Here is a 49,309-nt window from a genome sequence, read left to right on the forward strand (position 1 = left end):
TGCGCCGCGAAGCGTAAAAACGCGGATAGGCTTCATCCGCCGCACTGTCGAATACCTGTGCCTGCTCGATGGCCAGGCGCACATCGTCAGGCAACTCCAGCGCCAGCAGTTCCTCGTAACCACCCTGCACCACCAGCAAGTTCGAGCCACCGTAGACGTCTTCGCCGTGAGCATCCTTGGTCAAGTATTGATCACCGCAGTAACTCAGCACCTTGCCGCCGATGAATGACTGGCCGACGCTGTGGGTGAAGACCTTGCTCAAGTCCTGCTCCAGCACCACGCCCTCGCTGAATTGTTTATCGATGCCGGGGCGGGCAAGGATTTCGTCGAAGGCGTCGAGGCTTTTGATCACTTCCTGACCGCGACCGGCACAGGCGTGCACTGGCTTCATGCGTATCGGGCCGCTGTACAGCAGATGCTCGGCGGCGGGGCGCGCATCTTCCAGGGCAAACACGCTGAGACCATCCAGCACCACATTGCGCACGCGCTCGGAAAACAACGGCGACCAGCCTTGCGGCGCATGAGCCAGATGACTGCGCAATCCGTGGCTGATGGCTTTGGTGCAGATGAAGTCGTGCTCGACAAAACCGCCCCACAGATCCTCCGGGCCGTTGATGCCGAGTTGCTGAGCGCTGGCATTACCGACGATGGTTTGCGTCGGTAGCAGATACAGCTCACGACCACGATGTTTGTCCGGATCGTAACTGCCGCCGAATTTGCATCCGAGAATCTGCGCCAGCCAGCGCGCCAAGGCCTTGTTGGTCTGCACCTCATGCTGCGGCGCGTCAGGGCGCACCGAGTGGGCGACGACGATTTTCTTGCGAGGTGTCGGGGTCATGCGTCGCCCTTCCATCGGTTCGATGACTGTAGCGATGAAAGGTGCAGAGATCAGGCCAACGACCGCTCCGGGAAAACCCTCGGCCAATCAAAAGCTTGGTGGAATCGTGCTGGCACCGCGCCTGTTTCATTCTGCACGACCGGGCGCAAAACCCCAGCAAATTGCACGATCTGTAAACCTGCAGAGTTAATGTGGGAGCGAGCCTGCTCGCGAAGGCGTCGTGTCAGCCGACATCAAACGTGCTGACTCATCGCTTTCGCGAGCAGGCTCGCTCCCACATTAGGCATTCGACGTTTTCAAAAACGGGGTCACACCAAACCGCGTTCGATAATCACTCGGCGCCAGCCCGGTAATCTTCTTGAAGATCGCGCGAAACGCGCCCGGATCCTGATACCCCACCGTCCACGCAATGTGATCAATTGTGCCATTGCTGAACTCGAGCATCTCGCGCGCCTTGCCGACCCGCAGATGCTGGCAGTATTCGGTCGGTTTCAACCCGGTTGCCGCGCGGAACCGGCGCAGAAAGGTGCGTTCCTCCAACCCCGCCCGCTGCGCCATCGCCGTCAACGAAACATCCGTCGCGCCGGTGCTTTGCAGCCAATGCTGAACCTTGAGAATCGCCGCATCACCATGACCGAGAATCGGCGCGAAGTTACTGCCACACTCGCTGGCACTGTCACTGTGCTCGATCACCAGAAATTGCGCCGTGCGGGTGGCGATGCTCGGCCCGAGCAGGCGGTCGACCAGACGCAAGCCCAGCTCCGACCACGCCATCAAGCCAGCAGTGGTGATCAGGTCACCGTCATCGACAATCGGGGTATCAGCCTTGAGCTTGATCTTCGGGTAACGCTCGGCAAACGCCTTGGCCGAAGTCCAGTGAGTGGTCGCACTGCGACCGTCGAGCAGACCGCTTTCAGCCAACAGCAGCGAGCCTACACAGACCCCGCCCAGCGTCGCACCGTGGGCATGCTGGTCGCGTAACCATTGCATCAGGCTGGCCGGCGCTTGCCCCGTTGAGAATCCTGCGATCGATGGCGGAATCAGCACCGCCAGCAAAGCGCTGTCGTCACCGGGATGACTGTTGTAAATCCGCGTCGGCGGTTGATCTCCCTCGACCTGCCAATGACTCACCCGCAGCAGCGGCAACTGCGCCGCCTGATGTTCGCCGGCAATCCGGTTGGCCACCGCAAACAGATCGGTCAGGCCATGCACCGCTGCCATCTGCGCGCCGGGATAGATCAGCACACCCAGTTCGGAGATGGCGGCCCTTTCTGCGCCCATTGTCAGTTTTCCCCTGTCTATTGTCGGTGCGGCCAATCCCCGAATCGCTGGTCAGCGCCAATACTGAAACCACTTCCAGCCACTACATCGAGGACACACCCATGGCCAAGCAAGCGCTCATCGTAGTCGATATCCAGAACGACTACTTCCCCCAAGGCAAGTGGCCGCTGGCCGGTGCCGACGCCGCCGCCGACAACGCCGCTCGGCTGATCGCCGCGTTCCGCGAGGCCGGCGATTCGGTCGTCCACATTCGCCACGAGTTCAACTCAGCGGACGCACCGTTTTTCACCCCGGGATCGGACGGCGCCAAGCTGCACCCGAAAGTGCTCAACCGCGCCGATGAACCGGTGGTACTCAAACACTTCGTCAACTCGTTCCGCGAAACCGAATTGCAAGCGATCCTCGACGAACAAGGCATTCAGGAACTGGTGGTGGTCGGCAGCATGAGTCACATGTGCATTGACGGCATCACCCGCGCGGCGGCGGATCTGGGCTACACCGTCACGGTGATTCACGACGCCTGCGCCAGCCGTGATCTGGAGTTCAATGGCCTGACGGTGCCGGCTGCCCATGTCCACGCTGCGTTCATGTCTGCACTGGGCTTCGCCTACGCCAGCGTGGTGTCTACTGACGAATTCCTCGCGGCCAAACGCTGAGTCATATTCTGCGAAAAACCTGTGCCCGCCTCGTAGCGGGCCTTTTTTCGTCTGTCATAAAAATCTCACGCGTGAGCCATTGATGGCACTTTGAATTGGTTGTAGTGTGGCTCACGCGTGAGATGCCCATAACCGAGCCATTGCCATGAAAAGCCGTTCCCCCACCGCGAAATCAGAAAGCCCGAAGGGAGAGCGTGCGAAAGCGTCCACGAAAAAACCGTCGAGCTTCTATATGAAGCAGATGCGTGCGGGCCTGGCCGCGGCCGGTTATGTGAAACACGAAACTTGGGTGCTTCCCGAAAACCGAAGCTTGCTCAAGCAAATGGAGCAACAGCTACGCCAACCGATTCTGGCTGGCTCTTTCATGTCGGAGAATTACATGAGCGCAGGCAACAACTGGACCATCGATAGCCTCTTCAACGCCCTAAAGGCCCTGGACGAGGTGGCTTCGCAAGAAATCACGCTGTCGCTGATCCAGAGCTCCGAACCCAGCATCAAGCTGGAAATGAACGAATTCGGCGGTCTGCCGATTCACATCGCCCTGGCCGGCCAGCAGATCATCGTCGACACCGTGCTGGTGGACATCGATTCGATCAGCGACGTGCGCGCCTTCAACGACGCCGTGCTGCGCAGCCGGGAAATGTTCCCGCTGTCGTCGATCGGTATCGAGTCGATGCCGAACGGGCAGACCGTTTACAACATGTTTGGCGCCCTCAGCGCCGACTCGAGCCTGACCAACGTGGTTACCGAGGTGAAAACCCTGGTCGACAACGTGCAGCGCGCGAGCGAAGCCTTCGAACACTTCTTCAAGTAATCAACAGGGAATATCCAATGACTCAGTCCATCTGGAGCAAGTTGTTCACCGCACTGCGCGGCGGCGCCAATGAAGTCGGCGAAGCGATCGCTGACCAACAGGCCCTGCGCATCCTCGACCAGGAAATCCGCGACGCCGACAGCGCGCTGTCGAATGCTCGCCGCGAGCTGGTCACTATCATGGCCAAACACAAACTGGCTGCCGACCGCGTGAGCGAGTACGACGCCAAGATCAAGGATCTGGAAGCCAAAGCCGTCTCGGCGCTGAATGCCGGTCGTGAAGACCTGGCGCTGGAAGTGGCCGAAGCGATTTCGACCCTGACCAACGAACTGGATGTTGAGAAAAAGCAGAGCGACGAATTCGGCACCTATGCCGAAAACATGCGCAAAGACATCAGCAAGGCCGAGTCGCGAATCAAGAGCCTGCGCCAGCAAGTGGACATGGCCAAGGCCCGCGAAAGCGTGCAGAAAGCCCAGGTCAGCGCCTCCATCGCCAGCGGTGGCGCCAATGGCAAACTGGAAACCGCCGTCGGTACGTTGAACCGCCTGCAAGCCAAGCAGCAGCAGCGCGCGGCTGAACTCAGCGCTGCGGACGAACTGGCTGACGCCTCGACCGGCAACGACCTCGAACGCAAGCTGCGCGACGCCGGCATCACGCCGAACGAAGGCAGCGCCAATGCGATTCTTGAGCGCCTGAAGCAAAAGTCCTCGCAGTAACGCTGGGCAAAAACCTGTGGGAGCGAGCCTGCTCGCGAAAGCGTCGTGTCATTCGACATCAATATTGACTGACACGCCCTCTTCGCGAGCAGGCTCGCTCCCACACGGTTTGCGGCGTAAAAATCCTTCTGCTCGTTCACCGGTTCGCCCGGTACACTAGCGACGCTTTTTCGCCGACGAACACTTCCACCCGCTTCAAGGAACGTACCCATGGGATGGTTTAAAGACTTGCTGGGCACCAGCAACTGGCAGACCGCTGCGCCAACACCGACCGTTGCCAGTGGCCCACTCGGCATGGCCCAAGGTAAGGCTGTCAGGTTCGATACGACCCTGGCGCTGTTGCTCGATGGCTCGACCACGGTGCGCGTGCCCTTCGATCAGGCGATCTGGAGCCATGGCTGGGTCGACCTCGGCCAGTCCAACAAACTGCACCGCTATTACATGAACGACGAGGATTTCTGGCTACAGATCCACGTCACCGGTGACGATCAGGTCGAATCGGTCACGCTGTTCAACTACCTCAGTTACGTGACCGTCAACAGTGACGCCGAACTGCAGCGTCTGGCCGGCCCCGATAGCCTGATCGGCCTGCCCGCCTACAGCCACGACGGCGTCGAATACACCCGCGAATGGGGCACCGAACAGGGTCAGACCGAACTGGTGCCGATGACCGAACAGGTGGTCAATCCGGACGAGAGCTACACCATCGAACACCACTCAATGCTTTATGCGCGCGAGACCGGCCTGACCGATCGCCGCGAACTGCTGCTGTTCTCCGTCGAACAGGATGAAGAAGGCACCGTCAGCCTGAGCACTTCGCTCGGCATCTCGCTGTACACAACAGATTTGAGCACCATCTAAAAAAGGAAGTTTTTCATGCTGGAAGTGCTGGCCGTTTCCCTGAACAAAACCGCACTGGTCGGTTTCGTCGTCTACCTCATCGGCGCCGTGCTGCTGTTCATGCTGTTTCAATTCGTCTACACGCGCATCACCCCACACAAGGAGTTCGAGCTGATCCGCTCCGGCAACGTTGCCGCCGCCATCGCCCTGTCCGGCGCGATCATCGGCTTCGCGATTCCGGCCAGTAACGTGATTGCGTTTTCGGTCAACGTCCTCGACTTCGTGCTCTGGGCAGTGATTGCTGCCGTGGTGCAACTGCTGGCATTCCTCGCCACGGGCCTGGTACTCAAAGGCACGTCCCAGCGCATCGCCAACGGTGAAATCGCTTCCGGCATCTATGTCGCGGCGGTCGCGATCAGCGTCGGCATGCTCAACGCCGCGTGCATGACACCGTCCAACTGATCGGCAGGAAGCCATAGATGAAACGCAGCAAATACGTTCAGTTGTCCCTCGCCGCCTCGGTGGCCATGGCCATATCCGGCCAGGCGACCGCCGCGGATCAACCACGCAATTTCCAGAATGTGGAACAGTGCGTCGACGCCGAAGTGGCCGCCGATGTCTGCTCCAACGCCTACGTCGCCGCCCTGACCGAACACCGGCGCATCGCCCCGGCGTACGACGACAAGGCCAAGTGCGACGCGGACTTTGCCGCTGACTGGTGCCAGAAGAACTCTGACGGCCGCTTCGTGCCGAAACTCGGCGGCTTCAAAGTGCCTGCGAGCGGTGAACCGGCACAGAACCTCGACGCCATCGCCGATGCGCAAATGCCCGCTGGTAATGCAACGGCGCAGCCTGTGCAAAGCACTTCGCACGTTTCCAGCGGTGGCGGTGGCGGCAACGGCTGGCTCACCGGTTGGCTGATCGGCAACGCGATGAGCAACAACGCCGAGCGCACGGTTTATCGCGATCGCGAAACGCGCCAGCCGTACAACACCTCGACGCAGTACCGCAGAGCCGAAACCACGACGCGCAGCCAAACGGATTACGAAAGCAGCAAAAGCAAACCGGTCAACGTGGCCTCTTCGACGTCACGCGGCGGCTTCGGCAGCCAGTCCAGTGCCCGTAGCGGCTGGGGTGGTTGGGGCAGCAGTTCCGGTCGTTCGAGCAGCTGACAATGAAGAAGATCCTCTGCGCCGAGCGGCCCGACTGGAAACAGACTGCCGAAAGCCTTGGCTTCATGTTCCACACCATCGATGACGAGCCGTACTGGGACGAAAGCGCGTACTACCAGTTCACCCTCGCGCAAATCGAAAACGATCTCGAGGACCCGACCACCGAACTGCACGAGATGTGCATGGACCTGGTCGACCGCGTGGTGCACAGCGAAGAGTTACTGGATCGCCTGAGCATCCCGGCGCCGTACTACGACATGATCCGCACCTCCTGGCTGGAAGGTCATCCGCATCTGTACGGGCGCATGGACTTTTCTTACAGCGGCAACGGCCCGGCGAAACTGCTGGAGCTCAACTACGACACGCCCACCAGTCTTTACGAAGCGGCGGCGTTCCAGTGGGGCTGGCTGGAACAATGCATCGAGCGCGGCACGCTGCCGCGCCATGCCGACCAGTTCAACAGCATCGACACCCAACTGCATCGGGCCTTCGCCGAACTACAGTTGAAGCGGCCGTTCTACTTCGCCTCGATGAAAGACTCGGTCGAAGACAAGGGCACCACGGATTACCTGCGCCTGATCGCCGAGAAGGTCGGCATCGAGTCGCGGCACATCGATATCGAAGACATCGGCTTGACCGCTGAAGGGCGTTTCGTCGACCTGGAAGATCGCTGGATCCCGCACCTGTTCAAGTTGCATGCCTGGGAATTCATCTTTCACGAGCCGTTCGGTGCGGCGATTGCCGAGTGCGATACGCAGTTTTTCGAACCGGCGTGGAAGGCGATTCTGTCGAACAAGGGTGCACTGCCGTTGCTGTGGGAACTGCACAAAGGACATCCGAATCTGTTGGCAGCGCATCTCGACCCGAACCCGGCCAGCGCCGTGCCCAAGGGCTGGGTGCGCAAGCCATACTTTTCCCGAGAAGGCGCCAACATTGAACTGCAAACGGCTGACGGTCTGATTGTTAAAGAGGACGGGCCCTACACGGATGCGCCATTTATCCTGCAGGAATTTGCGCCGTTGCCGAAATTCGGCGACAGCTACACGCTGATTGGCTCTTGGGTGATTGGCGATCAGGCTGCGGGGATTGGAGTGCGGGAGGACAACAGTTTGATCACCAAAGACTCCAGCCGCTTCCTGCCGCACCTGATCCTCGACTAAACCACAGCTCCCACAGGGATTCTGGATAACCGCAGACGAAACAAATCCCACAAAAAAGGCCCGTCGCTTCAAGCAACGGGCCTTTTTATTTGCAGCGGTTACAGCAGCGAATCAGAACGGAATATCGTCATCAAAGCTGTCGAAATCCGGAGCCGGTTGCGGTGCGGCCTGCTGTGGAGCCGGGGCCGAACGCTGTTGCGGAGCCGACTGCTGCGGGCGCGGAGCCTGCTGGCGTGGAGCCGGGGCCGACTGCTGGTAGTTGTTGCCACCGCCTTGTTGGTCGCCCTGTTGTGGACGGCCGCCGAGCAGTTGCATGGTGCCTTGCATGTCGACCACGATTTCGGTGGTGTAACGCTTGATACCGTCTTTTTCCCACTCACGGGTCTGCAGCTTGCCTTCGATGTAGACCTGCGAACCTTTACGCAGGTATTCGCCGGCGATTTCGGCAACCTTGCCGAACATCGAAACGCGGTGCCACTCGGTCTTCTCGACCTTCTGACCGGTTTGCTTGTCGGTCCATTGTTCGCTGGTGGCCAGACTCAGGTTGGTCACGGCGTTACCGTTAGGCAGGTAGCGAACTTCGGGATCCTGGCCGCAAGTGCCGACCAATATGACTTTGTTAACCCCACGGGCCATAACGTTCTCCTAGGCTTCGCAAGCAGCCTCGGCCGGGTTGTTCACCAGGCGTTCGAGGGTGTCGCGATCCACTAATTCTTTGTCCAGTTTGATGTAAACAGCCGCTTCATCAGCAACTATCACTGCATCGGTTACCCCTACGAGGGCCTTGAGGCGCTCGACCAGACCCGCTTCGCGGATCGCCTCGGGCGACAACGGCAAGCGCAGGCTCGTCACGTAGGGAGGTTCGCGCATGGTAACAGCAAAGGCCAGCCAGATGGCAGCCAGACCCGCGCATCCAAGGAACACAACCGACAGACCGCCATGCTGAAACAGCCAGCCGCCGAGTATCCCGCCGAGTGCCGAACCGAGGAACTGGCTGGTGGAATACACGCCCATGGCCGTGCCCTTCCCGCCTGCCGGTGAAACCTTGCTGATCAGCGACGGCAATGAAGCCTCCAGCAGATTGAACGCGGTGAAGAACACCACCGTACCGATCACCAGAGCCCGCAGGCTGTCGCCGAACTGCCAGAAGAATAGCTCAGTCAGCATCAGCGTCAGGACGGCGCCGAGCAAAACTCGTTTCATTTTGCGTTTCTTCTCGCCATAGATGATGAACGGGATCATGGCGAAGAACGAAATCAGCAGCGCGGTGAGGTAGACCCACCAGTGCTGTTCCTTGGGCAAACCGGCTTTTTCCACCAGCGCCAACGGCAACGCAACGAAGCTCGACATCAACATGGCATGTAACACAAAGATGCCGAGATCGAGGCGCAGCAGGTCGGGATGCTTGAGCGTCGGCATCAAGGCCTGACGTGCCACCCCGGACTCACGATGCTGCAACGGCCCGGTGGAGCGCGGCACCATGAACATGATAATGGCGATACCGATCAGTGCCATGGCACCGGTGGCGAGGAACAGTCCGGACAAACCGAAAGCCCGGGTCAGCAAAGGACCGACGACCATGGCCACGGCGAACGACAAGCCGATGGTCATGCCGATCATCGCCATCGCCTTGGTGCGGTGCTGTTCGCGGGTCAGGTCGGAGAGCAGCGCCATCACTGCAGCGGAAATCGCCCCGGCACCTTGCAGGATCCGCCCGGCGATGACGCCCCAGATCGAGTCGGCCTGAGACGCCAGCACGCTGCCGAGGGCAAAGACGATCAGCCCCAGGTAAATCACCGGACGGCGGCCAATGCGGTCGGAAATGATCCCGAACGGAATCTGGAAAATCGCCTGGGTCAGGCCGTAAGCGCCGATAGCCAACCCGATCAGCGCCGGGGTCGCTCCTGCCAGATCCATGCCGTAGGTCGCCAGTACCGGCAACACCATGAACATGCCAAGCATACGGAAGGCGAACACCAGGGCCAGACCGCTCGCCGCGCGGGTCTCGCTGCCACTCATGCGTTCGCTGTGGGGATCGTGCATGGAAAAACCTCGTGTGAACCGGCGGCGATTCTACCAGTCCCATCGGTAGACGGGGTATATCGCGACGCTTTGACGCGTATAGATGAAACTCTCTTCATCCAGGGCAAAAAACCCTTCGTTTGATAGTGTGCATCCATCCAGTATTTGCCCGTATACTCCTACGTTTTCGACGCCCGCCGAGCGAGGCCACTTTGGACAAGATCCTGATACGTGGGGCCCGTACCCACAACCTGAAGAACATCGACCTGACCCTGCCACGGGACAAGCTGATCGTCATCACCGGCCTGTCCGGATCCGGCAAGTCGTCCCTGGCCTTCGACACGCTTTACGCCGAAGGTCAGCGCCGCTATGTCGAATCGCTGTCGGCTTACGCCCGACAGTTCCTGTCGATGATGGAAAAACCCGACGTCGACACCATTGAAGGCCTGTCGCCGGCGATCTCCATCGAACAGAAGTCGACCTCGCACAACCCGCGCTCCACGGTCGGCACCATCACTGAAATCTACGACTACCTGCGCCTGCTTTATGCACGCGTCGGTACGCCGCGCTGCCCGGATCACGACATTCCGCTGGAAGCGCAGACCGTCAGCCAGATGGTCGACCTGGTGCTGGCGCAGCCGGAAGGCAGCAAACTGATGTTGCTGGCGCCGGTTATTCGCGAGCGTAAAGGCGAGCACCTTTCGGTCTTCGAAGAGCTGCGCGCCCAAGGTTTCGTTCGCGCCCGGGTCAACGGCCGGATCTGCGAACTCGATGAACTGCCGAAACTGGATAAACAGAAGAAGCACTCGATCGATGTCATCGTCGACCGCTTCAAGGTTCGTGCCGATCTGCAGCAACGTCTGGCCGAATCCTTCGAGACCGCACTGAAACTGGCAGATGGCATCGCCCTGGTCGCACCGATGGACGACGAACCGGGCGAAGAGATGATCTTCTCCGCGCGCTTCGCCTGCCCGATCTGCGGCCACGCGATCAGCGAACTGGAGCCGAAGCTGTTTTCCTTCAACAACCCGGCCGGCGCTTGCCCGACCTGTGACGGCCTGGGGGTGAAGCAATTCTTCGACATCAAGCGACTGGTCAACGGCGACCTGACCTTGGCCGAAGGTGCGATTCGCGGCTGGGACCGGCGTAATGTCTATTACTTCCAGATGCTCGGCTCACTGGCCGCGCATTACGGTTTCAGCCTCGAAGTACCGTTCAACGAACTGCCGGCCGATCAGCAGAAATTCATCCTGCATGGCAGCGGCTCGCAGAACGTCGACTTCAAATACCTGAACGACCGTGGCGATATCGTCAAACGTTCGCACCCGTTCGAAGGCATCGTGCCGAACCTCGAGCGTCGCTACCGCGAGACCGAGTCGGCGAGCGTGCGCGAAGAGCTGGCCAAGTTCCTCAGCACCCAATCGTGCCCGGATTGCCGTGGGACCCGTCTGCGTCGCGAAGCGCGGCATGTGTGGGTTGGCGAGAAAACGCTGCCAGCGGTGACCAACCTGCCGATCGGCGACGCTTGCGAGTACTTCGGCGAGCTGAAGATGACTGGCCGTCGCGGCGAAATTGCCGACAAGATCCTCAAGGAGATTCGCGAGCGTCTGCAGTTCCTCGTCAACGTCGGTCTCGACTACCTGTCGCTGGACCGCAGTGCCGACACGCTGTCCGGCGGCGAGGCACAACGGATTCGTCTGGCCAGCCAGATCGGCGCCGGTCTCGTCGGTGTTCTGTACATCCTCGACGAACCGTCCATCGGCTTGCACCAGCGCGATAACGATCGACTGCTCGGCACGCTCAAGCACCTGCGCGATATCGGCAACACGGTGATCGTGGTCGAGCACGACGAAGACGCGATTCGCCTGGCCGACTACGTGGTGGATATCGGCCCAGGCGCCGGTGTGCATGGCGGGCAAATCGTTGCTGAAGGTACGCCGGCTGAAGTCATGGCGCACCCGGACTCCCTGACCGGTAAATACCTGTCGGGCCGCGTGAAGATTGAAGTGCCGGCCAAACGTACGCCACGCAACAAAAAACTGAATCTGTCGCTCAAAGGGGCGCGCGGCAATAACCTGCGCAATGTCGATCTAGACATCCCGATTGGTCTGCTGACGTGTGTCACCGGCGTGTCCGGCTCGGGCAAATCGACGCTGATCAACAATACTTTGTTCCCGCTGAGCGCTACGGCCCTCAACGGCGCAACAACGCTGGAAGCGGCAGCGCACGACAGCATCAAGGGCCTGGAGCATCTCGACAAGGTGGTCGATATCGACCAGAGCCCTATTGGCCGTACACCGCGATCCAACCCGGCAACTTACACCGGGCTGTTTACGCCGATCCGTGAACTGTTCGCTGGCGTACCGGAGTCGCGCTCCCGTGGTTACGGCCCTGGGCGCTTCTCGTTCAACGTCAAGGGCGGGCGCTGCGAAGCATGCCAGGGCGATGGTCTGATCAAGGTGGAAATGCACTTCCTGCCGGACATCTACGTGCCGTGCGACGTGTGCAAGAGCAAGCGCTACAACCGCGAAACCCTTGAGATCAAATACAAGGGCAAGAGCATCCACGAAACCCTCGAGATGACCATCGAAGAGGCTCGGGAGTTCTTCGACGCGGTCCCTGCCTTGGCGCGCAAGCTGCAGACATTGATGGATGTCGGACTGTCGTACATCAAGCTCGGGCAGTCGGCGACGACGCTGTCAGGCGGCGAGGCGCAGCGAGTGAAGCTGTCTCGCGAGCTGTCCAAGCGCGACACCGGCAAAACGCTGTACATCCTCGATGAGCCAACCACCGGTTTGCACTTCGCGGACATTCAGCAATTGCTCGATGTACTGCATCGCCTGCGCGACCACGGCAATACGGTGGTGGTGATCGAACACAACCTCGACGTGATCAAGACAGCCGACTGGCTGGTCGATCTCGGGCCGGAGGGCGGCTCCAAAGGCGGGCAGATCATTGCCACCGGTACGCCTGAGGATGTCGCCGAGATGAAGCAATCTCATACCGGTCATTACCTCAAGCCGCTGCTGATCCGTGATCGGGCTTAAACGCCAGGCATGAAAAAGCCCCTGTCACTTCAGCAGTGACAGGGGCTTTTTTGTATCGATTGCAATCAGGACGTGTGGGACTGCAGGTAGTTTTCGAGACCGATCAGCTTGATCAGGCCCAACTGCTTTTCCAGCCAGTAGGTGTGATCTTCTTCGGTATCGTTGAGCTGAACCCGCAGGATCTCACGGCTGACATAGTCTTTGTGCTGCTCGCACAGTTCGATGCCTTTGCACAGGGCAGCGCGAACTTTGTATTCAAGACGCAGATCCGCTTCAAGCATCTCCGGCACCGTGGTGCCGACATCCAGATCATCCGGACGCATGCGCGGCGTACCTTCCAGCATCAGAATCCGGCGCATCAACGCATCAGCGTGACCCGCTTCTTCTTCCATCTCGTGGTTGATTCGCTCGTAGAGCTTGGTGAACCCCCAGTCCTCATACATCCGCGAATGAACGAAATATTGATCACGCGCGGCCAGTTCGCCGGTCAGCAACGTGTTGAGGTAATCGATTACGTCTGGGTGGCCTTGCATCGCCCTACATCTCCCTACTTGAAAGTCTGTAGTTTGAACCAAGCTGACCGGAAGGTCACTCGATTAGCGCAATAAAAGCGAAGATATTCTTGGAAAAGCAGCCTAAATAACGCAAAAACCGCCCAGATGAGGGCGGTTCTGCTTCTCGTTTAGACTTCGTTAAGCTGTACGTTGAGCAGCTTTGCGATTGCTTCTCCATACGCCGGATCGGCTTTGTAGAAATGCTGCAATTGACGATCAACCACATCTGGCGAAACATCGCTCATGGCGCCGGCGATATTGCTGACCAGCAAGGCTTTTTGCTCGTCGCTCATCAGGCGGAACAACGCACCGGCGTGACTGTAGTAATCGGTATCTTCGCGATGATCGTAGCGATCGGCAGCACCGCTCAAGGCCAGCGCAGGTTCAGCGTAACGCGGAGCTTGCTTCGGCGCTTCGGTGTAGCTGTTCGGTTCGTAGTTAGGTGCTGCCCCACCGTTGCTGCCGAACGCCATCGAACCGTCACGCTGGTAGGTGTTAACCGGGCTGCGTGGAGCATTCACCGGCAGTTGCTGGTGATTGGTACCGACACGGTAGCGGTGCGCGTCGGCGTAGGCGAACACGCGGCCTTGCAGCATGCGATCCGGCGACAGACCGACACCTGGCACCATGTTGCTTGGGCCGAACGCCGCTTGCTCGACTTCAGCGAAGTAGTTCTGTGGGTTGCGGTTCAGCTCCAGTTCACCCACTTCGATCAGCGGGAATTCTTTCTGCGACCAGGTTTTGGTGACGTCAAAAGGATTCTCGTAATGCGCCGCAGCCTGGGCTTCAGTCATGATCTGAATGCACACGCGCCATTTCGGGAAGTCACCGCGCTCGATGGCTTCGAACAGGTCGCGCTGGGCGTAGTCTGGATCAGTCCCCGCCAACCGCGCGGCATCGGCCGGTGCCAGATTCTTGATGCCTTGCTTGGTCTTGTAGTGCCATTTCACCCAGTGACGCTCACCTTTAGCGCTGATCAGGCTATAGGTATGGCTGCCGAAGCCGTGCATGTGACGGTAGCCGTCCGGGATGCCTCGATCGGAGAACAGAATGGTGACCTGGTGCAACGCCTCAGGCGAGTGCGACCAGAAGTCCCAAATCATCTGCGCGCTTTTCAGGTTGCTTTGCGGCAGGCGTTTTTGCGTGTGGATAAAATCAGGAAACTTCAGTGGATCGCGAATGAAGAACACTGGCGTGTTGTTGCCAACGATGTCCCAGTTACCTTCTTCGGTATAGAACTTCAGAGCGAAGCCGCGCGGATCACGTTCAGTGTCGGCCGAACCGCGTTCGCCACCTACGGTTGAAAAACGCAAGAACGTTGGCGTTTGTTTGCCGACAGCTTCGAACAGCTTGGCACTGGTGTACTCAGTGATGTCGCGAGTGACAGTGAAAGTGCCATAAGCACCCGAGCCTTTAGCGTGTACTCGGCGCTCAGGGATGTTTTCACGGTTGAAATGGGCAAGCTTTTCGATCAGGTGAAAATCGTCGAGCAGCAGTGGGCCACGCGGGCCGGCGGAGCGAGAATTCTGGTTATCAGCGACAGGTGCGCCACTGGCGGTCGTAAGCGTTTTGATCTGGCTCATACGGTCTTCTTCCTCTGTCAGTCTTGAAACTGCCGGCTAATCGGCTTGGTGGGAAGTATTAATCATCCATGTGACAGCCACAAATTCATTAACTTGCATGTATCGATAGATAATTACTAATTATGCTTCCCGGCACATAGTGCCAACAGATACATGTCAGAAGCTTGTATGAACAGCGCATTTTATTGCGCGCACAAAAAACCGGGCACTAGGCCCGGTTCTTTGTTTCAGACTGACGTCTTACTCGGCGGATACAGCTTCGCCAGCAGTAGCACGATCAACCAACTCGACGTACGCCATAGGCGCGTTGTCGCCAGCGCGGAAACCGCACTTGAGGATGCGCAGGTAGCCACCCTCACGGGTAGCGTAACGCTTGCCCAGGTCGTTGAAGAGCTTACCAACGATAGCTTTCGAACGAGTACGGTCGAAAGCCAGACGGCGGTTAGCCAGGCTGTCTGTCTTGGCCAGAGTGATCAGCGGCTCGGCAACGCGGCGCAGTTCTTTGGCTTTTGGCAGAGTAGTTTTGATCAGCTCGTGCTCGAACAGCGACACCGCCATGTTTTGGAACATGGCCTTGCGGTGCGAGCTGGTGCGGCTCAGGTGACGACCACTTTTACGATGACGCATGGTTCATTCCTTACCAAACACTACGTTCGGTGATTACGACGATCAGGCAGTCGCCTTGTCGTCCTTCTTAAGACTTGCAGGCGGCCAGTTGTCGAGGCGCATGCCGAGGGACAGACCGCGGGAGGCCAGAACGTCCTTGATTTCAGTCAAGGATTTCTTGCCCAGGTTCGGAGTCTTCAACAGCTCTACTTCGGTACGCTGAATCAGGTCACCGATGTAGTAGATGTTTTCCGCCTTAAGGCAGTTAGCCGAACGTACAGTCAGTTCCAGATCGTCAACCGGGCGAAGCAGGATCGGATCGATCTCGTCTTCCTGCTCGACAACCACTGGCTCACTGTCACCTTTGAGGTCGACGAACGCAGCCAACTGCTGTTGCAGGATGGTTGCAGCGCGGCGGATAGCCTCTTCAGGATCCAGAGTACCGTTGGTTTCCAGATCAATAACCAGCTTGTCCAGGTTGGTACGCTGCTCGACACGGGCGTTTTCCACCACGTATGCGATACGGCGAACCGGGCTGAACGAAGAGTCAAGCTGCAAGCGACCGATGCTGCGGCTTTCGTCTTCATCGCTCTGACGCGAGTCGGCTGGTTCATAACCACGACCACGAGCTACGGTGAGCTTCATGTTCAGGGCGCCGTTAGACGCCAGGTTAGCGATTACGTGATCGGGATTAACGATCTCGACATCATGATCCAGCTGAATATCGGCAGCGGTAACCACCCCCGAACCCTTCTTCGACAAGGTCAGCGTAACTTCGTCACGACCGTGCAGCTTGATGGCCAGACCTTTAAGGTTCAACAGGATTTCAATTACGTCTTCCTGTACACCTTCGATGGCGCTGTACTCGTGGAGCACACCGTCAATCTCGGCCTCGACTACTGCGCAGCCGGGCATTGAGGACAACAGGATGCGTCGCAGCGCGTTGCCCAGGGTGTGGCCAAAACCACGCTCGAGAGGCTCGAGAGTGATCTTGGCGCGGGTTGGACTGACAACCTGCACATCAATGTGGCGGGGTGTCAGGAACTCATTTACCGAAATCTGCATGGATGCACCTATTTTCTAGCCCTTACTTGGAGTAGAGCTCGACAATCAGGCTTTCGTTGATGTCGGCGGACAGATCACTGCGAGCAGGAACGTTCTTGAAAACGCCCGACTTCTTCTCAGTGTCTACTTCTACCCATTCTACGCGGCCACGTTGGGCACACAGATCGAGAGCTTGGACAATGCGAAGTTGGTTTTTTGCTTTCTCGCGAACTGCAACCACGTCACCAGCACGAACCTGATACGACGGAACGTTTACGGTCTGACCGTTAACGCTGATCGACTTGTGCGATACCAGCTGACGGGATTCGGCACGAGTCGAACCAAAGCCCATACGGTATACAACGTTGTCCAGACGGCATTCGAGCAGTTGCAGCAGGTTTTCACCGGTTGCACCTTTCTTGCCAGCAGCTTCTTTGTAGTAGCCGCTGAACTGACGCTCGAGAACGCCGTAGATACGACGGACCTTCTGCTTTTCACGCAGTTGGGTGCCGTAATCGGACTGGCGACCGCGGCGTTGGCCGTGGATACCAGGTGCTGCTTCAATGTTGCACTTCGATTCGATCGCGCGCACGCCGCTCTTCAGGAAGAGATCGGTGCCTTCGCGACGAGCGAGTTTGCATTTTGGACCAATGTAACGAGCCATTCTTTACAATCTCCTGGATTACACGCGGCGCTTCTTCGGCGGACGGCACCCGTTGTGCGGGATTGGCGTCACGTCGGTGATGCTGGCGATCTTGTAGCCACAGCCGTTCAAAGCGCGGACTGCGGATTCACGACCTGGACCTGGACCCTTGACGTTAACGTCGAGGTTTTTCAGGCCGTATTCCAGCGCAGCTTGACCAGCACGTTCAGCAGCTACTTGAGCAGCAAACGGGGTGGACTTGCGGGAACCGCGGAAACCCGAACCACCGGAGGTAGCCCAGGAAAGAGCGTTACCTTGACGGTCGGTAATGGTCACGATGGTGTTGTTAAAAGATGCATGGATGTGGGCGATGCCATCAACCACTGTCTTTTTAACTTTTTTACGAGGACGAGCAGCAGGTTTTGCCATGATTAAATTCCTGTCGATTCGCTGGGGCGATTACTTGCGGATCGGCTTACGCGGACCTTTACGGGTACGCGCGTTGGTCTTGGTACGCTGACCGCGTACTGGCAGACCACGACGATGACGCAGACCGCGATAGCAACCGAGGTCCATCAAGCGCTTGATTTTCATGTTGATTTCGCGACGCAGGTCACCTTCAGTGGTGAACTTCGCCACTTCGCCACGCAGCTGTTCAATTTGCTCGTCGCTCAGATCTTTGATCTTTGCTGCTGGGTTTACCCCAGTCACTGCACAGATCTTCTGTGCAGTAGTGCGACCAACACCATAGATGTAGGTCAGCGAGATAACAGTATGCTTGTTATCTGGAATGTTAACGCCTGCAATACGGGCCATTCAGTGGGACTCCAATTGACAGCTACCTACGCCCCGGAAGCCAAGAAATAGGGCGCGAGATAATATCGCTGTAATAACAAATAATCAACCCGGTAGCGCACTAGCTACCGGGCTTGAAGCACAATCACACTCAGCCTTGGCGCTGTTTGTGACGCGGTTCCGCGCTGCAAATTACTCGAACAACACCTTCGCGGCGAATAATCTTGCAGTTACGGCACAGCTTTTTCACCGATGCACGAACTTTCATCACCAACTCCTCGAACCTTATGGGTACTCAGCGCAACATGCCGCTGCCGTAACCCTTCAGGTTGGCTTTCTTCATCAGGGATTCGTACTGGTGCGAAACGAGGTGCGATTGTACTTGGGACATGAAGTCCATCACAACCACGACCACGATCAGCAACGAGGTCCCGCCAAGGTAGAACGGAACGTTTGCTGCAACCACCAGGAACTGGGGCAACAGGCACACGGCCGTCATGTAAAGAGCACCGAACATGGTCAAGCGGGTCAGAACGCCATCAATGTAGCGCGCAGACTGCTCACCTGGACGGATGCCCGGAATAAAGGCACCGGACTTCTTCAGGTTTTCCGCTACGTCTTTCGGATTGAACATCAACGCCGTATAGAAGAAGCAGAAGAAAATAATCCCTGCACTAAACAGCAGAATATTCAACGGCTGACCAGGAGCGATCGACTGCGAGATGTCCTGCAACCAGCCCATACCTTCAGACTGACCGAACCAGGCACCCAACGAAGCCGGGAACAGCAAAATGCTGCTCGCGAAAATAGCCGGAATAACACCGGCCATGTTCACCTTCAACGGTAAGTGGCTAGTCTGCGCAGCAAAAACCTTGCGGCCCTGCTGACGCTTGGCGTAGTGAACAGCGATACGACGCTGACCACGCTCAATGAACACCACGAAACCGATAATCGCTACTGCCAGCAAACCGATGGCAACCAAGGCGAAGATGTTGATATCACCCTGACGCGCAGACTCGAAAGACTGCCCGATTGCTCTCGGAAGACCGGCGACGATACCCGAAAAAATCAACATCGAGATACCGTTGCCTACACCACGCTCAGTAATCTGCTCACCCAGCCACATCATGAACATCGCACCAGCCACAAACGTGGATACCGCGACGAAATGGAAGCCAAAGTCACCAGTGAACGCAACGCCCTGCCCCGCCAGACCTATGGACATGCCAATAGCCTGAACGAGAGCGAGGACGACGGTGCCGTAGCGGGTGTACTGGCTGATCTTGCGACGGCCAGCTTCACCTTCCTTCTTCAACTGCTCCAGCTGCGGGCTGACGGCGGTCATCAGTTGCATGATGATCGATGCCGAAATGTACGGCATGATCCCCAGTGCAAAGATGCTCATCCGTTCCAGCGCGCCGCCGGAGAACATGTTGAACAAGCTAAGAATGGTCCCCTCATTCTGTCGAAACAGGTCTGCGAGTCGGTCCGGGTTGATACCTGGAACCGGGATGTGTGCGCCTATTCGGTAGACGATAATCGCCAGGAACAGAAAACGCAGACGAGCCCAGAGTTCAGACATACCGCCTTTGCCGAGCGCAGAGAGAGCACCTTGCTTAGCCATTTATTCCTCGAACTTGCCGCCAGCTGCTTCGATAGCCGCACGCGCACCTTTGGTGGCGCCGATTCCCTTGCCGATAGTGACAGCGCGAGTCACTTCACCGGACAGCATGATTTTCACACGCTGTACGTTGACGTTGATCACGTTGGCATCTTTCAGGGACTGCACGGTGACGATGTCGCCTTCCACTTTAGCCAGCTCGGACAAACGCACTTCTGCGCGATCCATGGCTTTCAGGGAAACGAAACCGAACTTCGGCAGGCGACGATGCAGCGGCTGTTGGCCGCCTTCAAAGCCTGGAGCAATGGTGCCACCGGAGCGGGAGGTCTGACCTTTGTGACCACGGCCACCAGTCTTACCCAAACCGCTACCGATACCACGGCCCGGACGATGCTTTTCGCGACGGGAACCCGGCGCTGGACTCAGATCATTGAGTTTCATCGATTAACCCTCGACACGCAGCATGTAGTAAGCCTTGTTGATCATCCCGCGATTCTCGGGAGTATCCTGGACTTCTACAGTGTGACCGATGCGACGCAGACCCAGACCCTTAACGCACAGTTTGTGGTTAGGGATGCGGCCGGTCATGCTTTTGATCAGCGTTACTTTAACGGTAGCCATGATCAGAAGATCTCCTTGACGCTTTTGCCACGCTTGGCGGCAATGGATTCAGGAGACTGCATAGCTTTCAAACCTTTGAAAGTGGCGTGAACCACGTTTACCGGGTTAGTCGAGCCATAGCACTTGGCCAGAACGTTCTGAACGCCAGCAACTTCGAGGACAGCACGCATAGCGCCGCCAGCGATGATACCGGTACCTTCAGAAGCAGGCTGCATGTACACCTTCGAAGCGCCGTGAGCGGACTTCATTGCGTACTGCAGAGTGGTGCCGTTCAGATCAACTTGGATCATGTTGCGGCGAGCAGCTTCCATTGCCTTCTGGATCGCAGCAGGCACTTCACGCGACTTGCCACGGCCGAAGCCAACACGCCCTTTACCATCACCAACCACGGTCAACGCGGTGAAAGTGAAGATACGGCCGCCTTTAACGGTTTTGGCTACGCGGTTAACTTGAACCAGCTTCTCAATGTAGCCTTCGTCGCGCTTTTGGTCGTTATTTGACATAACTTAGAACTCCAGCCCAGCTTCACGAGCAGCATCAGCCAGCGCTTTAACGCGGCCGTGGTACTTGAAGCCAGAGCGGTCGAAAGCCACTTGCGAGACGCCAGCGGCCTTAGCACGCGTAGCGACCAGCTGGCCAACCTTTGTGGCCGCGTCGATGTTGCCAGTGGCGCCATCACGCAGTTCTTTATCCAAAGTCGAGGCGCTTGCCAGGACTTTGTTGCCGTCGGCCGAGATGACCTGGGCGTAGATGTGCTGCGACGAGCGGAACACGCAGAGACGCACGACTTCGAGTTCGTGCATTTTCAGGCGTGCTTTGCGAGCGCGACGCAGTCGAGTAACTTTTTTGTCGGTCATTTGCTATGCCCTACTTCTTCTTGGCTTCTTTACGACGGACGACTTCGTCCGCGTAGCGCACACCTTTGCCTTTGTATGGCTCTGGTGGACGGAAGTCGCGGATCTCAGCGGCCACTTGACCTACCAGCTGCTTGTCGATGCCCTTGATCAGGATATCGGTCTGGCTAGGAGTCTCAGCGGTGATGCCTTCCGGCAGTTCGTAATCCACTGGGTGCGAGAAGCCAAGGGCCAGGTTCAGAACCGTGCCTTTTGCTTGCGCCTTGTAACCAACACCGACCAGCTGGAGCTTACGCTCGAAGCCTTGGCTTACGCCTTGGACCATGTTGTTTACCAACGCACGCGTGGTACCGGCCATTGCGCGAGTTTGTTGATCGCCATTGCGAGCAGCGAAACGCAGCTCACCAGCTTCTTCAACGATCTCAACGGACGAATGGATGTTCAGTTCAAGAGTACCCTTGGCACCCTTCACCGAAAGCTGTTGGCCTGCGAATTTTACTTCGACACCGGCTGGCAGCTTAACGGGGTTCTTAGCGACGCGAGACATGCTTATCCCCCCTTAGAACACAGTGCAAAGAACTTCGCCGCCGACACCGGCAGCGCGCGCAGCACGATCCGTCATCACACCTTTGTTGGTGGAGACGATAGACACGCCAAGACCGCCACGAACTTTCGGCAGATCTTCAACGGACTTGTACTGACGCAGGCCTGGACGACTAACGCGCTTCACTTCTTCGATAACCGGACGGCCTTCGAAGTACTTCAGCTCGATGGACAACGACGGCTTAGCGTCGGTGGTGATCTGAAAATCCGCGATGTAACCTTCGTCCTTCAGGACTTTTGCTACAGCCACCTTCAGCGTGGAAGACGGCATGCTTACGACAGACTTTTCAGCCATCTGGGCATTACGGATTCGAGTTAGCATGTCCGCTAACGGGTCCTGCATACTCATGGGCTAGACGCTCCTAATACAGAAAAATTAGCCTTGCGGCTACTACTTGTCGCCGAGAACTTCCGGGCGTGAAAAACACGGGCTCAGGCGAGCCGGTCATTCTAGACACACCCCAGAAATGAATCAAGCCCCAAAAGGGGCTTGATTCAGATTCAAGGCCACCGATGGTCAGGTTCTTGCGAACCCGAACATCGAGACTTTGACAACAATTACCAGCTGGCTTTAACCAGACCTGGTACGTCACCACGCATTGCAGCTTCACGCAGCTTGTTACGGCCAAGGCCGAACTTGCGGTAAACGCCGTGCGGACGACCAGTCAGGCGGCAACGGTTACGCATGCGCGAAGCGCTTGCGTCACGTGGTTGCTTCTGCAGAGCTACGGTAGCTTCCCAACGCGCTTCTGGACTTGCGTTCAGATCAACGATGATAGCTTTCAGCGCTGCACGCTTGGTGGCGTACTTGGCAACAGTGAGCTGACGCTTCAGCTCACGGTTTTTCATGCTCTTCTTGGCCATTTTCCTACTCCAATCAGTTGCGGAACGGGAATTTGAAAGCACGCAGCAGAGCGCGGCCTTCATCATCGTTCTTGGCAGTGGTGGTCAGGGTAATGTCCAGACCGCGGAGAGCATCGATCTTGTCGTAGTCGATTTCCGGGAAAATGATCTGCTCTTTCACGCCCATGCTGTAGTTACCACGACCATCGAAGGACTTGGCATTCAGGCCGCGGAAGTCGCGAACCCGAGGCAGGGAGATCGACAGCAGACGATCCAGGAACTCGTACATACGCTCACGGCGCAGGGTCACTTTGACGCCGATCGGCCATCCTTCACGGACTTTAAAGCCAGCGATGGATTTACGAGCGTAGGTCACAACGACTTTCTGGCCGGTGATCTTTTCCAGGTCAGCAACAGCGTGTTCGATGACTTTTTTGTCGCCGATCGCTTCGCCCAGACCCATGTTCAGGGTGATTTTAGTAACGCGCGGAACTTCCATCACGTTCGAAAGCTTAAGTTCTTCCTTAAGTTTCGGAGCGATTTCCTTCCGGTAAATCTCTTTTAGTCGTGCCATGGTCTTCTACCTAGCAGTGTTCAAGCATCAACCGCTTTTTGGGTCGACTTGAAGACACGAATTTTCTTACCGTCTTCTACTTTGAAACCAACGCGGTCAGCCTTGTTGGTTTCGCCGTTGAAGATGGCGACGTTGGAAGCGTGCAGTGGCGCTTCTTTCTCGACGATACCGCCCTGTACGCCCGACATCGGGTTAGGCTTGGTATGGCGCTTGACCAGGTTCAGACCACCAACAACCAGACGGTTGTCAGCAAGAACCTTCAGCACCTTACCGCGCTTACCTTTGTCTTTGCCGGCGATCACGATGATCTCGTCGTCACGACGAATCTTTTGCATGTCGGATCTCCTTACAGCACTTCTGGGGCGAGCGAGACGATCTTCATGAACTTCTCAGTACGAAGTTCACGGGTCACTGGCCCAAAGATACGGGTGCCGATCGGCTCTTGCTTGTTGTTCAGAAGAACAGCAGCGTTGCCATCAAAGCGGATAATGGAGCCATCAGCACGACGTACGCCGTGACGAGTGCGGACTACAACAGCAGTCATCACTTGGCCTTTTTTCACTTTACCGCGCGGAATTGCTTCCTTTACGGTAACTTTGATGATGTCACCGATACCAGCGTAACGACGATGGGAGCCACCCAGCACCTTGATGCACATAACACGGCGAGCGCCGCTGTTATCGGCCACATCGAGCATGGATTGAGTCTGAATCATATAATTTCTCCGACCCCTAGCCCTTAGACTTCCACAGCGCGTTCGAGAACATCAACCAGCGCCCAAGACTTGGTCTTGGCCATCGGACGAGTTTCACGAATAGTGACTTTGTCGCCGATGTGGCACTGATTGGTTTCGTCGTGCGCGTGCAGCTTAGTCGAACGCTTAACGTATTTACCGTAGATCGGGTGCTTTACGCGACGCTCGATCAGAACGGTGATGGTTTTGTCCATCTTGTCGCTGACAACACGGCCAGTCAGCGTACGGACAGTTTTTTCGGCTTCAGCCATGATTACTTACCTGCCTGCTGGTTGAGCACAGTCTTCACGCGAGCGATGTCACGCTTAACTTGCGAGAGCAGATGAGACTGCCCCAACTGGCCAGTTGCTTTCTGCATGCGCAGATTGAACTGGTCGCGCAGCAAGCCGAGCAGTTGCTCGTTCAGCTGCTGTGCGGATTTTTCACGAAGTTCATTCGCTTTCATCACATCACCGTCCGTTTAACAAAGGAGGTGGCGAGCGGCAGCTTTGCAGCAGCCAGGGCGAAAGCCTCACGCGCCAGCTCTTCAGAAACACCCTCGATTTCATACAGGACTTTGCCTGGCTGAATCTGGGCAACCCAGTATTCCACGTTACCCTTACCTTTACCCATACGAACCTCGAGAGGCTTTTTGGAGATCGGCTTGTCCGGGAATACACGGATCCAGATCTTGCCGCCACGTTTTACGTGACGGGTCAGAGCACGACGCGCTGACTCGATCTGACGAGCGGTGAGACGACCACGAGCAACAGACTTCAGCGCGAACTCGCCGAAGCTGACTTTGCTACCGCGCAGTGCCAGACCACGGTTGTGGCCGGTCATCTGCTTGCGGAACTTCGTACGCTTTGGTTGCAACATTTGGCGTACCCCTTACTTAGCAGCTTTTTTACGAGGCGCTGGTGCTTGTGGTTTCAGTTCTTCTTGGCGACCACCAATAACTTCGCCTTTGAAGATCCAAACCTTTACACCGATCACACCGTAAGTGGTGTGAGCTTCGTAGTTGGCATAGTCGATGTCGGCACGCAGGGTGTGCAATGGCACACGACCTTCGCGATACCATTCAGTACGTGCGATTTCAGCACCGCCGAGACGACCGCTCACTTGGATTTTGATGCCTTTGGCACCAATGCGCATGGCGTTCTGTACTGCGCGCTTCATAGCGCGACGGAACATTACGCGACGCTCCAGCTGCTGAGCTACGCTCTGCGCAACCAGCATACCGTCGAGCTCCGGCTTGCGGATCTCTTCGATATTGATGTGCACAGGCACACCCATTTGCTTGGTCAGGTCCTGACGCAGTTTCTCAACATCTTCACCTTTCTTCCCGATAACGATACCTGGACGAGCGGTGTGGATGGTGATGCGTGCAGTTTGAGCCGGACGATGGATATCGATACGGCTTACGGACGCGCTTTTTAGTTTGTCTTGGAGATACTCACGCACTTTCAGATCTGCGAACAAGTAGTCCGCATAAGTCCGACCGTCTGCGTACCAGACGGAGGTGTGCTCCTTGACGATTCCCAGGCGAATGCCAATGGGATGTACTTTCTGACCCATCTCTTCGACTCCGTTACTTGTCAGCAACCTTGACAGTGATATGGCAAGACCGCTTGACGATGCGATCAGCACGGCCTTTGGCACGTGGCATGATGCGCTTCAGCGAACGCCCTTCGTTGACGAAAACGGTGCTGACCTTCAGGTCATCAACGTCTGCGCCTTCGTTATGCTCGGCGTTGGCTACGGCCGACTCCAGCACTTTCTTCATGATCTCGGCGGCTTTCTTACTGCTGAAAGCCAACAGGTTGAGCGCTTCGCCCACCTTCTTCCCGCGGATCTGGTCGGCGACCAAGCGGGCTTTCTGGGCGGAGATTCGAGCGCCCGACAACTTAGCGGCTACTTCCATTTCCTTACCCCTTAACGCTTGGCTTTCTTGTCAGCCACGTGCCCGCGATAGTTGCGGGTACCGGCGAACTCGCCCAGTTTGTGGCCGACCATGTCTTCGTTAACGAGAACTGGGACGTGCTGACGACCGTTGTGTACTGCGATGGTCAAACCGACCATTTGTGGCAGGATCATCGAACGACGCGACCAGGTTTTAATTGGTTTGCGATCGTTCTTTTCCGCCGCCACTTCGATCTTCTTCAGTAGGTGAAGATCAATAAAAGGACCTTTTTTCAGAGAACGTGGCACTGTCGTATCCCTCTATTTACTTGCGACGACGGACGATCATTTTGTCGGTACGCTTATTACCACGAGTCTTCGCGCCCTTAGTCGGGAAGCCCCATGGCGATACCGGATGACGACCACCAGAGGTACGACCTTCACCACCACCATGTGGGTGGTCAACCGGGTTCATGGCAACACCACGAACGGTTGGGCGAACGCCACGCCAGCGTTTGGCACCAGCTTTACCCAGCGAACGCAGGCTGTGCTCGGAGTTCGAGACTTCACCCAGGGTCGCACGGCATTCAGCCAGGACTTTACGCATTTCACCGGAACGCAGACGCAGGGTCACGTAGACACCTTCACGAGCGATCAGCTGAGCCGAAGCACCAGCGGAACGAGCGATCTGTGCACCTTTACCTGGCTTCAATTCGATGCCGTGTACGGTAGAACCGACTGGAATGTTGCGCAGTTGCAGAGCGTTGCCTGGCTTGATTGGAGCCAGAGCGCCTGCGATCAGCTGGTCGCCAGCGCTCACGCCTTTAGGGGCGATGATGTAGCGGCGCTCGCCGTCTGCGTAGCAGAGCAGTGCGATGTGAGCAGTACGGTTTGGATCGTATTCGATACGCTCGACAGTGGCGACGATGCCATCTTTGTCGTTGCGACGGAAATCGACCATACGGTAATGCTGCTTATGACCACCACCGATGTGACGAGTGGTAATACGGCCATTGTTGTTACGACCACCAGTCTTCGATTTTTTCTCGAGCAGCGGTGCGTGAGGAGCGCCTTTATGCAGCTCCTGGTTGACCACCTTGACCACAAAACGGCGGCCAGGGGAAGTCGGTTTGCATTTAACGATTGCCATGATGCACCCCTTCCTTACTCAGCACTGCTGCTGAAATCGAGATCTTGGCCTGGCTGAAGGGAGATAACTGCCTTCTTCCAGTCATTACGCTTGCCCAGACCGCGAGCAGTGCGCTTGCTCTTACCCAGAACATTCAGGGTAGTGACGCGCTCTACTTTCACGCTGAACAGGCTTTCGACGGCCTTCTTGATTTCCAGCTTGGTTGCATCAGTAGCAACCTTGAAAACGAACTGGCCTTTCTTGTCTGCCAGAACCGTAGCCTTCTCGGAAACGTGCGGGCCAAGCAGAACTTTAAATACGCGTTCCTGGTTCATCCCAGCAGCTCCTCGAATTTCTTCACGGCCGACACGGTGATCAACACCTTGTCGTATGCGATCAGACTAACTGGATCGGAACCTTGAACGTCACGTACATCTACGTGCGGCAGGTTACGAGCAGCCAGGTACAGGTTCTGATCAACAGCGTCCGACACGATGAGAACATCGGTCAGGCTCATGTTGTTCAGCTTGCCCAGCAGATCTTTGGTTTTCGGAGTTTCAACAGCGAAATCCTGAACCACGACCAGACGATCAGTACGCACCAGCTCAGCAAGGATGGAACGCATTGCTGCGCGATACATCTTCTTGTTCAGCTTCTGGGAGTGATCCTGAGGACGAGCTGCGAAAGTGGTACCGCCGCCACGCCAGATTGGGCTACGGATAGTACCGGCACGAGCACGGCCAGTACCTTTCTGACGCCATGGGCGCTTGCCGCCACCACGAACGTCGGAACGGGTCTTCTGCTGCTTGCTACCTTGACGGCCGCCAGCCATGTAGGCCACGACTGCTTGGTGAACCAGCGTCTCGTTGAATTCGCCGCCAAATGTCAGTTCGGAAACTTCGATCGCTTGAGCGTCATTTACATTTAATTGCATGTCAGCTTCCCCTTAACCGCGAGCCTTGGCTGCTGGACGTACAACCAGGTTGCCGCCAGTAGCGCCAGGAACAGCGCCCTTGACCAACAACAGATTGCGTTCAGCGTCCACGCGCACTACTTCCAGGGACTGCACGGTCACGCGCTCAGCGCCCATATGACCGGACATTTTTTTGCCCTTGAATACACGACCAGGAGTCTGGCACTGGCCGATAGAGCCTGGGACGCGGTGGGATACGGAGTTACCGTGGGTGTTATCTTGCCCGCGGAAATTCCAACGCTTGATCGTACCCTGGAAGCCTTTACCTTTGGACTGACCGGTTACATCAACCAGTTGGCCAGCGGCGAAGATTTCAGCGTTGATCAGATCGCCAGCCTGGTACTCGCCTTCTTCAAGACGGAATTCCATGGTGGCGCGACCAGCGGCAACGTTCGCTTTAGCGAAGTGGCCAGCTTGAGCTGCTGTTACACGCGAAGCACGACGCTCGCCGACAGTGACTTGCACTGCACGATAGCCATCGGTCTCTTCAGTTTTGAACTGGGTGACGCGATTCGGCTCGATCTCAATGACCGTGACCGGAATGGAGACACCTTCTTCGGTGAAAATACGGGTCATACCGCATTTACGACCGACTACACCAATAGTCATGTTGTAAACCTCATGAGTGTACGGGGCTTTCACCCGCTATGGCCGCCCATTTCAGAGCGTTACACGACTAAGACCGAGTCTTAGCCGAGGCTGATCTGCACTTCCACACCGGCCGCAAGATCAAGCTTCATAAGAGCATCAACGGTTTTATCCGTTGGCTGGACGATGTCCAGAACGCGCTTATGAGTGCGGATTTCGTACTGGTCGCGCGCGTCTTTGTTGACGTGCGGAGAAACCAGAACGGTGAACCGCTCTTTACGGGTAGGCAGTGGAATTGGACCACGCACTTGAGCACCAGTACGTTTCGCGGTTTCCACGATTTCCTGGGTTGATTGGTCGATCAGGCGATGGTCGAAAGCCTTCAACCTGATACGGATTTGCTGATTTTGCATTGGATTTCAGACTCCGGCTGCTATTCCCACCGGGCGCAATACGCCCGTTAAAAGGAGGCGCAATTCTATAGACGCGCCAGATAGGTGTCAACCCAATAAAAAAGCCCCCGCTCAGCGGGGGCTTTTTCAAGTCAACAAGCAAACTCTATAAAAGAGATTACTCGATGATTTTAGCTACGACGCCAGCGCCGACGGTACGACCGCCTTCACGGATAGCGAAACGCAGACCGTCTTCCATCGCGATGGTTTTGATCAGGGTAACAGTCATCTGAATGTTGTCACCTGGCATTACCATTTCAACGCCTTCTGGCAGCTCGCAGTTACCAGTCACGTCAGTAGTACGGAAGTAGAACTGTGGACGGTAGCCTTTGAAGAACGGAGTGTGACGACCGCCTTCTTCCTTGCTCAGAACATAAACTTCTGCGGTGAACTTGGTGTGCGGCTTAACCGAACCCGGCTTAACCAGAACCTGACCACGCTCAACGTCGTCACGCTTGGTACCACGCAGCAGAACGCCGCAGTTCTCGCCAGCACGACCTTCGTCGAGCAGCTTGCGGAACATTTCAACACCGGTGCAGGTGGTGGTGGTGGTGTCACGCAGACCAACGATTTCCAGTGCATCTTGAACGCGAACGATACCGCGCTCGATACGACCAGTCACAACAGTACCGCGACCCGAGATCGAGAATACGTCTTCGATTGGCATCAGGAATGGCTTGTCGATCATACGAACTGGTTCTGGGATGTAGGTATCCAGAGTTTCTACCAGCTTACGAACGGCAGTGGTGCCCATTTCGTTGTCGTCTTTGCCTTCCAGAGCCATACGAGCCGAACCGATGATGATCGGAGTGTCGTCGCCTGGGAAGTCATAGGTGGACAGCAGGTCGCGAACTTCCATCTCAACCAGTTCCAGCAGCTCAGCGTCGTCTACCAGGTCAGCCTTGTTCAGGAAAACCACGATGTACGGAACGCCTACCTGACGGGACAGCAGGATGTGCTCACGGGTTTGTGGCATCGGACCATCAGCGGCCGAGCAAACCAGGATCGCGCCGTCCATCTGGGCAGCACCAGTGATCATGTTCTTCACGTAGTCAGCGTGACCTGGGCAGTCAACGTGAGCGTAGTGACGAATAGTCGAGTTGTACTCAACGTGAGCGGTGTTGATGGTGATACCGCGAGCTTTTTCTTCTGGAGCGCTGTCGATCTTGTCGAATTCAACTACGGCCGAACCGAAAACTTCGGAGCAGACGCGAGTCAGAGCAGCGGTCAGAGTGGTTTTACCGTGGTCAACGTGACCGATGGTGCCAACGTTGACGTGCGGTAGGGAACGATCAAATTTTTCTTTAGCCACGACAATTAACTCCTAGCCTAAAGGGGCTGAATCAGCCTTGTTTTTTGGTTACGGATTCGACGATGTGCGACGGAGCCGTATCGTATTTTTTGAATTCCATAGAGTAGCTTGCGCGACCCTGGGACATGGAACGAACGTCGGTCGCATAACCGAACATCTCACCCAGTGGAACCTCGGCACGGATAACCTTGCCGGACACTGTGTCTTCCATACCCTGGATCATGCCGCGACGACGGTTAAGGTCGCCCATAACATCACCCATATAGTCTTCAGGCGTAACAACCTCTACCGCCATGATCGGCTCGAGCAACTCACCACCGCCCTTTTGGGCCAGTTGCTTGGTCGCCATGGAAGCAGCCACCTTAAACGCCATCTCGTTGGAGTCGACGTCGTGGTAAGAACCATCGAACACGGTAGCCTTCAGGCCGATCAGCGGATAGCCGGCAACAACGCCGTTCTTCATCTGCTCTTCGATACCCTTCTGGATAGCCGGGATGTATTCCTTAGGAACCACACCACCTACAACTTCGTTCACGAATTGCAGACCTTCCTGACCTTCGTCAGCAGGAGCAAAACGAATCCAGCAGTGACCGAACTGGCCGCGACCACCGGACTGACGAACGAACTTGCCTTCGATTTCACAGTTCTTCGTGATGCGCTCACGATACGAAACCTGAGGCTTGCCGATGTTGGCTTCGACGTTGAACTCACGGCGCATCCGGTCAACCAGGATGTCCAGGTGCAGCTCGCCCATGCCGGAGATGATCGTTTGACCAGTCTCTTCATCAGTTTTAACGCGGAAAGACGGGTCTTCCTGAGCAAGTTTGCCCAGAGCGATACCCATTTTTTCCTGGTCATCCTTGGTCTTAGGCTCTACGGCAACCGAAATAACCGGCTCCGGGAAGTCCATGCGAACCAGGATGATTGGCTTATCAGCGTTGCAGAGGGTTTCACCAGTGGTGACGTCCTTCATGCCGATCAGGGCCGCGATGTCGCCAGCGCGTACTTCCTTGATCTCTTCACGGGCGTTTGCGTGCATTTGCACCATACGACCCACACGCTCTTTCTTGCCTTTAACCGAGTTGATTACGCCGTCGCCGGAGTTCAACACGCCCGAGTAAACACGGACGAAGGTCAAGGTACCCACGAATGGGTCGGTAGCGATTTTGAACGCCAGAGCAGCAAACGGCTCGTCATCACTTGCGTGACGCTCCATTTCCTCTTCCTCGTTATCAGGGTTGGAACCCTTGATAGCAGGAATATCGGTAGGAGCAGGCAGGAAGTCGATAACGGCGTCGAGAACCAGGGGAACGCCCTTGTTCTTGAACGAAGAACCGCAAACAGCCAGAACGATTTCGCCGGCGATAGTACGCTGACGCAAAGCAGCTTTGATCTCTTCGATCGACAGCTCTTCGCCTTCCAGGTACTTGTTCATCAGCTCTTCGTTGGCTTCGGCAGCAGCTTCAACCATGTTGTTGCGCCACTCTTCCGCCAGCTCTTGGAGCTCAGCAGGAATGTCCTTGCGAACAGGGACCATACCTTTGTCAGAGTCGTTCCAGTAGACAGCTTGCATGTTGATCAGATCGATCTGACCCTGGAAGTTGTCTTCGGAACCGATAGCCAACTGGATCGGCACCGGAGTGTGACCCAGACGCTGCTTGATCTGACCGATCACGCGCAGGAAGTTGGCACCAGCACGGTCCATCTTGTTTACGTAAACAAGACGTGGAACGCCGTATTTGTTGGCTTGACGCCATACGGTTTCCGACTGCGGCTCAACACCCGAAGTACCACAGAACACAACGACAGCGCCGTCGAGTACGCGCAGGGAACGCTCAACTTCAATGGTGAAGTCTACGTGGCCCGGGGTATCGATTACGTTGAAGCGGTGCTCATGCGGGTACTGCTTCTCGGAACCTTTCCAGAAGGCGGTAATAGCAGCAGAAGTAATGGTAATACCACGCTCCTGCTCCTGCACCATCCAGTCTGTGGTCGCGGCGCCATCATGCACCTCGCCCATTTTGTGACTTTTGCCGGTGTAAAAAAGGACGCGCTCGGTGGTGGTGGTTTTACCAGCATCCACGTGAGCGACGATACCGATGTTACGGTAGCGGCTAATCGGAGTAGTACGAGCCATAAAGCCCTCGCAAAATTAGTGAAGCTAAAATTAGAAGCGGTAGTGCGAGAAAGCTTTGTTGGCTTCAGCCATACGGTGCACGTCTTCACGCTTCTTAACAGCAGCACCTTTACCTTCAGCAGCATCCAGCAGTTCGCCAGCCAAACGCAGAGCCATAGACTTCTCGCCACGCTTACGGGCGAAGTCTACCAACCAGCGCATTGCCAGAGCGTTACGACGGGAAGGACGAACCTCGACCGGAACCTGGTAAGTAGCACCACCAACGCGGCGCGACTTCACTTCGACCAGCGGAGCGATGGCGTCGAGTGCTTTTTCGAAGAGTTCCAGGGGATCGGTGCCAGCCTTACGGGTCGCAACGGTTTCCAGGGCACCATAAACGATACGCTCGGCAACGGCTTTCTTGCCGCTTTCCATAACGTGGTTCATGAATTTGGCGAGGATCTGGCTTCCGTATTTCGGATCGTCCAGAATCTCACGCTTTGCTGCTACGCGACGTCTTGGCATGATAAGCCCTCAAGCGGTCTTCAGGTTAGCTCGGGACAGATCCAATGGATGCGTGCCCGACCTTACTCTTATCGACTCAATAAAATGAAAATCTGCAAAACGGCCGATTACTTCGGACGCTTGGTACCGTACTTCGAACGACCCTGGTTACGGCCTTTAACGCCGGAAGTATCCAAGGAGCCGCGAACGGTGTGGTAACGAACACCTGGCAAGTCTTTTACACGACCGCCGCGGATCAGTACCACGCTGTGCTCTTGCAGGTTGTGACCTTCACCACCGATGTACGAGGAAACCTCGAAACCGTTGGTCAGGCGCACACGGCATACTTTACGCAGTGCCGAGTTAGGTTTTTTCGGCGTAGTGGTGTACACACGGGTGCACACGCCACGACGTTGCGGGCAGTTCTGCAGCGCAGGTACGTCGGATTTCTCGACGATACGCTTACGCGGCTGACGTACCAGCTGGTTGATAGTTGCCATCTACTAGCTCCACTGTTGTCTTGCGACGCTATTGTCTTGCAAGAAAAGCAAAATGGCAGGAACGAATTCCCGCCAAATTTAGGGGATCAAGAGTCTAAAGAGGATCTTGCCCCCAGTCAAGGCAAGGCCCCGACCTCCCCGCCCGTCGAACCTTGACAATATGTCTCGATTCGACGAACGGAGCGATCAGGGCCTCAGCTCATTTACCGCAGAACTCAGTTACCGCTCGAGTTCAGCGCTTCGGTCAGTGCAGCTTCCACTTCACTGGCGCTTACGCGCAACGGCTTGTCAGCATCACGACGACGCTTACGCTCGCTGTGATACGCCAGACCGGTACCAGCCGGGATCAGACGACCCACGACTACGTTTTCTTTCAGGCCGCGCAGGTAATCGCGCTTGCCGGTGACTGCCGCTTCGGTCAGTACGCGGGTGGTTTCCTGGAAGGAAGCCGCCGAGATGAACGATTCGGTGGACAACGACGCCTTGGTGATACCCAGCAGAACGCGAGTGAACTTGGAGACAAACTTGTCTTCCGCGCCCAGACGCTCGTTCTCTACCAGTACGTGAGTCAGTTCCATCTGGTCACCCTTGATGAAGCTGGAATCGCCGGACTCGGAGATCTCAACTTTACGCAGCATCTGACGCAGGATGGTCTCGATGTGCTTATCGTTGATCTTCACGCCTTGCAGACGGTAAACGTCCTGGATCTCGTTCACGATGTACTTGGCCAGCGCGCTCACACCCAGCAAACGCAGGATGTCGTGCGGATCGCTTGGACCGTCGGAGATAACTTCGCCGCGGTTTACCTGTTCGCCTTCGAACACGTTCAGGTGACGCCACTTCGGAATCAGCTCTTCATACGGATCGCTACCGTCGTTCGGGGTAATAACCAGACGGCGCTTGCCTTTGGTCTCTTTACCGAACGCGATGGTGCCGCTGACTTCAGCCAGAATCGACGCTTCTTTCGGACGACGAGCTTCGAACAAGTCGGCAACACGCGGCAGACCACCGGTGATGTCGCGGGTCTTCGAAGTCTCTTGCGGGATACGAGCGATAACATCACCGATCGCGATCTTCGCACCGTCCGCCACACCGACCAGGGCGTTGGCTGGCAGGAAGTACTGAGCGATTACGTCAGTGCCTGGCAGCAACAGATCCTTGCCGTTGTCGTCGACCATCTTCACTGCTGGGCGGATTTCCTTACCGGCAGCTGGACGATCTTTCGCGTCGAGTACTTCAATGTTGGTCATACCGGTCAATTCGTCAGTCTGACGCTTGATCGTGATGCCTTCTTCCATGCCCACGTAGGTCACGGTACCTTTCATTTCGGTAACGATCGGGTGAGTGTGCGGATCCCACTTGGCCACGATTGCGCCAGCGTCGACCTTGTCACCTTCTTTAACCGAAATCACAGCACCGTACGGCAGCTTGTAACGCTCGCGCTCACGACCGAAGTCATCAGCGATTGCCAGCTCACCGGAACGGGACACAGCAACCAGGTGGCCATCCACTCGCTCAACGTGCTTCAGGTTGTGCAGACGGACGGTACCGCCATTCTTCACCTGAACGCTGTCGGCAGCGGAAGTACGGCTTGCCGCACCACCGATGTGGAACGTACGCATCGTCAGCTGGGTACCCGGCTCACCGATGGACTGGGCAGCGATAACGCCGACCGCTTCACCGATGTTCACCTGGTGACCACGAGCCAGATCACGGCCGTAGCACTTGGCGCAAATGCCATAGCGGGTTTCGCAGCTGATCGGCGAACGCACGATCACTTCGTCGATGCTGTTCAGCTCGATGAACTCAACCCACTTCTCGTCTACCAGAGTGCCTGCAGGAACGATAACGTCCTCGGTACCTGGCTTGAATACGTCACGGGCAATAACACGACCCAATACGCGCTCACCCAACGGCTCTACAACGTCACCGCCTTCAATGTGCGGAGTCATCAGCAGACCGTGTTCGGTGCCACAATCGATCTCGGTTACAACCAGATCCTGCGCCACGTCTACCAGACGACGAGTCAGGTAACCGGAGTTCGCAGTTTTCAACGCGGTATCCGCCAGACCTTTACGAGCACCGTGAGTCGAGATGAAGTACTGAAGTACGCTCAAACCTTCACGGAAGTTCGCAGTAATCGGCGTTTCAATGATGGAACCGTCCGGCTTGGCCATCAGACCACGCATACCGGCCAGCTGACGAATCTGTGCTGCGGAACCCCGCGCACCCGAGTCGGCCATCATGTACATCGAGTTGAAAGACTCTTGGTCGACTTCAACGCCATGACGGTCGATAACCTTCTCTTTCGAGAGGTTGGCCATCATTGCCTTGGAAACTTCGTCGTTCGCTTTCGACCAAAGGTCGATCACTTTGTTGTACTTCTCGCCCTGGGTTACCAGGCCGGAGGCGTACTGGCTCTCGATCTCTTTCACTTCGTCGGTGGCAGCACCGATGATGCGGGCTTTCTCGTCCGGGATAACGAAGTCGTTAACACCGATGGAAACGCCGGAGATGGTCGAGTAAGCGAAACCGGTGTACATCAACTGGTCAGCGAAGATCACGGTCTCTTTCAGACCAACCACGCGGTAGCACTGGTTGATCAGCTTGGAGATCGCCTTTTTCTTCATCGGCAGGTTGACGACGTCGTACGACAGACCTTTTGGCACAACCTGGAACAGCAGCGCACGGCCGACAGTGGTGTCGACGATACGGGTACCGCTCACGCTGTTGCCGTCACGGTCGTTGACGGTTTCGTTGATTCGTACTTTAACCTTGGCGTGCAGTGCGGCTTCGCCGGCACGGAACACACGGTCAACTTCCTGCAGATCCGCGAATACACGACCTTCGCCTTTGGCGTTGATCGCTTCACGAGTCATGTAGTACAGACCCAATACAACGTCCTGCGACGGAACAATGATTGGCTCACCGTTGGCTGGCGACAGAATGTTGTTGGTCGACATCATCAACGCACGCGCTTCGAGCTGGGCTTCCAGCGTCAGCGGTACGTGCACGGCCATTTGGTCGCCGTCGAAGTCGGCGTTGTACGCGGCGCAGACCAGAGGGTGCAGCTGGATAGCCTTACCTTCGATCAGTACCGGTTCAAACGCCTGGATACCCAGACGGTGAAGGGTCGGTGCACGGTTGAGAAGAACCGGGTGTTCGCGAATCACTTCAGCGAGAACGTCCCAAACCTCTGGCAGTTCGCGCTCGACCATTTTCTTGGCCGCTTTGATGGTGGTCGCGAGACCACGCATTTCCAGCTTGCCGAAAATGAACGGTTTGAACAGCTCGAGAGCCATCTTCTTCGGCAGACCGCACTGATGCAGACGCAGGGTCGGGCCTACGGTAATTACCGAACGACCGGAGTAGTCAACACGCTTACCGAGCAAGTTCTGACGGAAACGACCTTGCTTACCCTTGATCATGTCAGCCAGGGATTTCAGAGGACGCTTGTTCGAACCGGTGATAGCGCGGCCACGACGACCGTTGTCGAGCAGAGCATCGACAGCTTCCTGCAACATACGTTTTTCGTTGCGCACGATGATGTCCGGAGCGGACAGATCCAGCAGGCGCTTCAAACGGTTGTTACGGTTGATCACTCGACGATACAGATCGTTGAGGTCGGAAGTCGCGAAACGACCGCCATCCAGCGGGACCAGTGGACGCAGATCTGGCGGCAGAACCGGCAGAACGGTCAGCACCATCCACTCTGGCAGGTTGCCGGAACCCTGGAAGGCTTCCATCAACTTCAGACGCTTGGACAGCTTCTTGATCTTGGTTTCGGAGTTGGTTTGCGGAATCTCTTCACGCAGACGGCCAATCTCGTGTTCCAGGTCGATAGCGTGCAGCAGTTCACGGACAGCTTCAGCACCCATGCGGGCGTCGAAGTCATCACCGAACTCTTCCAGCGCTTCGAAGTACTGCTCGTCGTTCAGCAGCTGACCTTTTTCAAGGGTGGTCATGCCTGGATCGATAACGACATAGCTCTCGAAGTAGAGAACGCGTTCGATATCACGCAGGGTCATGTCCATCAGCAGGCCGATACGGGACGGCAGCGATTTCAGGAACCAGATGTGGGCAACCGGCGAAGCCAGTTCGATGTGCGCCATGCGCTCACGACGAACCTTGGCCAGTGCAACTTCAACGCCGCACTTCTCGCAGATCACACCACGGTGCTTCAAGCGCTTGTACTTACCGCACAGGCACTCGTAATCCTTTACCGGGCCAAAGATCTTGGCGCAGAACAGACCGTCACGCTCAGGTTTGAACGTACGGTAGTTGATGGTTTCCGGCTTTTTAACTTCACCGAACGACCACGAGCGGATCATCTCAGGCGAGGCCAATCCGATACGGATGGCGTCGAACTCTTCGACTTGACCCTGGTTTTTCAGCAAATTCAGTAGGTCTTTCAAGGCCTTTCCTCCTGGCGGAGCAGAGAGCGGGCAATCCTGCCCCGCTCTCGATTCGCGTCACGTGTTATTCGGTTTCCAGATCGATATCGATGCCGAGGGAACGAATTTCCTTGATCAACACGTTGAAGGACTCGGGCATGCCCGGCTCCATACGGTGATCGCCATCCACGATGTTTTTGTACATCTTGGTACGGCCGTTCACATCGTCCGACTTCACTGTGAGCATTTCTTGCAGAGTGTAAGCAGCACCGTATGCTTCCAGTGCCCAGACCTCCATCTCCCCGAAACGCTGACCACCGAACTGCGCCTTACCACCCAGCGGCTGCTGGGTAACCAGGCTGTACGAACCGGTAGAACGCGCGTGCATCTTGTCGTCTACCAAGTGGTTCAGCTTCAGCATGTACATGTAGCCAACGGTAACTGGACGCTCGAACTTGTTGCCGGTACGGCCGTCAGTCAGCTGCATCTGGCCGCTTTCCGGCAGGTCTGCCAGTTTCAGCATGGCCTTGATTTCGCTTTCCTTGGCGCCGTCGAACACTGGGGTGGCCATTGGAACACCGCCACGCAGGTTCTTCGCCAGATCCAGGATTTCCTGATCGGAGAAGCTGTCCAGATCTTCGTTACGACCGCCGATCTGGTTGTAGATCTCGTCCAGGAAGGTGCGCAGTTCAGCGACTTTACGCTGCTCTTCGACCATCCGGTTGATCTTCTCGCCCAGACCTTTGGCCGCGAGGCCCAAGTGGGTTTCAAGGATCTGACCAACGTTCATACGCGAAGGTACGCCCAGCGGGTTGAGGACCACGTCGACCGGGGTGCCATTGGCATCGTGCGGCATGTCTTCAACCGGCATGATCACGGAGACCACACCTTTGTTACCGTGACGACCGGCCATCTTGTCGCCCGGCTGGATGCGACGACGGATTGCCAGGTAAACCTTGACGATTTTCAGCACGCCTGGAGCCAGGTCATCGCCCTGCTGCAGTTTGCGCTTCTTGTCTTCGAACTTGTCGTCCAGCAGACGGCGGCGATCAACGATGTAGGCCTGAGCCTTCTCGAGCTGCTCGTTCAGAGCATCTTCAGCCATGCGCAGTTTGAACCACTGACCATGCTCAAGACCGTCGAGAACTTCGTCGGTGATGTCCTGACCTTTCTTCAGACCTGCGCCGCCTTCAGCCTTGTGGCCTACCAGAGCGGAACGCAGACGTTCGAAAGTCGCACCTTCAACGATACGGAACTCTTCGTTCAGATCCTTGCGGATCTCGTCCAGCTGGGACTTCTCGATCGACAGAGCACGAGCATCACGCTCAACGCCGTCGCGAGTGAAGACCTGTACGTCGATGACAGTACCTTTGGTACCGGTAGGTACACGCAGGGAGGTGTCTTTAACGTCGCTGGCTTTTTCACCGAAGATTGCACGCAGCAGTTTTTCTTCCGGAGTCAGCTGGGTCTCGCCTTTCGGAGTGACCTTGCCCACCAGGATGTCGCCTGCGCCAACCTCAGCACCTACGTAAACGATACCGGCTTCGTCCAGCTTGTTCAGTGCAGCTTCACCCACGTTAGGGATGTCCGCAGTGATTTCCTCTGGGCCAAGCTTGGTGTCACGGGCCACACAGGTCAGTTCCTGAATGTGGATCGTGGTGAAACGGTCTTCCTGAACCACACGCTCGGACAGGCAGATGGAGTCTTCGAAGTTGAAGCCGTTCCATGCCATGAACGCGATACGCATGTTCTGACCCAGCGCCAGTTCACCCATGTCGGTGGACGGGCCGTCGGCCATGATGTCGCTACGCTGAACGCGATCACCCTTGCTCACCAGCGGACGCTGGTTGATGCAGGTGTTCTGGTTCGAGCGGGTGTATTTGGTCAGGTTGTAGATGTCGACACCAGCTTCGCCGGTTTCAACTTCATCATCAGCAACACGAACCACGATACGGCTGGCGTCGACGGAGTCGATCACGCCGCCACGACGAGCCACGACGCAAACGCCGGAGTCACGGGCTACGTTACGCTCCATGCCGGTACCTACCAGCGGCTTGTCAGCGCGCAGGGTTGGTACAGCTTGACGCTGCATGTTCGAACCCATCAACGCACGGTTGGCGTCGTCGTGCTCGAGGAACGGAATCAGCGACGCTGCAACCGAAACTACCTGCTTCGGCGAGACGTCCATCAAGGTGACTTCTTCAGGCGCCTTAACGGTGAATTCGTTCAGGTGACGTACGGCTACCAGTTCGTCGATCAGGACTTTCTGGTCGTTCATGGTCGCCGAAGCCTGCGCGATCACGTGATCGGCTTCTTCAATAGCGGACAGGAACACGATCTCGTCGGTAACCACACCCTCTTTCACCACACGGTACGGGCTTTCCAGGAAGCCGTACTGGTTGGTGCGAGCGTACGCAGCCAGGGAGTTGATCAGACCGATGTTCGGACCTTCCGGGGTTTCAATCGGGCAAACGCGACCGTAGTGAGTCGGGTGTACGTCACGGACTTCAAAGCCTGCACGCTCACGAGTCAGACCGCCAGGGCCGAGTGCGGAGACACGACGCTTGTGGGTGATCTCGGACAGCGGGTTGTTCTGGTCCATAAACTGCGAGAGTTGGCTGGAACCGAAGAACTCTTTCACCGCCGCAGCCACTGGCTTGGCGTTGATCAGGTCTTGCGGCATCAGGCCTTCGCTTTCAGCCATCGACAGACGCTCTTTGACCGCACGCTCAACACGTACCAGGCCAACGCGGAACTGGTTCTCGGCCATTTCGCCTACACAGCGAACACGACGGTTACCCAGGTGGTCGATGTCATCGACGATGCCTTTACCGTTACGGATGTCGACCAGAGTCTTCAGTACCGCGACGATGTCTTCCTTGCACAGCACGCCCGAACCTTCGATCTCGGTGCGACCGATACGACGGTTGAACTTCATCCGGCCGACCGCAGACAGGTCATAACGCTCGGGGCTGAAGAACAGGTTGTTGAACAGGGTTTCGGCAGCGTCTTTGGTCGGCGGCTCGCCTGGACGCATCATGCGATAGATCTCGACCAGCGCTTCCAATTGGTTGCTGGTGGAGTCGATCTTCAGGGTGTCGGAGACGAACGGACCGCAGTCGATATCGTTGGTGTACAGAGTTTCGATGCGAACCACACCCGCCTTGGCAATTTTTGCCAGGACTTCGGTGTTCAGCTCGGTGTTGCACTCTGCCAGGATTTCGCCGGTAGCCGGGTGTACGATGACCTTGGCTGTGGTGCGACCCAGAACGTAGTCCAGAGGCACTTCCAGGGTCTTGATACCGGCTTTTTCGATCTGGTTGATGTGGCGCGCGGTAATACGGCGGCCCGCTTCAACAATGACCTTGCCCTTCTCGTCCTGAATGTCCAGAACCGCGATTTCACCACGCAGGCGCGATGGCACCAGTTCCAGGCTGAGGGTTTCACCGCTCAGGTGGAAGACGTTGGTGGTGTAGAACGCGTCCAGCACTTCTTCAGTGGTATAGCCGAGCGCGCGCAGCAGTACCGATGCCGGCAGCTTGCGACGACGGTCAATACGCACGAACACGCAGTCTTTCGGGTCGAACTCGAAGTCCAACCACGAACCGCGGTAAGGAATGATGCGCGCGGAGTACAGCAGTTTGCCGGAGCTATGCGTCTTGCCGCGGTCGTGGTCGAAGAACACGCCCGGGGAACGGTGCAGCTGGGAAACGATTACACGCTCAGTACCGTTGATTACGAAGGTACCGTTCTCAGTCATCAGGGGGATTTCACCCATGTAGACTTCTTGCTCTTTGATGTCCTTGATCGCTTTGTTCGACGATTCTTTGTCGAAAATGATCAGGCGCACTTTTACCCGCAAAGGTACGGCGAAAGTTACACCGCGCAATACGCATTCTTTGACATCAAATGCCGGTTCGCCCAGGCGATAACCGACGTACTCCAGCGCAGCATTGCCGGAGTAGCTGATGATCGGGAAAACGGATTTGAAGGCCGCATGCAGGCCCACGTCGCGGAACTGATCTTTGGTCGCTCCCGCTTGCAAGAATTCACGATACGAATCCAGCTGGATGGCCAGGAGGTAAGGCACATCCATGACGTCCGGCAACTTGCTAAAGTCCTTGCGGATACGTTTTTTCTCAGTATATGAGTAAGCCATCAGCGTTCCCCAGCTTGGTCACCTGCTTGTTTGGCCCCTCCCGACGGGAGCAGCCAGAAAATCGTGCAAACCCCATGGTTTGCTCCACCGCACCGGGTGGTTACAGCGCCTTTATCAGCACCGACCCAGTCGGCTGCCAATAACGGAAAAAGGCCGGTGGCAAGAGCCACCAGCCATCAGCCTGTCGCTTGACGCTCGGGCTGGAGGAGCAAAGTCGATACTTATTTCAGTTCGACTTTAGCGCCTGCTTCTTCCAGCTTCTTCTTAGCGTCTTCAGCAGCTTCTTTCGAAACGCCTTCAGCTACAACCTGAGGAGCGCCGTCTACTTTCTCTTTGGCTTCTTTCAGGCCCAGACCAGTCAGTTCACGAACTGCCTTGATCACGTTAACCTTCTTCTCGCCAGCTTCCAGCAGAACAACGTTGAACTCGGTTTGCTCTTCAACAACAGCGGCAGCAGCAGCTGGACCAGCCGAAGCAGCAGCAGCGGTAACACCGAAGGTTTCTTCCATCGCTTTGATCAGCTCAACGATTTCCACTACGGATTTCTGGCCGATTGCTTCGATGATTTGTTCGTTAGTCAGAGACATGACTCAATTCCTGAATTGGGGGACGGCCTACGCGACCATCGAAATAAACAAAAAACGCGAGAAGTTGACGAGCCTTAGGCTGCGGCAGCTTCTTTCTGGTCGCGAATTGCCGCCAGAGTACGAGCCAATTTGCTGGTAGCGCCTTGAATCACGCTCATCAGCTGAGAAATTGCTTCGTCACGGGTCGGCAGAGTTGCCAGTACGTCGATCTGATTAGCTGCGAGGAACTTGCCCTCGAACGCAGCTGCCTTGATCTCGAACTTGTCCTGACCCTTGGCAAACTCTTTGAAGATACGGGCAGCAGCGCCCGGATGTTCGTTCGAGAATGCAATCAGGGTCGGGCCGGTGAACACGTCGTTGAGGACACTGTATTGAGTGTCAGCAACAGCGCGCTTGAGCAGGGTGTTACGTACAACACGTACGTAAACGCCAGCTTCACGAGCCTCTTTACGGAGTCCGGTCATTGCGCCTACTGTTACGCCACGTGCATCAACCACGACAGCGGACAGAGCGACTTTGGCAGCCTCGTTGACTTCAGCGACGATGGCCTTCTTGTCTTCGAGATTAATTGCCACGGGTTTAACTCCTGCTTGTTACCGTTTCATTCGATCGGAACCGAATGTCGTTTTGGTGTCTGATTCGGTAAGGAACCGGGAGCACCATCTGCGTAGGCTTATGGTTTAAGACTTGCGTCGCCTACGGTCTTGGATAGCCCCCGCCAGGCAGGGACCCCAATCTTTCAATTGGCGCGAACCGTCGCGCCAACCTTTGTCTTACGCGTCGAGCGAGCTCTGGTCGATAACCAGACCTGGGCCCATAGTGGTGCTCAGGGTAACGCGCTTGACGTAGATACCTTTCGAAGAAGCTGGTTTGATGCGCTTCAGATCAGCGATCAGGGCTTCAACGTTTTCCTTCAGCTTGACGGCATCGAAGCCGATCTTGCCAACGGAAGTGTGGATGATGCCGTTTTTGTCGGTGCGATAACGAACCTGACCAGCTTTAGCGTTCTTAACCGCGGTAGCTACGTCCGGAGTTACGGTACCAACCTTAGGGTTAGGCATCAGGCCACGTGGACCGAGGATCTGACCCAGTTGACCTACAACGCGCATTGCATCCGGGGATGCGATAACCACGTCATAGTTCAGGTCGCCGCCTTTCATTTCGGCAGCCAGGTCGTCCATACCTACACGGTCAGCGCCGGCAGCCAGAGCGGCCTCAGCAGCTGGACCCTGGGTGAACACAGCAACGCGAACGGTCTTGCCAGTGCCGTGTGGCAGCACAGTAGCGCTACGAACGACCTGGTCGGATTTACGCGGGTCAACACCCAGGTTTACAGCAACGTCGAACGACTCGCTGAACTTGACAGTCGACAGCTCAGCCAGCAGAGCAGCAGCGTCTACAATGTTGTAGGCCTTGCCTGCTTCGATTTTGCCGGCGATAGCCTTTTGACGCTTGGTCAGCTTAGCCATTACACACCCTCCACGTTAAGGCCCATGCTACGAGCAGAACCGGCGATAGTACGCACGGCTGCATCCATATCAGCTGCAGTCAGATCCGCGTTTTTGGTTTTCGCGATTTCTTCCAGCTGAGCACGGGTAACAGTGCCAACCTTAACGGTGTTCGGACGAGCGGAACCGCTGGTCAGACCGGCCGCTTTCTTCAGCAGAACCGAAGCAGGGGTGGATTTGGTTTCGAAAGTGAAGCTACGGTCGCTATAGACAGTGATGATCACTGGAGTCGGCAGACCTGCTTCAAGACCCTGAGTACGGGCGTTGAAAGCCTTGCAGAATTCCATGATGTTCACGCCGTGCTGACCCAGAGCAGGACCAACAGGTGGACTTGGGTTAGCCTGAGCGGCCTTCACTTGCAGCTTGATGTAAGCGGTAATTTTCTTGGCCATGAGGCACTCCAATTACGGGTTCGAACGCCTCGAAAGGCTCCCCGGTTACTTGCGCGTTTATCCCAGTGACGACAAAACCCCACAGCCTAGGGCTGCGGGGTTGGGATGCTTGTTCAGTTAGACCTTTTCGACCTGACTGAACTCCAACTCCACCGGAGTAGAGCGACCGAAAATGAGCACCGCCACTTGGATCCGGCTCTTTTCGTAGTTAACTTCTTCAACAACGCCATTGAAATCAGCAAATGGGCCGTCATTGACTCGCACCGTTTCACCTGGCTCGAACAGAGTCTTCGGCTTAGGCTTGTCGCTACCATCAGCAACACGACGCAGAATTGCTTCCGCCTCTTTATCGGTGATTGGGGCAGGCTTATCAGCAGTACCGCCGATAAAACCCATCACCCGAGGAGTATCCTTGACCAAGTGCCAAGTACCCTCATTCATATCCATCTGAACCAGCACATAGCCTGGAAAGAACTTGCGTTCGCTTTTGCGCTTCTGGCCATTACGCATTTCAACCACTTCTTCAGTGGGAACCAGAATCTCGCCGAAGCCATCTTCCATGCCAGCCAGCTTTACGCGCTCGATCAGCGAGCGCATCACATGCTTCTCGTAACCCGAGTAAGCATGCACAACATACCAACGCTTAGCCACGGGACACCCTTAGCCGACAATCAAGGAAACAAGCCAGCCGAGCAGGGAATCAAGCCCCCACAACAGCAACGCCATAACCAGAACAACAGCCACCACAATGAGGGTGGTCTGCGTGGTTTCTTGGCGAGTTGGCCAAACGACTTTACGAATCTCGGTGCGAGCTTCCTTAACCAGTACAAAGAAAGACTTGCCCTTCGCAGTCTGCAGGCCTACAAAGGCAGCTACAGCAGCAATGACAAGCAAAGCGAGCACACGGTACAGGATCGGCGAAGCAGAGTAATACTGATTGCCAACAACGCCAACAACCACCAAAGCGACAACTACAAGCCACTTGAGCAGATCGAAGCGAGAGCCTTGAGCTTCAGCTTTAGGAGTCATCTATGAAGATCCTGTGAAAAGAAAGCCAGACACACCGAGTGAATCTGGCAGGTCAGGAGGGAATCGAACCCCCAACCTACGGTTTTGGAGACCGTCGCTCTGCCAATTGAGCTACTGACCTAAAACAAAATCAGGCCGACCATTATGCCGGCCCGAAAAATACATTACAACTACTTACTCGATGATTTTAGCTACGACGCCAGCGCCGACGGTACGACCGCCTTCACGGATAGCGAAACGCAGACCGTCTTCCATCGCGATGGTTTTGATCAGGGTAACAGTCATCTGAATGTTGTCACCTGGCATTACCATTTCAACGCCTTCTGGCAGCTCGCAGTTACCAGTCACGTCAGTAGTACGGAAGTAGAACTGCGGACGGTAGCCTTTGAAGAACGGAGTGTGACGACCGCCTTCTTCCTTGCTCAGAACGTAAACTTCTGCGGTGAACTTGGTGTGTGGCTTAACCGAACCCGGCTTAACCAGAACCTGACCACGCTCAACGTCGTCACGCTTGGTACCACGCAGCAGAACGCCGCAGTTCTCGCCAGCACGACCTTCGTCAAGCAGCTTGCGGAACATTTCAACACCGGTGCAGGTGGTGGTGGTGGTGTCACGCAGACCAACGATCTCCAGTGCATCTTGAACGCGAACGATACCGCGCTCGATACGACCAGTCACAACAGTACCGCGACCCGAGATCGAGAATACGTCTTCGATTGGCATCAGGAATGGCTTGTCGATCATACGAACTGGTTCTGGGATGTAGGTATCCAGAGTTTCTACCAGCTTACGAACGGCAGTGGTGCCCATTTCGTTGTCGTCTTTGCCTTCCAGAGCCATACGAGCCGAACCGATGATGATCGGAGTGTCGTCGCCTGGGAAGTCATAGGTGGACAGCAGGTCGCGAACTTCCATCTCAACCAGTTCCAGCAGCTCAGCGTCGTCTACCAGGTCAGCCTTGTTCAGGAAAACCACGATGTACGGAACGCCTACCTGACGGGACAGCAGGATGTGCTCACGGGTTTGCGGCATCGGACCATCAGCGGCCGAGCAAACCAGGATCGCGCCGTCCATCTGGGCAGCACCAGTGATCATGTTCTTCACGTAGTCAGCGTGACCTGGGCAGTCAACGTGAGCGTAGTGACGAATAGTCGAGTTGTACTCAACATGAGCGGTGTTGATGGTGATACCGCGAGCTTTTTCTTCTGGAGCGCTGTCGATCTTGTCGAATTCAACTACGGCCGAACCGAAAACTTCGGAGCAGACGCGAGTCAGAGCAGCGGTCAGAGTGGTTTTACCGTGGTCAACGTGACCAATGGTCCCAACGTTGACGTGGGGCAGGGAACGATCAAATTTTTCCTTAGCCATCGATATCACCCTCAACAGAAGAAATTAGACAAACAATATCAACCATTAAAACAAAGGCAGATATTTTCATATCTGCCTTGTTATATGGAGCTCTTGAGCGGATTTGAACCGCTGACCTCACCCTTACCAAGGGTGTGCTCTACCAACTGAGCTACAAGAGCGAAACACTTCGCACAACCTGCAAACTTGGAGCGGGTAGCGGGAATCGAACCCGCATCATCAGCTTGGAAGGCTGAGGTTCTACCACTAAACTATACCCGCAGAGCCTGCAGCTCACGCTTAAATCTGGTGGAGGGAGAAGGATTCGAACCTTCGAAGTCGTAGACGTCAGATTTACAGTCTGATCCCTTTGGCCGCTCGGGAACCCCTCCTAATCAGGCCGGCATTCTATACTATGCCAAACCCCTGTCAAGCATTTTCTCATTTAAAAACCTGAGGTTAGCTGCGTTGACATCGCCTCACTTTGATTTCCCGTTTAGGTCTTCGCTGTGGAGCGGGCGCCATTCTATGCAAACTATTCAGCAGGTGCAACCCCCTCACACGGCATTATTTTATGTTTTAACTCATTGAATTCCTTGGAAAGGTTTTGCAACTGAGCATCCCCTAGCAAACGCTGGCTCTGAGGCGCGACAGACAACCAATAACCGACCCCAGAAGCGTCCTTCGACGAGGATTTTACATCGACCCCCATTTCAGCCAAACGCTGCTGAAGCGCTGAAATCGACTCCTGCCGAGAAAGGCCGCCAAGGAAAAGACACTCTTGCCGACGCCCCACCAGCCCTTCCCGAACATCACCTGTCGTTTCGCTGAGCAAGCGAATGTCTTGCTGGGGGCCTCTATACAAACTGAGAGGCGTTACATCCTTCGCCCGCAAGGGCGCCTCCTGTTGATGCCAGACATAATAGAAAACATTAAGAACAAGAAGCAGGAGAAACAACCAACGCATACAAACCTCAGGAAAAAGGACACGCCATAGCCAGCCCCACAAACACCAGATCAGGTACAACTCGGGCCTCAGGCGAGACACCCGCAACCAATTCAGCATCCCCTCCAGTGATAAATACTGCGAAGTCGCCCCCCCAGTAGGAGCGCGCCAGCTCCAACTGTGTCAATACAAAACCCCGCAACATCAGTGAACACCCTCGCTCCACCGCCTCAACGGTGGTTCGCCCAGGCGCACTGCTGGACAACGCGCGCTCGGCAGCAAGATCTCCATAGCGAATCTTACGGGTATGCGTACGCAATTGATTTCGCATCAACGGCATTCCGGGGCAAATAAAACCGCCCAGATGCTCACCATTCTTAGCAATAAAATCTGCGGTGACCGCCGTACCGAAATCAAGCACCAGACAAGCACTGCCCGACGCAAGGTGAAACCCGCCAAGCATGGCCAGCCATCGATCAAGTCCTAGACGCTCGTAGTCTTCATAACCATTTTTGACGCCAGACATTTCACGAGCGGACTTCGCACACACCACCGAAATACCAAACTCCCGCTCGATAACCTCGATTAATGCGTCAGTCTCCTCCGCAGTCCTGACACTGACCACGCGACACTTGCGAAGCACAAGCCCATCGAGGGCCCTCAAACTCTCAAGCAATGCGAGATCAGAGTCGACAACCCCTTCGGAAAACAGAGCGCCGAGCGCAGCCTTCAGCACTCGCCACTTAATAAAACTGTTCCCACAGTCGAGCTCAAGAATCATCACGCAACCTCAGGCTGAGCTCACCACCACTAAAGACTTTTTCCACGCCATCCACCTTCAGGCGCAGTGCACCCTGACTGTCGATTCCGAGCACAACACCATCTATCTGACTGGAACCCGCAATCAATGACACAGAGCGATCTTGCCACAAATGATTTGCCTCCCATTCCGCCTGTAGAGCCGAAAAACCAACTACCTGATGGCGCTGAATGTAATCACTTAGCTGCTTACTGAGCTCCACCACCAACGCATTGCGATCAGTGCTCCTGCCTGATTCCAGCCGAATCGACGTCCATTGCTGATCCACCCCATCAGCCTCCTGCATGTTCACGTTAACGCCGATTCCCAGCACCACATGGCAAACGTCTGCCGGATCCCCGACGAGCTCAAGGAGAATGCCGGCAATTTTCTTGTTACCCACCAAGACATCGTTAGGCCATTTCAAGCCCGCACCTGGCACTCCAAAATTTCTCAAAGCCTGCAGAACAGCCAGCCCCACAACAAGACTCAAGCCCTCGAGCTGGCGCATTCCGCCATCGATGCGAAGTACAAGGCTGTAATAGAGATTCTCTGCAAAGGGACTCACCCACTTACGACCTCGTCGCCCACGCCCAGAGATTTGCCGCTCCGCGAGCACTAAAAAGGGCGCCAAACTACCCTGGCCAATCGCACGCAAGGCTTCAGCATTTGTCGAGTCGACAGAATCCAGGACAGTAACCGGCCAATCTGGCGCCATTGCTGATAATGTCCGAGAGTCGAGCAACGTCAACGGCGCAGCCAATTGATAGCCCCGCCCTCGAACTTTATGGATGGACAAGCCAAGCTCAGCCTCCAGATGCTGAAGCTGCTTCCACACCGCACTTCGACTTATTCCCAGGGCGGTACCCAGATCCTGACCAGAATGGAATCGACCATCTTTCAGGAGGTTCAACAACGTCAGCATGCAAGTCTCGCCTCACAATGAGGCCCGAATAATAGCCATGCCCCGGGCCGTTGCATAGAAATCAAGCAGATACATTTCCTGCGGACAAAACAAAACCCCAACTGCTTTCGCAATTGGGGTTTCGGAA

59 protein-coding genes and 4 tRNA genes (1 of these 63 cut by a window edge) are annotated in these 49,309 nt (G+C 56.2%); 9 read left to right on the forward strand and 54 right to left on the reverse strand.

The features are described from left to right. On the reverse strand, nt 1-838 hold the 5' portion of the coding sequence (locus tag BK670_RS01240) for a DUF3182 family protein (RefSeq protein ID WP_123448303.1). Its footprint begins 272 nt before the window's first position; the window shows 838 of its 1,110 coding nt (coding positions 1-838); its start codon is at nt 836-838; its stop codon lies off the left edge, out of view. Here BK670_RS01240 and BK670_RS29450 point away from each other — a divergent pair. Continuing rightward, on the forward strand, nt 837-1,028 hold the full coding sequence (locus BK670_RS29450; RefSeq protein WP_148046998.1) for a hypothetical protein: 192 nt from the start codon (nt 837-839) through the stop codon (nt 1,026-1,028). The genes BK670_RS01240 and BK670_RS29450 overlap by 2 nt on opposite strands. A gap of 89 nt (nt 1,029-1,117) precedes the next feature. On the opposite strand, the gene BK670_RS01245 is transcribed toward BK670_RS29450, so the two are convergent. Next, nucleotides 1,118-2,119: a GlxA family transcriptional regulator gene (locus tag BK670_RS01245; RefSeq protein WP_123448304.1), complete on the reverse strand. Its 1,002-nt coding sequence runs from the start codon at nt 2,117-2,119 to the stop codon at nt 1,118-1,120. Nucleotides 2,120-2,220: 101 nt separating this feature from the next. Between BK670_RS01245 and BK670_RS01250 the strand changes: the two genes are divergently transcribed. The 7 genes from BK670_RS01250 (at nt 2,221) to BK670_RS01285 (ending at nt 7,477) form a co-directional block, all read left to right on the forward strand. Beyond that, entirely contained in the window at nt 2,221-2,775 is a 555-nt protein-coding gene (locus BK670_RS01250; RefSeq protein WP_123448305.1) for a cysteine hydrolase family protein, read from the forward strand. A gap of 145 nt (nt 2,776-2,920) precedes the next feature. Then, nucleotides 2,921-3,589 carry a YjfI family protein gene (locus BK670_RS01255; protein WP_123448306.1) on the forward strand — a complete coding sequence of 223 codons (669 nt, stop codon included), beginning with the start codon at nt 2,921-2,923 and terminating at the stop codon, nt 3,587-3,589. A gap of 17 nt (nt 3,590-3,606) precedes the next feature. Further along, nucleotides 3,607-4,305: a PspA/IM30 family protein gene (locus tag BK670_RS01260; RefSeq protein ID WP_016983574.1), complete on the forward strand. Its 699-nt coding sequence runs from the start codon at nt 3,607-3,609 to the stop codon at nt 4,303-4,305. A 210-nt stretch (nt 4,306-4,515) separates the two neighbouring features. Next, complete coding sequence (locus BK670_RS01270; protein ID WP_123448307.1) at nt 4,516-5,166, forward strand: DUF2491 family protein; 651 nt, start codon at nt 4,516-4,518, stop codon at nt 5,164-5,166. Nucleotides 5,167-5,181: 15 nt separating this feature from the next. Beyond that, on the forward strand, nt 5,182-5,607 hold the full coding sequence (locus BK670_RS01275; RefSeq protein WP_053124298.1) for a DUF350 domain-containing protein: 426 nt from the start codon (nt 5,182-5,184) through the stop codon (nt 5,605-5,607). Between the two features lie 17 nt (nt 5,608-5,624). Continuing rightward, nucleotides 5,625-6,317, forward strand: coding sequence for a DUF1190 domain-containing protein (locus BK670_RS01280; RefSeq protein ID WP_123448308.1), 693 nt, complete (start codon nt 5,625-5,627; stop codon nt 6,315-6,317). A gap of 2 nt (nt 6,318-6,319) precedes the next feature. Beyond that, nucleotides 6,320-7,477: a glutathionylspermidine synthase family protein gene (locus BK670_RS01285; protein ID WP_123448309.1), complete on the forward strand. Its 1,158-nt coding sequence runs from the start codon at nt 6,320-6,322 to the stop codon at nt 7,475-7,477. A gap of 111 nt (nt 7,478-7,588) precedes the next feature. Here the strand turns inward: BK670_RS01285 and BK670_RS01290 are convergent, their stop codons facing one another. Together BK670_RS01290 and BK670_RS01295 are read right to left on the reverse strand one after the other, a co-directional pair. Then, nucleotides 7,589-8,113, reverse strand: a complete 525-nt coding sequence (locus BK670_RS01290; protein WP_008081898.1) for a single-stranded DNA-binding protein — start codon at nt 8,111-8,113, stop codon at nt 7,589-7,591. A 9-nt stretch (nt 8,114-8,122) separates the two neighbouring features. Next, nucleotides 8,123-9,520 (reverse strand): MFS transporter, encoded by a 1,398-nt coding sequence (locus tag BK670_RS01295; RefSeq protein WP_123448310.1) that lies wholly within the window; start codon nt 9,518-9,520, stop codon nt 8,123-8,125. A gap of 191 nt (nt 9,521-9,711) precedes the next feature. On the opposite strand from BK670_RS01295, the gene uvrA reads away from it, so the two are divergent. Next, nucleotides 9,712-12,546, forward strand: coding sequence for an excinuclease ABC subunit UvrA (gene uvrA / locus BK670_RS01300; protein ID WP_123448311.1), 2,835 nt, complete (start codon nt 9,712-9,714; stop codon nt 12,544-12,546). Nucleotides 12,547-12,611: 65 nt separating this feature from the next. On the opposite strand, the gene bfr is transcribed toward uvrA, so the two are convergent. From bfr to birA, 50 genes are all read right to left on the reverse strand, one after another. Beyond that, nucleotides 12,612-13,079: a bacterioferritin gene (bfr, locus tag BK670_RS01305; protein ID WP_007918444.1), complete on the reverse strand. Its 468-nt coding sequence runs from the start codon at nt 13,077-13,079 to the stop codon at nt 12,612-12,614. A 149-nt stretch (nt 13,080-13,228) separates the two neighbouring features. Further along, nucleotides 13,229-14,683, reverse strand: coding sequence for a catalase (locus BK670_RS01310; protein ID WP_123448312.1), 1,455 nt, complete (start codon nt 14,681-14,683; stop codon nt 13,229-13,231). A 240-nt stretch (nt 14,684-14,923) separates the two neighbouring features. Beyond that, on the reverse strand, nt 14,924-15,310 hold the full coding sequence (gene rplQ, locus BK670_RS01315; RefSeq protein ID WP_003176402.1) for a 50S ribosomal protein L17: 387 nt from the start codon (nt 15,308-15,310) through the stop codon (nt 14,924-14,926). A gap of 42 nt (nt 15,311-15,352) precedes the next feature. Beyond that, a complete protein-coding gene (locus tag BK670_RS01320) occupies nt 15,353-16,354 on the reverse strand; it encodes a DNA-directed RNA polymerase subunit alpha (RefSeq protein ID WP_003186012.1) in 1,002 nt (333 codons plus the stop codon). 22 nt (nt 16,355-16,376) lie between these two features. After that, entirely contained in the window at nt 16,377-16,997 is a 621-nt protein-coding gene (gene rpsD, locus BK670_RS01325; protein WP_003176404.1) for a 30S ribosomal protein S4, read from the reverse strand. A gap of 18 nt (nt 16,998-17,015) precedes the next feature. Then, nucleotides 17,016-17,405, reverse strand: a complete 390-nt coding sequence (rpsK, locus tag BK670_RS01330) for a 30S ribosomal protein S11 (protein WP_002555466.1) — start codon at nt 17,403-17,405, stop codon at nt 17,016-17,018. A gap of 30 nt (nt 17,406-17,435) precedes the next feature. After that, nucleotides 17,436-17,792, reverse strand: a complete 357-nt coding sequence (gene rpsM, locus BK670_RS01335) for a 30S ribosomal protein S13 (RefSeq protein ID WP_003186020.1) — start codon at nt 17,790-17,792, stop codon at nt 17,436-17,438. Between the two features lie 130 nt (nt 17,793-17,922). Next, nucleotides 17,923-18,039 carry a 50S ribosomal protein L36 gene (gene rpmJ / locus BK670_RS01340; RefSeq protein WP_002555468.1) on the reverse strand — a complete coding sequence of 39 codons (117 nt, stop codon included), beginning with the start codon at nt 18,037-18,039 and terminating at the stop codon, nt 17,923-17,925. A 27-nt stretch (nt 18,040-18,066) separates the two neighbouring features. After that, nucleotides 18,067-19,395, reverse strand: coding sequence for a preprotein translocase subunit SecY (secY, locus tag BK670_RS01345; RefSeq protein ID WP_003228718.1), 1,329 nt, complete (start codon nt 19,393-19,395; stop codon nt 18,067-18,069). Then, nucleotides 19,396-19,833, reverse strand: a complete 438-nt coding sequence (gene rplO / locus BK670_RS01350) for a 50S ribosomal protein L15 (protein ID WP_003228720.1) — start codon at nt 19,831-19,833, stop codon at nt 19,396-19,398. Between the two features lie 3 nt (nt 19,834-19,836). Then, nucleotides 19,837-20,013, reverse strand: a complete 177-nt coding sequence (gene rpmD, locus BK670_RS01355) for a 50S ribosomal protein L30 (RefSeq protein WP_003176408.1) — start codon at nt 20,011-20,013, stop codon at nt 19,837-19,839. 2 nt (nt 20,014-20,015) lie between these two features. Further along, the gene (gene rpsE / locus BK670_RS01360; protein WP_003186035.1) at nt 20,016-20,516 is read right to left on the reverse strand and encodes a 30S ribosomal protein S5; all 501 of its coding nucleotides are present in this window, start codon (nt 20,514-20,516) and stop codon (nt 20,016-20,018) included. A 3-nt stretch (nt 20,517-20,519) separates the two neighbouring features. Next, a complete protein-coding gene (rplR, locus tag BK670_RS01365) occupies nt 20,520-20,870 on the reverse strand; it encodes a 50S ribosomal protein L18 (RefSeq protein ID WP_003186037.1) in 351 nt (116 codons plus the stop codon). Nucleotides 20,871-20,880: 10 nt separating this feature from the next. Further along, nucleotides 20,881-21,414 (reverse strand): 50S ribosomal protein L6, encoded by a 534-nt coding sequence (gene rplF / locus BK670_RS01370; protein WP_003176412.1) that lies wholly within the window; start codon nt 21,412-21,414, stop codon nt 20,881-20,883. 12 nt (nt 21,415-21,426) lie between these two features. Then, nucleotides 21,427-21,819: a 30S ribosomal protein S8 gene (gene rpsH / locus BK670_RS01375; protein WP_007918458.1), complete on the reverse strand. Its 393-nt coding sequence runs from the start codon at nt 21,817-21,819 to the stop codon at nt 21,427-21,429. Between the two features lie 209 nt (nt 21,820-22,028). Next, complete coding sequence (gene rpsN / locus BK670_RS01380; protein WP_003228726.1) at nt 22,029-22,334, reverse strand: 30S ribosomal protein S14; 306 nt, start codon at nt 22,332-22,334, stop codon at nt 22,029-22,031. A gap of 13 nt (nt 22,335-22,347) precedes the next feature. Further along, nucleotides 22,348-22,887, reverse strand: a complete 540-nt coding sequence (gene rplE / locus BK670_RS01385) for a 50S ribosomal protein L5 (protein WP_003210069.1) — start codon at nt 22,885-22,887, stop codon at nt 22,348-22,350. A 20-nt stretch (nt 22,888-22,907) separates the two neighbouring features. After that, nucleotides 22,908-23,222: a 50S ribosomal protein L24 gene (gene rplX / locus BK670_RS01390; RefSeq protein ID WP_003186046.1), complete on the reverse strand. Its 315-nt coding sequence runs from the start codon at nt 23,220-23,222 to the stop codon at nt 22,908-22,910. 11 nt (nt 23,223-23,233) lie between these two features. Next, nucleotides 23,234-23,602, reverse strand: a complete 369-nt coding sequence (gene rplN, locus BK670_RS01395) for a 50S ribosomal protein L14 (RefSeq protein ID WP_002555479.1) — start codon at nt 23,600-23,602, stop codon at nt 23,234-23,236. A gap of 23 nt (nt 23,603-23,625) precedes the next feature. Beyond that, complete coding sequence (gene rpsQ, locus BK670_RS01400; protein WP_003194644.1) at nt 23,626-23,892, reverse strand: 30S ribosomal protein S17; 267 nt, start codon at nt 23,890-23,892, stop codon at nt 23,626-23,628. 2 nt (nt 23,893-23,894) lie between these two features. Continuing rightward, a complete protein-coding gene (gene rpmC, locus BK670_RS01405) occupies nt 23,895-24,086 on the reverse strand; it encodes a 50S ribosomal protein L29 (protein WP_002555481.1) in 192 nt (63 codons plus the stop codon). After that, the gene (rplP, locus tag BK670_RS01410; RefSeq protein ID WP_003228729.1) at nt 24,086-24,499 is read right to left on the reverse strand and encodes a 50S ribosomal protein L16; all 414 of its coding nucleotides are present in this window, start codon (nt 24,497-24,499) and stop codon (nt 24,086-24,088) included. The genes rpmC and rplP overlap by 1 nt, the downstream gene beginning before the upstream one ends. Nucleotides 24,500-24,511: 12 nt before the next feature. Beyond that, nucleotides 24,512-25,198 carry a 30S ribosomal protein S3 gene (gene rpsC, locus BK670_RS01415; protein WP_003176422.1) on the reverse strand — a complete coding sequence of 229 codons (687 nt, stop codon included), beginning with the start codon at nt 25,196-25,198 and terminating at the stop codon, nt 24,512-24,514. Nucleotides 25,199-25,211: 13 nt separating this feature from the next. Then, a complete protein-coding gene (rplV, locus tag BK670_RS01420) occupies nt 25,212-25,544 on the reverse strand; it encodes a 50S ribosomal protein L22 (protein WP_003103908.1) in 333 nt (110 codons plus the stop codon). An 11-nt stretch (nt 25,545-25,555) separates the two neighbouring features. Further along, nucleotides 25,556-25,831, reverse strand: a complete 276-nt coding sequence (gene rpsS, locus BK670_RS01425; RefSeq protein ID WP_011336172.1) for a 30S ribosomal protein S19 — start codon at nt 25,829-25,831, stop codon at nt 25,556-25,558. A 16-nt stretch (nt 25,832-25,847) separates the two neighbouring features. Next, a complete protein-coding gene (rplB, locus tag BK670_RS01430) occupies nt 25,848-26,672 on the reverse strand; it encodes a 50S ribosomal protein L2 (protein WP_003228734.1) in 825 nt (274 codons plus the stop codon). Between the two features lie 14 nt (nt 26,673-26,686). Beyond that, nucleotides 26,687-26,986, reverse strand: a complete 300-nt coding sequence (rplW, locus tag BK670_RS01435; protein WP_002555488.1) for a 50S ribosomal protein L23 — start codon at nt 26,984-26,986, stop codon at nt 26,687-26,689. Beyond that, nucleotides 26,983-27,585 (reverse strand): 50S ribosomal protein L4, encoded by a 603-nt coding sequence (rplD, locus tag BK670_RS01440; RefSeq protein ID WP_003228735.1) that lies wholly within the window; start codon nt 27,583-27,585, stop codon nt 26,983-26,985. The genes rplW and rplD overlap by 4 nt, the downstream gene beginning before the upstream one ends. Nucleotides 27,586-27,597: 12 nt before the next feature. Continuing rightward, nucleotides 27,598-28,233, reverse strand: a complete 636-nt coding sequence (rplC, locus tag BK670_RS01445; protein ID WP_123448313.1) for a 50S ribosomal protein L3 — start codon at nt 28,231-28,233, stop codon at nt 27,598-27,600. An 80-nt stretch (nt 28,234-28,313) separates the two neighbouring features. Then, nucleotides 28,314-28,625 carry a 30S ribosomal protein S10 gene (gene rpsJ, locus BK670_RS01450; protein WP_003186070.1) on the reverse strand — a complete coding sequence of 104 codons (312 nt, stop codon included), beginning with the start codon at nt 28,623-28,625 and terminating at the stop codon, nt 28,314-28,316. 157 nt (nt 28,626-28,782) lie between these two features. Beyond that, on the reverse strand, nt 28,783-29,976 hold the full coding sequence (tuf, locus tag BK670_RS01455; RefSeq protein WP_024014521.1) for an elongation factor Tu: 1,194 nt from the start codon (nt 29,974-29,976) through the stop codon (nt 28,783-28,785). A gap of 31 nt (nt 29,977-30,007) precedes the next feature. Next, nucleotides 30,008-32,113 carry an elongation factor G gene (gene fusA, locus BK670_RS01460; protein ID WP_064589462.1) on the reverse strand — a complete coding sequence of 702 codons (2,106 nt, stop codon included), beginning with the start codon at nt 32,111-32,113 and terminating at the stop codon, nt 30,008-30,010. A 30-nt stretch (nt 32,114-32,143) separates the two neighbouring features. After that, nucleotides 32,144-32,617: a 30S ribosomal protein S7 gene (gene rpsG, locus BK670_RS01465; RefSeq protein ID WP_007916467.1), complete on the reverse strand. Its 474-nt coding sequence runs from the start codon at nt 32,615-32,617 to the stop codon at nt 32,144-32,146. Between the two features lie 107 nt (nt 32,618-32,724). Next, a complete protein-coding gene (rpsL, locus tag BK670_RS01470; RefSeq protein WP_003186084.1) occupies nt 32,725-33,096 on the reverse strand; it encodes a 30S ribosomal protein S12 in 372 nt (123 codons plus the stop codon). A 215-nt stretch (nt 33,097-33,311) separates the two neighbouring features. Further along, complete coding sequence (gene rpoC, locus BK670_RS01475) at nt 33,312-37,511, reverse strand: DNA-directed RNA polymerase subunit beta' (protein ID WP_025113548.1); 4,200 nt, start codon at nt 37,509-37,511, stop codon at nt 33,312-33,314. Between the two features lie 64 nt (nt 37,512-37,575). After that, complete coding sequence (gene rpoB, locus BK670_RS01480) at nt 37,576-41,649, reverse strand: DNA-directed RNA polymerase subunit beta (protein ID WP_123448314.1); 4,074 nt, start codon at nt 41,647-41,649, stop codon at nt 37,576-37,578. A gap of 221 nt (nt 41,650-41,870) precedes the next feature. After that, nucleotides 41,871-42,236: a 50S ribosomal protein L7/L12 gene (rplL, locus tag BK670_RS01485; protein ID WP_003228750.1), complete on the reverse strand. Its 366-nt coding sequence runs from the start codon at nt 42,234-42,236 to the stop codon at nt 41,871-41,873. A 74-nt stretch (nt 42,237-42,310) separates the two neighbouring features. Then, nucleotides 42,311-42,811, reverse strand: coding sequence for a 50S ribosomal protein L10 (rplJ, locus tag BK670_RS01490; RefSeq protein WP_008081912.1), 501 nt, complete (start codon nt 42,809-42,811; stop codon nt 42,311-42,313). Nucleotides 42,812-43,009: 198 nt separating this feature from the next. Then, entirely contained in the window at nt 43,010-43,705 is a 696-nt protein-coding gene (gene rplA / locus BK670_RS01495) for a 50S ribosomal protein L1 (protein WP_003228754.1), read from the reverse strand. Then, a complete protein-coding gene (gene rplK, locus BK670_RS01500) occupies nt 43,705-44,136 on the reverse strand; it encodes a 50S ribosomal protein L11 (RefSeq protein WP_003228756.1) in 432 nt (143 codons plus the stop codon). The genes rplA and rplK overlap by 1 nt, the downstream gene beginning before the upstream one ends. 117 nt (nt 44,137-44,253) lie before the next feature. Next, entirely contained in the window at nt 44,254-44,787 is a 534-nt protein-coding gene (gene nusG / locus BK670_RS01505) for a transcription termination/antitermination protein NusG (RefSeq protein WP_007957598.1), read from the reverse strand. 9 nt (nt 44,788-44,796) lie between these two features. Continuing rightward, complete coding sequence (secE, locus tag BK670_RS01510; RefSeq protein WP_007916493.1) at nt 44,797-45,165, reverse strand: preprotein translocase subunit SecE; 369 nt, start codon at nt 45,163-45,165, stop codon at nt 44,797-44,799. A 45-nt stretch (nt 45,166-45,210) separates the two neighbouring features. Beyond that, a tRNA-Trp gene (locus tag BK670_RS01515) sits at nt 45,211-45,286 on the reverse strand. 53 nt (nt 45,287-45,339) lie between these two features. Further along, nucleotides 45,340-46,533 (reverse strand): elongation factor Tu, encoded by a 1,194-nt coding sequence (tuf, locus tag BK670_RS01520; RefSeq protein WP_024014521.1) that lies wholly within the window; start codon nt 46,531-46,533, stop codon nt 45,340-45,342. A gap of 85 nt (nt 46,534-46,618) precedes the next feature. Next, nucleotides 46,619-46,694: transfer RNA gene (locus tag BK670_RS01525), tRNA-Thr, on the reverse strand. 26 nt (nt 46,695-46,720) lie between these two features. Next, nucleotides 46,721-46,794 (reverse strand) — tRNA-Gly (locus BK670_RS01530). Nucleotides 46,795-46,819: 25 nt separating this feature from the next. After that, a tRNA-Tyr gene (locus tag BK670_RS01535) sits at nt 46,820-46,904 on the reverse strand. 143 nt (nt 46,905-47,047) lie between these two features. Continuing rightward, on the reverse strand, nt 47,048-47,479 hold the full coding sequence (locus BK670_RS01540; RefSeq protein ID WP_123448315.1) for a hypothetical protein: 432 nt from the start codon (nt 47,477-47,479) through the stop codon (nt 47,048-47,050). Between the two features lie 7 nt (nt 47,480-47,486). Continuing rightward, on the reverse strand, nt 47,487-48,239 hold the full coding sequence (locus tag BK670_RS01545; protein ID WP_123448316.1) for a pantothenate kinase: 753 nt from the start codon (nt 48,237-48,239) through the stop codon (nt 47,487-47,489). Then, nucleotides 48,229-49,182 (reverse strand): bifunctional biotin--[acetyl-CoA-carboxylase] ligase/biotin operon repressor BirA, encoded by a 954-nt coding sequence (gene birA / locus BK670_RS01550; RefSeq protein WP_123448317.1) that lies wholly within the window; start codon nt 49,180-49,182, stop codon nt 48,229-48,231. Before birA ends, BK670_RS01545 begins: the two co-directional genes overlap by 11 nt. Nucleotides 49,183-49,309 lie beyond the last annotated feature (127 nt).

Source organism: Pseudomonas fluorescens (genome assembly GCF_003732425.1).
GTDB lineage: Bacteria > Pseudomonadota > Gammaproteobacteria > Pseudomonadales > Pseudomonadaceae > Aquipseudomonas > Aquipseudomonas fluorescens_BE.

Coding starts and splice junctions, on each gene's coding strand:
- BK670_RS29450 (WP_148046998.1), top strand. CDS start 837: ATGCGTCGCCCTTCCATCGGTTCGATGACTGTAGCGATGAAAGGTGCA.
- BK670_RS01245 (WP_123448304.1), bottom strand. CDS start 2,119: ATGGGCGCAGAAAGGGCCGCCATCTCCGAACTGGGTGTGCTGATCTAT.
- BK670_RS01250 (WP_123448305.1), top strand. CDS start 2,221: ATGGCCAAGCAAGCGCTCATCGTAGTCGATATCCAGAACGACTACTTC.
- BK670_RS01255 (WP_123448306.1), top strand. CDS start 2,921: ATGAAAAGCCGTTCCCCCACCGCGAAATCAGAAAGCCCGAAGGGAGAG.
- BK670_RS01260 (WP_016983574.1), top strand. CDS start 3,607: ATGACTCAGTCCATCTGGAGCAAGTTGTTCACCGCACTGCGCGGCGGC.
- BK670_RS01270 (WP_123448307.1), top strand. CDS start 4,516: ATGGGATGGTTTAAAGACTTGCTGGGCACCAGCAACTGGCAGACCGCT.
- BK670_RS01275 (WP_053124298.1), top strand. CDS start 5,182: ATGCTGGAAGTGCTGGCCGTTTCCCTGAACAAAACCGCACTGGTCGGT.
- BK670_RS01280 (WP_123448308.1), top strand. CDS start 5,625: ATGAAACGCAGCAAATACGTTCAGTTGTCCCTCGCCGCCTCGGTGGCC.
- BK670_RS01285 (WP_123448309.1), top strand. CDS start 6,320: ATGAAGAAGATCCTCTGCGCCGAGCGGCCCGACTGGAAACAGACTGCC.
- BK670_RS01290 (WP_008081898.1), bottom strand. CDS start 8,113: ATGGCCCGTGGGGTTAACAAAGTCATATTGGTCGGCACTTGCGGCCAG.
- BK670_RS01295 (WP_123448310.1), bottom strand. CDS start 9,520: ATGCACGATCCCCACAGCGAACGCATGAGTGGCAGCGAGACCCGCGCG.
- bfr (WP_007918444.1), bottom strand. CDS start 13,079: ATGCAAGGCCACCCAGACGTAATCGATTACCTCAACACGTTGCTGACC.
- BK670_RS01310 (WP_123448312.1), bottom strand. CDS start 14,683: ATGAGCCAGATCAAAACGCTTACGACCGCCAGTGGCGCACCTGTCGCT.
- rplQ (WP_003176402.1), bottom strand. CDS start 15,310: ATGCGTCATCGTAAAAGTGGTCGTCACCTGAGCCGCACCAGCTCGCAC.
- BK670_RS01320 (WP_003186012.1), bottom strand. CDS start 16,354: ATGCAGATTTCGGTAAATGAGTTCCTGACACCCCGCCACATTGATGTG.
- rpsD (WP_003176404.1), bottom strand. CDS start 16,997: ATGGCTCGTTACATTGGTCCAAAATGCAAACTCGCTCGTCGCGAAGGC.
- rpsK (WP_002555466.1), bottom strand. CDS start 17,405: ATGGCAAAACCTGCTGCTCGTCCTCGTAAAAAAGTTAAAAAGACAGTG.
- rpsM (WP_003186020.1), bottom strand. CDS start 17,792: ATGGCCCGTATTGCAGGCGTTAACATTCCAGATAACAAGCATACTGTT.
- rpmJ (WP_002555468.1), bottom strand. CDS start 18,039: ATGAAAGTTCGTGCATCGGTGAAAAAGCTGTGCCGTAACTGCAAGATT.
- secY (WP_003228718.1), bottom strand. CDS start 19,395: ATGGCTAAGCAAGGTGCTCTCTCTGCGCTCGGCAAAGGCGGTATGTCT.
- rplO (WP_003228720.1), bottom strand. CDS start 19,833: ATGAAACTCAATGATCTGAGTCCAGCGCCGGGTTCCCGTCGCGAAAAG.
- rpmD (WP_003176408.1), bottom strand. CDS start 20,013: ATGGCTACCGTTAAAGTAACGCTGATCAAAAGCATGACCGGCCGCATC.
- rpsE (WP_003186035.1), bottom strand. CDS start 20,516: ATGTCAAATAACGACCAAAAGCGCGACGAAGGCTACATTGAGAAGCTG.
- rplR (WP_003186037.1), bottom strand. CDS start 20,870: ATGACCGACAAAAAAGTTACTCGACTGCGTCGCGCTCGCAAAGCACGC.
- rplF (WP_003176412.1), bottom strand. CDS start 21,414: ATGTCTCGCGTCGCTAAGAACCCCGTTAAGCTGCCAGCCGGTGTCGAA.
- rpsH (WP_007918458.1), bottom strand. CDS start 21,819: ATGAGTATGCAGGACCCGTTAGCGGACATGCTAACTCGAATCCGTAAT.
- rpsN (WP_003228726.1), bottom strand. CDS start 22,334: ATGGCCAAGAAGAGCATGAAAAACCGTGAGCTGAAGCGTCAGCTCACT.
- rplE (WP_003210069.1), bottom strand. CDS start 22,887: ATGGCACGACTAAAAGAGATTTACCGGAAGGAAATCGCTCCGAAACTT.
- rplX (WP_003186046.1), bottom strand. CDS start 23,222: ATGCAAAAGATTCGTCGTGACGACGAGATCATCGTGATCGCCGGCAAA.
- rplN (WP_002555479.1), bottom strand. CDS start 23,602: ATGATTCAGACTCAATCCATGCTCGATGTGGCCGATAACAGCGGCGCT.
- rpsQ (WP_003194644.1), bottom strand. CDS start 23,892: ATGGCTGAAGCCGAAAAAACTGTCCGTACGCTGACTGGCCGTGTTGTC.
- rpmC (WP_002555481.1), bottom strand. CDS start 24,086: ATGAAAGCGAATGAACTTCGTGAAAAATCCGCACAGCAGCTGAACGAG.
- rplP (WP_003228729.1), bottom strand. CDS start 24,499: ATGTTGCAACCAAAGCGTACGAAGTTCCGCAAGCAGATGACCGGCCAC.
- rpsC (WP_003176422.1), bottom strand. CDS start 25,198: ATGGGTCAGAAAGTACATCCCATTGGCATTCGCCTGGGAATCGTCAAG.
- rplV (WP_003103908.1), bottom strand. CDS start 25,544: ATGGAAGTAGCCGCTAAGTTGTCGGGCGCTCGAATCTCCGCCCAGAAA.
- rplB (WP_003228734.1), bottom strand. CDS start 26,672: ATGGCAATCGTTAAATGCAAACCGACTTCCCCTGGCCGCCGTTTTGTG.
- rplW (WP_002555488.1), bottom strand. CDS start 26,986: ATGAACCAGGAACGCGTATTTAAAGTTCTGCTTGGCCCGCACGTTTCC.
- rplD (WP_003228735.1), bottom strand. CDS start 27,585: ATGCAATTAAATGTAAATGACGCTCAAGCGATCGAAGTTTCCGAACTG.
- rplC (WP_123448313.1), bottom strand. CDS start 28,233: ATGACTATTGGTGTAGTCGGTCGTAAATGCGGTATGACCCGTATTTTC.
- rpsJ (WP_003186070.1), bottom strand. CDS start 28,625: ATGCAAAATCAGCAAATCCGTATCAGGTTGAAGGCTTTCGACCATCGC.
- fusA (WP_064589462.1), bottom strand. CDS start 32,113: ATGGCTCGTACTACTCCGATTAGCCGCTACCGTAACATCGGTATCGTC.
- rpsG (WP_007916467.1), bottom strand. CDS start 32,617: ATGCCAAGACGTCGCGTAGCAGCAAAGCGTGAGATTCTGGACGATCCG.
- rpsL (WP_003186084.1), bottom strand. CDS start 33,096: ATGGCAACTATCAACCAGCTGGTACGTCAGCCGCGTAAGCGTATCGTC.
- rpoB (WP_123448314.1), bottom strand. CDS start 41,649: ATGGCTTACTCATATACTGAGAAAAAACGTATCCGCAAGGACTTTAGC.
- rplL (WP_003228750.1), bottom strand. CDS start 42,236: ATGTCTCTGACTAACGAACAAATCATCGAAGCAATCGGCCAGAAATCC.
- rplA (WP_003228754.1), bottom strand. CDS start 43,705: ATGGCTAAGCTGACCAAGCGTCAAAAGGCTATCGCCGGCAAAATCGAA.
- rplK (WP_003228756.1), bottom strand. CDS start 44,136: ATGGCCAAGAAAATTACCGCTTACATCAAGCTGCAAGTGAAGGCCGCT.
- secE (WP_007916493.1), bottom strand. CDS start 45,165: ATGACTCCTAAAGCTGAAGCTCAAGGCTCTCGCTTCGATCTGCTCAAG.
- tuf (WP_024014521.1), bottom strand. CDS start 46,533: ATGGCTAAGGAAAAATTTGATCGTTCCCTGCCCCACGTCAACGTTGGG.
- BK670_RS01540 (WP_123448315.1), bottom strand. CDS start 47,479: ATGCGTTGGTTGTTTCTCCTGCTTCTTGTTCTTAATGTTTTCTATTAT.
- BK670_RS01545 (WP_123448316.1), bottom strand. CDS start 48,239: ATGATTCTTGAGCTCGACTGTGGGAACAGTTTTATTAAGTGGCGAGTG.
- birA (WP_123448317.1), bottom strand. CDS start 49,182: ATGCTGACGTTGTTGAACCTCCTGAAAGATGGTCGATTCCATTCTGGT.